Genomic DNA, 57,671 nt, shown 5'->3' with positions numbered 1-57,671 from the left:
GGCAGTCCCTCTTCCGGAATGCTGCCCGGTCCGACGGTGCGGTAGACGTCGACGGGATCGTTGGCACGGCCATTCGAGTCTTCGAGTTCGATGCGAGTCACGGGAACGCGGATGCCGTGTTCCTCATCGTCGACCCACGCCGGCGAATGCGTCGGATACTGCTCGAGGGTGAACTGGTCGTTTGAATCTGCGTCAGACGAAGTCGTGGCAGGGGCAGGTGTTTCAGGGGTGAATGCAGTCATCTGCAGTCCTCACTTCCTACGCCGGTATCAACCGGATCAGGTTCTACGGTCTCGGACGATGCAGTCCGATCTCAGCCCTTGCAGAGGGCTCCCGTGGGGTCGTGCAATTCCTATCACGACTGCCGCAGTGAAGACAAGCGCACATTCGGCGGAATCAAGTCCCGCCGAGAGTACGGCGCGGCGGTCAGCTGCCCTGGAGGAATGCCTTCGCAGCGGCGCCGAGGGCGACGACGTCGGAGACCGCAACCATCTCGCGGGCCGAGTGCATCGAGTACAGGGCAGGCCCCACATCGACGGTCGTCATGCCTAGGCGGGTGGCGGTCAACGGACCGATCGTCGACCCGCAGGGCATCGCATTGTTCGACACGAAATCCTGATATTCGACTCCGACTGCTGCGCACGCCTGCGACCACACCGCCGTTCCGACAGCATCGGTGGCGTAGCGCTGCTGAGCATTGAGTTTGAGCAGGGGACCACCGCCGAGGCGGGGACGCACATGCGGATCATGCCGTTCCGGATAATTCGGATGGGCCGCATGCCCGGCATCGGAGGAGACACACACCGAGGAAGCCATCGACGCGAGATAGTCGCTGCGCGTCGACTGCGGCAGCAGTGAGGCGACGATGCGCTCGGTGACGTCGGCGAGGAACGGACCGCACGCACCCGAACGAGAATTCGACCCGATCTCCTCATGATCGAAGGCCGCGAACAGGGGGATGCCGTCGAGCCTGTCGGCATCGAGCTGGGTGAGCGCGGTGACGCCGGCGTGGACGGACAGAAGGTTGTCCAGCCTCGGCGAGGCGAAGAACTCCTCGGCGGCACCGAAGAGGGCCGGCTCCTGTGTCGGGATGGTATAGACGTCGTGGCCGACGACCGCCTCGGCATCGACGCCGGCGGAAGCAGCGAGCAGTTCGATGATGTCTGCCTCGGCGAGGTCGGCCAGACCGATGACGGGAGCGGTGTGGCGCTGTTTGTCCAGGGTCAGGCCCTCATTGACCTGCCGGTCCAGGTGGATCGCCAGCTGCGGGATGCGGGCGATCGGTCTGGTCCGGGCGAGCACGATGCTGCCGTCGGCGAGGCTGAGACGCCCGGCGAAGGCGAGCTCACGATCGAGCCACGAATTCAGCAGGGGCCCGCCGTAGATCTCAACGCCGACCTGACGGGTGCCCTCGGCGGTGTACTCGCCGCCGGGCTTGAGCTTGAATGCCGGGGAATCGGTGTGGGAACCGAACACGCGGAACCGGGGAGCCGCCTCGGTGACGGTGGGATTCATCCACGCGATGAGCGCGCCGTCCCGGATGACGTAGTGCCCGGTCCCGGGTGTCAGCGCCCAGGCAGCGGACTCGTCGAGGCGGGAGAAACCGGCCTCTTCCAGGCGTTTCGCAGCGATGGCCACCGCGTGGTATGAGCTGGGGGATGCGCTGACGAAGTCGCCGAGGTCGGCCGCTGTCGTCGCGGCCGCGTCCGGTCTCGGGAGTGATTCATTCATTTCCCCAGCTTATCGTTTGCGGTAGTTTGGAGGAGAAGAAGATCAGTTCTCAGGCGCCGGATTGCCACCGGGGCTGAGAATCAGGCGGGGGCAGCGACCCTGCGACCGCACCAGCGACGGCAAGGAGTGTTCGACGTGAACCAGTTCGTGACGGAGTGGAACACCTGGCGCGACTCACGGAACTCGGCACTGGCGAAACCTTTCGGCTGGCTCAGCGTCGTCGGCCTGCACTGGCTCGACGCCGAATCGACCTGGGCCGACGCTCCCGGCACCTTCACCGTCGAAGACGGGTGGGTGACCATATCTCTGGAAACCGGCATCAAGGCCGGACCCGCGGCCGAGACATTCGACCTGCTCAGCAAGGTCGAAAACGGTGGGGCCGGTGCTGCTGGTGGGACTGCGAGCGGTGCCGCTGTGACCAATTCCGGGCCGACCCGGGCGACCAGCCCTGCGGTGCCTAGTGACACTTCGACCCTGCCGACGGTCACAGATCAGGACGCAGTTGGTGGTGCTGGTTCTGATTCCGCAGCCGGACCGGATACGGGAAACGGCGGACACGACGCCGTGCCCGCCCGGCCGCAGGTCCGGGTCCAGGAGAACGGGTTCAGCGCGAAGCTTCCGGCCGGCGGGTCGCTCAACTGGTTCACCGTCGGCAACGTCCTCTATGAACTTATCGACCGGGGCGGCCGCCTCGGTGTGCGTGTGCGCGACTCGAAGTCCCCGCTGCTCGGGAAGTTCTTCGAGGTCCCGGTCTTCGACCCGGACCCGGACTTCGTCTTCCTCGCCCGGTTCACCCGATTCGACCCGGTCAAGACCTATACGATCGAAACCGCTCAAGAGGATCTGCAGCTGCAGACGCAGGCTGCGGGAACTGTCACCTTCGAGACCCAGCAGGGTGAAGTGAGTCTGCTCGCCACCGGGTGTCCGAAGACCGGACTCCAGTTGGACTTCCACGATTCGACGAACGGGAGCACCACCTCGTCGTGGCGGACAATCGACCTCGGAGTGCCGAATCAGGACGGGTCGCTCGTCATCGATTTCAACCGTGCGGTGAACTACCCGTTCGCGTTCACCTCGTTCGCCACCTGCCCGGCCCCGATCGAGGGCAATGTCGTTCCCTTCGACGTCACCGCAGGTGAGAGACGTCCTCCGTTCTTCTACTCGGAGGCCGGGATCAACGTGCCGTTCCTCTTCTACGTGTGGTGGGACGAAGAGAGCGCCGAGGTGACTCGCCCCTGGTATTCGCGTTTCGGCCTCGACATCACCATCCTCAACCCCAGCCACGACGACGGGCGGATCTCGCTCGTCGGTTTCGACGGGGTCGCCATGTCCGGTGGGGACCTGTCCCCGTTGGGACGCAAGGCACGGTCGCGGCTCATCGATGTCGCCACCGAGGCACTGACCTCACGGATTCCGGTCATCGGCATCGGCGCGTACTCAGCGTTCGTCATCCAGGCCCAGCGTGAGTTGCGCTCGCAGCAGGGTTATGTCGATGGCATCGAGACCGAATACGCGGCACCGGAGGACCGTCTGCTCATCGTGATGAACAACGAACTCGACCCGAAGAGGGCCGGTTTCGACATCGTCCACACCGACGCCAGCGGCCTGATCTATGTGGAGATGCCCTTCGACATTCCGCTCGAATCCGAGCGCACGGAGATCGCGGAATTCCAGGCGGCGATGGAGAACGGTGACTCGATCACGAGTTGGCAGGAATTCGACTACCGCATGGTCGCGCTCATCCGCCACCACCGCTGAGTCCCAGCGTCCACTTTCCTCCCCGAACTACCTGACGGCGGCCCAGCAACCTTGCGCGAGGTTGCTGGGCCGCCGTCAGGTAGCAATTACCAGATGGTGACTCGGGATTCGGGGGCGAGGTACATGCCGTCGGTCTCCGTCACGCCGTAGGTGTCGTGGAATGCAGTCATGTTCTTAACGACCTGGTTGCAGCGGAACTCCTCCGGCGAATGCGGATCGATCGAAAGCCGGCGCACACGCTCCTCGGTGCGCATCTTCGACCGCCACGCCTTCGCCCACGCCTCGAAGAACGCCTTCGCCTGCTCGGCCGACGGCGCCACCGGCACACCGGGGGTGCCCGCCCGTTCGCCGAGCTCGAGTTCAAGGGCCTTCCACCCGATCGACAGGCCACCGAGGTCACCGATGTTCTCACCGACCGTCAGCGCCCCGTTGACGTGCTGGTTCGGCTCCAGGCCGGCAGGCACCAGCTCCTCGAACTGGGCGATCAGCGCCTTCGTGCGCTCCTCGAACAGGGTCCGATCCGATTCGGTCCACCAGTCGACGAGGTTGCCGTCGCCGTCATAGCGGGAGCCCTGGTCGTCGAAGCCGTGACCGATCTCGTGGCCGATGACCGCGCCGATCGCTCCGAAATTCGCGGCCACGTCACCGTCGGCGTCGAAGAACGGCGGCTGGAGGATCGCTGCCGGGAAGACGATCTCGTTCATCACCGGGTGGTAGTAGGCGTTGACCGTCTGCGGGGTCATCAGCCATTCCGTGCGGTCGATGGGTCCGCCGATCCGCTTCACCTGCCGCACATGCTCGGCCTGCGAGCAGCGACGCACGTTCCCGACCAGGTCGGAGGCGTCGATCGCGGCCGGGTACTCCCGCCACACGTCCGGGTAGCCGACCTTCGGAGTGAACTTCGAAAGCTTGACCAGCGCCCGCTCCTTCGTCTCGTCACTCATCCAGTCGAGTTCGCGGATCGACTTGTCATAGGCCTTGATGAGCATGCCCACGAGGTGATCGATCGCATCCTTGGACGACGGTGGGAACTCGGCGGCGACGTAGAGCTTGCCCACGGCCTCACCGAGGTAGCCCTCGACGAGGCTGACTCCGCGCTTCCAGCGCTCCCGCAGGGCAGGGGTGCCCGACAGCGTGCGGGAGTTGAAGTCGAAGTTCTCCTCGACGAACTCATCCGAGAGCAGCGAAGCGGTGTCGGAGACGACGACGAAGCGCAGCCACGTCTTGATCGTCTCGATGTCGGTCTCCGCCCACACCTTCGCCATTCCCGTGACGAACGAAGGCTGAGAGACCACGAGGTACTTCAAGTCGGTCGCATCGGCGGTGAGGATGCCGAGGTAAGAGTCGAAGTCGAATTCGGGGCCGAGGTCGCGCAGCTCGGAGATCGAGTACTTGTTGTACGTCTTCTCCGCGTCGCGGCAGGCCACACGGTCCCAATGGTGGCGGGCGAGTGCGGTCTCGAACGCCATCACCTTGGCGGCCACCTCGGTATCAGTAATCCCGGACTTCTCACCGAGTCCGGCCAGGGCCGCAACTTTCTGCACGTGGGCGAGGAACTTCGCGCGCACCTCGGCATGGTCGTCGTTGAAGTAGTAGTCCTCGTCGGGCAGGGAGATGCCGGCCTGGACGAGGTAGAGGGCGTAGACGTCGGAGTCCTTCGCATCGGCGGTGACGTACCCGCCGAGGACTCCGCCGATGCCTTCGGTCTCCAGGCGGGCGAGGGCCGCTGCGAGTTCGGACTTGTCCTCGGCAGCGTCGATGGCTGCGAACGTCGAGGTCAGCGGGGCGACGCCGAGCTCGTTGATGCGCTCGACGTCCATGAACGAGGTGAACAGGTCGGCGACCTTCTGCCCTTCGGAGCCGGGTTCCTGCGGGGTGTCGGTCACGGCGGTGATGATGTCGCGGACCTTGGTCTCGGCGGTGTCGAAGAGCTCACGCATGGCTCCGTCGCCGGCACGGTCATCGGGGATCGTGAACGAGTCGATCCACTCGCCGTTGATGTGCTGGTACAGGTCGTCCTGAGGCCTGATCGAGGTCTGTGAGGTTTCAGAAGTCATGGCCCCACAGTATCGTGATCAGAGCCCCGCACGCCCTGCCCGAGGAGGAACGAATGAGTCTGGCGTCCGTCGTTTTCGTGTGCACCGGCAACATCTGCCGGTCCGTCACCGCCGAACGTGTGCTCTTACATCATCTGGCCGACACCGGCGCCGAGGCGGTCGTCGACTCCGCCGGGATCAGCGACGAGGAGGCCGGCAACCCCATCGACCCTCGTCAGGCTCGTGTGCTCGCTTCCGCCGGTTACCGCACTGACGATCATGTCGCGCGGCAGATCACGCCCGCATGGTTGGCCGAACGTGACCTGGCGGTGGCGATGACCGCCCGCCACTATCGTGCCCTGGAGCGGATGATCGCAGGTCTTCCCGCCGAGGCGGCCCCGGAGCTGCGGATGCTGCGCGAATTCGATCCCCGGGTGGTCGGGGCGAACGAAGGTGCGGGAGCCGATGGGACCTCGGCGGCCCCCGGGAGGGCCGGCGCCGCCTCGGCGAGGGACGACATCCCCGCCCCCGACGTCGAGGATCCCTGGTACGGGGAATTCAAGGATTTCGAAGAAACTCTTGAGACAATTGAAGTGTCCGTGCCGGGAATCACGGATCGTCTGCGCGCGCTGGCCGCGAAAACTCAGTGATACTGGTAGGCACAAGCTTGCTGACACGACCGATATCGCAGGTACCCCTCGAAGGAGAAACTCTCATGACTCGTCTCATGACTCGACAGAACTGGTCCGCTCTCAGGCTGGGCTTCGCCGCCCTGCTGGTGGCTGCGATGAGCGTCTTCGCGTTCGCCCCCGCCGCCAGTGCGCATGATCAGCTGGTGTCGTCGAATCCCGAGGACGGTGCCGAACTCGATCAGCAGCCCAAATGGCTCGAGATGAACTTCTCCGGCGACATCCAGGAAGTCGGCTCCGAGGTCAAGGTCGTCGTCGATGGCAAGGACGTCTCCGCGGGTGAGCTGACCGTCGAGGGCAAGAAGCTCAGCGTGGCTCTGCCCGATGATCTCAAGCCCGGCGACTACAAGGTCACCTGGCGTGTGGTGTCGCAGGACGGTCACCCGATCTCCGGTGACTACTCGTTTGCGATCAAGGACGCCGAAGGCGCCGGCGGTGAGGTCAAGGAGTCGTCCGGAGAGTCGACGAAGGCCGGACTCGGCGGCGGAGTCGTCGACGAGCCGGGCAAGGACACCGAAGACCGCGGCGAGATCGGCGAGTCCACCGGCAGCGATTCCGGAATGTCGACCCCCATGATCGTGCTGCTTTCCGTGGGCGGCCTGGCCATCATCGTCATCGTCGTCCTGCTCATGCGCCGCAAGTCCCAGGGGCTGCCCGGGACCAAGGACAACTGAGCGAGAACTCCCAAACAGCCCTGTTTGCACGAGGCCCCGAACGCGGTGAGCGTTCGGGGCCTCGGTGCATTCGGTCCATGGCGGGCAGGCCGCCGCCGTCAGGGCGTGAAGCGCAGGAGACGGTCGTCGTCCGGGCCGGGTTCTCCGCGGCCGTCGGTATTGTTCGTCAGCACGAGCAGCGAACCGTTCGGTGCCTCAACCACATCGCGCAGCCGGCCGTGCTCTCCGGCCCAGAGTTCGTTGGAAGCGGAGAGGTCGTCGAGCGGCACCTGGTGCAGACGCTCACCGCGCAGACCGGCGATGAGGATGCTCTCGTCGGTGACGGCCAGTCCGCTGGGGCTCGCTTCGTCGGGAGACCACTGCTGCACCGGATCGATGAAGTCACCGGACCCGTCACCAGAGCCGCCGTCATCTGCAGGCCCGCTGTCCTCGGCGATGCCCTCGACTTCGGGCCATCCGTAATTCCCGCCGGCGTCGATGACGTTGAGCTCATCCCACGTGTCCTGCCCGAACTCCGAGGCATACATCGTGCCCTCATCGTCCCAGCCGATGCCCTGCGGGTTCCGGTGTCCCATGCTGAAGACGAGCGAATCGCCGAACGGATTATCCGCAGGTATGTCGCCGTCAGGCGTCATGCGCAGAATCTTTCCCGACAGCGCCTTCTCGTCCTGCGCGCTGTCGCGATCGCCTGTGTCACCGAGCGTGGCATAGAGCAGACCGTCGGGTCCGAAGGCCAGCCGTCCGCCGTTGTGGAAGTTCGCGGTCGGCAGTCCGTCGAGGATCGTCTCCTCCTCACTCAATGACAGCTCCCCGGCCTCGCCGAGGATGTCGAATCGCACGATCCGATTCTCCGTCCCAGCAGCGAAGAAAGCATAGAGACGGTCATCGTCGACAGCAAGACCATGCAAACCCGCTTCGCCCGAGGCCGAGGCATCTTCGATCTGCCCGACCTCACGAACATCCCTGCCTGCGGAGACTTCAAGGATGCGACCCGAATCGCGTTCGCTGACCAACATGGTCTGCCCAAAGAAGGCGATCGACCACGGGGCTTCGAGCCCGGTGGCGACGACCTCGGGAGAGCCCGCACCCGGTGCCGACGACGACGTGGACCGGGCGGCGGATGACCCGGAATCAGACCTCGCCGAGGCGGCTCCCGACTCTGAGCCATCCCGACCGTCGGATTCTCCGGAGCCTGAATTCGACGAACAGGCGGAGAGGACCACAGCCAGTGACATCGCGGCACCGGTGAGAAGTCGTCCGGTTCGGCGCTGTGCCGAGGTGCTCATGATCTCTCCTTGATCGGGGAGTCCGGCATCGGGTGAGTCCGGTTGGGTAAGACTATCCGCCGGACGCCTTCGAACTGAACCTCTTGGCGTCGACTGTGACCGTCTGCCCAGGAATAGAACCGTCTGCCCGGACTGTTGCCTCAGGTGACTGAATGTCTGCGACTGCGTTCTGCGGTCTCACAGCACGCCCACCGAAGGAGCCTTCCGCTTTGTCCGTCCCGTTGAACATCCTCGATCTCGTCTCCATCCGGGAAGGATCCACCGCTCGCGATGCCATCGCCGAATCGATGACCTCGGCGAAACTGGCCGACGAGCTGGGATATAAGCGCCTGTGGTTCGCCGAGCACCACAATACGATGGGCCTGGCCGCCAGCGCCACGGCCCTGCTCATCTCACAGGCCGCCTCGGTGACGGAGAAGATCCGGGTCGGATCCGGCGGAGTCATGCTGCCCAACCATGCCCCGCTCATAGTCGCCGAACAGTACGGAACGCTCGCGAACATCCATGGGCCGCGCATCGACTTGGGCCTCGGGCGCGCACCCGGCACCGATGGGATGACCGCGCAGGCGCTCGCCCGATCCTCGGCCGAACCGCAGGACTTCGCCCAGAACATCTACGACATGCAGGGATGGTTCGGGGACAGCGGGCAGGCGCACACCATGCCGATCAAGTCTGCGGTCTCGGCGGGGATGGATGTGCCCATCTGGGTGCTCGGCTCGACGATGAACGGCGCCTCGATCGCCGGTCAGCTGGGCCTGCCGTTCTCTCTGGCCTCGCATTTCGCGCCCGACCAGATCGACATCGCAATTAAGACCTACCGCGACTCATTCACCACCGATGCCCCGACCGCGCAGATCGACGAGCCCTATGTGATGGCCGGGATCAACGTCATGATCGCCGACACCGACGCCGAGGCGGCCCGCCAGTTCACCTCGGTCCAGCAGATGTTCAATGACATGCGTTCCGGTCGCCGCCGCAATCTGCAGGCCCCGGTCGACCCGGCCGAGATCGCCGCACAGGGCGCGACGAGTCCGATGCTGTCAATCAGCGCCGTCGGCTCACCGGATACCGCGACCGCGCAGATGGCCGAATTCGTGCAGCGCACCGGCGCCGACGAACTCATCACCGTCACCTACGCGTACGACCCCGAGGTGCAGCGCCGGTCGCTGCATCTGCTCGCCGACGCCTGGTTCTGAGGTTCGGTGCTGTGTCGGCGCGCCTGTGCGCTGAGCGGGGAACCACTCACTCGAGTACCCGCACGTAGTCGGTGAGGCCGGGTTCGACCTCGGTGAGGGTGCGGGCGGTGGACAGGACCGTCGACTCCATCGCCGAGGCGGCCCTCGTCGCCCGCACGTCCGCGCGCTTGGCGAGGCTGACCGTGCGCGGCAGCCGTGGGTTGACCAACGGCACCGATTTCAGCAGAGGTCGGTCGACGAGGACCATGGCCGGGACGATCGCGACCCCGAGGCCGCGTTCGACGAAGCGCAGAGCCGCATCCATCTCCACTCCTTCGACGACGACTCGGGGCCTCAGGCCGGCGGAGTCGAACGCCGCCGAGGTCGCCTCCCTGAGGTCGTAGCCGTGATGGAACAGGACCTGGGGACGGTCGGCTACCTCGGCGAGGGTGATCCCATCGGTCATTGCACGATCCGCGGTGAGCAGATCGGAACCGGCGGCGGCGATGACGACGAGATCCTCGGCGAGGATCCCGCGCAGACTCAGTCGGGGCATCTGCGGGGCGAGGTTGAAGGTGCGGGTGATGAGCGCGAGGTCGAGCTCGCCGCCGGCTAGGGCCTCGATGAGCTCTCGGGAGCCTTTCTCGACGAGCTCGAGTTCGACGCCGGGATGGGCGGTGTGGAACCGGCTGATCGCCTCGGCCACGAGGCTCACGCACAGGGTCGGGGTCGCACCCAGTCGGACGCGGCCGCGCCGCAGACCGGCCAGCTCATCCATGTCACGGCGGACCGCCTCGGCGTCGGCGAGCATCCGTTTCGCCGTCGGCAGCAGGGTCTGGCCGGCGTCAGTGAGTGTGATGTGTCCGTGCGCGCGGTGGAAGAGCTCGGCCCCGAGCTCCCTCTCCAGAGTCGAGATCTGCCTCGACAATGAAGGCTGGGCCAAGTGGAGCGTCGCGGCGGCTTTCGTGAAATGGCCGGTGGCGGCCACCTCGGCGAAGCTTCTCAGCTGTTCGAGGTTCATGATCGGTCTCCGTGCAGGTCAGGCATACCAATAGCATATATCTATCGACTTGACTCAAACAATGCATTGGACGTATGGGATGGCCGGTTCCATAGTGGATTCCATGAACACCACACAGGGCGGATCCCGCCGAAAAGAACACTCCATCTCCACCTCGGTGCTGGTCATCGGAACCGGCGGATCGGGTCTGCGGGCCGCGATCGAGGTCGCCGAAGCCGGCGCTGACGTCCTCGCCGTCGGCAAACGACCGAAAGAGGACGCGCACACCTCGCTGGCCGCCGGCGGCATCAACGCGGCCCTGGCGACGATGGACCCGGACGATACCTGGCAGCAGCACGCGGCCGACACGATCAAGGAATCCTATGACCTCGCCAACCCCCGCACCGTCGAAATCGTCACCCAGGGAGCAGCTGAAGGCATCGCTGACCTGGAGCGATATGGAATGGACTTCGCGAAGGAGGACGACGGTCGGATCTCTCAGCGCTTCTTCGGCGCCCACACCTGGCGTCGCACCGCTTTCGCCGGCGACTACACGGGGCTGGAAATCCAGCGCACCCTCATTCGTCGCGCCGAAGCCTTAGACATCCCGATCCTCGACCGGGTCTACATCACGAAGCTGCTCGTTGCCGACGGTCGTATCTTCGGTGCCTATGGCTTCGACGTCATCGACGGCACTGGGTACCGGATCCACGCCGATGCCGTCATCCTCGCCGCCGGCGGACACAACCGGATCTGGCGACGCACTTCATCACGCCGGGACGAGAACACCGGTGACTCCTTCCGCCTGGCCGTCGAGGCCGGGGCCCGACTGCGCGATGCCGAGCTCGTCCAGTTCCACCCTTCGGGCATCATCGAACCTGAGAACGCCGCCGGCACGCTCGTCTCCGAGGCGGCCCGCGGCGAGGGCGGCATCCTGCGCAATGGTCTGGGGGAGCGGTTCATGGAACGCTACGACCCGCAGCGGATGGAACTCTCGACCCGTGACAGGGTGGCACTGGCCGCCTATACGGAGATCGCAGAGGGCCGCGGCACCGAGAACGGCGGTGTCTGGCTCGACGTGTCCCACCTGCCGCGCGAGACCATCATGAACCGGCTGCCCAGGGTGTTCCAGACGCTCATGGAGACGCAGATGCTCGACATCACGGCCTCGCCGATCGAGATCGCCCCGACCGCGCATTACTCGATGGGCGGGGTGTGGGTCGACCCGGTCGATCACAGCACCGACGTCGAGGGTCTGTGGGCTATCGGCGAGGCCTCGTCCGGTCTGCACGGGGCGAACCGGTTGGGCGGGAACTCGCTCATCGAGCTCCTCGTCTTCGGCCGCATCGTCGGCCGTTCCGCCGTCGCGTACTCCGATTCGTTGGAGGCGCAGGTGCGGTCGCATGCCGCGGTTGCCGAGGCGAGGTCTGAGATCTCCGAGCTGCTGGAGGCTGAGGGCAGGGAGAACGTGCGAGCCTTGCAGCGCGAGGTCCGCAACCTCATGACCGAGCACGCCGGAGTCGTCCGCGACGAGGCCGGTCTGGTGGCCGGGTTGGAGAAGCTCGCCGGCATCGAGGAGCGGATGGCGGACGTCGGCATCCACCCGGACATCGCCGGGTTCGCCGACCTCTCCCATGCCTTCGACCTGCGCTCGTCGGTGCTTGCCGCCCGGGCCACCCTCGAATGCGCGCTGGAGCGCCGGGAGACCCGCGGCTGTCACAACCGCAGCGACTTTCCCGAGATGGATCCGGGGCTGCAGGTCAATCTGGTCTGGTCTCCGTCCGCCGGAGTCGTCCGCGAGTCGATCCCCGCGGTCTCGCCGGATGTCGCAGCACTCATGCACACCGGCGAAATCAGCCAAGAAGGCAAACTCGTCGAATAATTGCTACCCGACGGCGGCCCAGCAACCTCGCGCGAGGTTGCTGGGCCGCCGTCGGGTAGCAAGGAGGGGTGTTGGGGTTGTGTTGGGAGGTGTCAAGACCGCGTTAAGATCACCCTCCGATCGGTTCGCACAGCGGTGAGATGGACTCATGTCACTCACTACATCGCCGAGGCGGCCGGCTGATGGCCTGTGCCCCGAGTCCGGTACGCGCCAGGTCCGCTCGTGCCCCCAGTCCCGCCTGAACCGGGAGAGCAGGCCATGAGTTGGTTCACCGGGATCACACAAGTTCTGCTCGTCCTCGCGCTTCTTGCCGCGGCCCATGTTCCGCTCGGCACTTACATGGCCCGAGTATTCCTCTCGGAGAAGGATGCTCGCGTCGAGTCCGTCCTCTACCGCCTCACCGGCGTCGACTCCTCCTCAGAACAGCGGTGGAGGACCTACTTCCTCTCGGTCCTCGGGTTCACGGCTGTCTCCCTCGTCGTCCTCTTCGGCCTGCTTCGTCTCCAACACCTCCTCCCGCTGTCCAACGGGCACCCTGCCGTCCCCGTCGACCAAGCAGTCAACACCGCGGTCTCCTTCGCCACGAACACGAACTGGCAGTCCTACGCCGGTGAGACGACGATGGGCTTCCTCGCCCAGATGGCCGGCCTCGCCGTCCAGAACTTCGTCTCCGCCGCCGTCGGCATCGCCGTGGCCGTCGCCCTCATCCGCGGCCTCATGCGCTCGACCTCCCTGTTCATCGGCAACTTCTGGGTCGACCTCACCCGTGCCACCCTGCGCATCCTGCTCCCGATCTCAATGATCTTCGCGATCATCTACATCGGCCTCGGCGTCATCGACAATCTCACCCCCGACCAGGTCGTCCACACCGTCACCGGAGGTGCCCAGTCGACCCAGACCATCCCCGGCGGACCCGACGCCAGTCAGGAGGTCATCAAACACCTGGGCACGAACGGCGGCGGATTCTTCAACGCGAACTCGGCCCACCCGCTCTCGGCACCGAGCGCCCTGGTCAACCTCGCGAACGTCTTCCTCATCCTGCTCATCCCCTCGGCACTGCCGCGCACCTTCGGCATCATGGTCGGCAGCCGCAAACATGGGTGGGCGATCCTCGCGGCCATGGCCACCTTCTTCGTCCTCTCACTGGCCGCCGTCATCGCCCTCGAAACGACGACAGCCACCCCTGCCTCCCAGGCCGCAGGTGCGGCGATGGAAGGACGCGAGACCCGATTCGGCATCATTCCTTCGGCCTTCTTCGCCGTGGCCACGACGCTGACTTCGACGGGAGCGATCGACTCGGCCCACTCGAGCTACTCGGGCCTCGGCGGAGCGGTGCTCATGCTCAACATGATGATCGGCGAGATCGCTCCCGGCGGCGTCGGCTCCGGCCTCTACGGCATGCTCATCGTCGCGATCATCGCCGTCTTCGTCTGCGGGCTCATGGTCGGCCGCACCCCGGAGTTCCTCGGCAAACGCATCGGCCGGACCGAGATCACACTGGCGAGCACCTTCATCCTGGTCTCCCCGGCCCTCGCCCTGATCGGCACCGCCGTGGCCACGCTGTGGCCGGGCACGCTCGATTCGGTCCTCAACACCACCTCGGCGATCCAATCCGGCGGCAACGTCACGGACCCATCAACCCAGACCGCCACCGGACTCAACCCGCACGCCCTGTCCGAGATCCTCTACGCCTTCACCTCGGCGGCGAACAACAACGGCTCCGCGTTCGCCGGCCTTGACGCGGACACCCCGTTCTTCAACATCGCCCTGGCGACCGGCATGCTGCTCGGCCGCCTCGTGCCGATCGGTGCCGTCCTCGCGCTCGCCGGGGCGTTGGCCGAACAGACCCCCGCCGAGGCGAGCCCGGGCACCCTGCCCACCCACCGCCCCCTGTTCGTCGGGGTCGTCGTCGGCATCGGCTTCGTCATCAGCGCCCTCACCTTCCTCCCCGTGCTCGCACTGGGACCGATCAACGAAGGACTCATGTGAGATGAGAACCATCACTGCCACCGCCCTCCTTCAGGCGAGCCTGCTTGGGCTGAAGAAACTCGACCCGCGCACCGCCTGGCGTAACCCCGTGATGTTCCTCGTCGAGATCGGCGCCGCCATCACCCTCATCCTCGCCATCATCGACCCGACCCGTTTCACCTGGGCGATCAGCATCTGGCTATGGCTGACCGTCGTCTTCGCCAACGCCGCCGAGGCACTCGCCGAGGGACGGGGCAAGGCTCAGGCCGACTCCCTGCGGGCCAGCCGGGTCAGCGTCGACGCAACCCGCGTTCTGCCGGGCGGGGAGGCCGAAACCGTGCCCGCCTCACAGCTTCGGGCCGGGGACTTGGTGCTCGTCACCGCAGGCGAGACGATCCCCGGCGACGGTGACGTCATCGAGGGTGCGGCCACCGTCGATGAATCTGCCATCACCGGCGAGTCCGCGCCCGTCATCCGTGAGGCCGGCGGTGACCGATGCGCCGTCACGGGCGGGACGAAGGTGCTCTCCGACTCGATCACCGTGACCGTGACCGCGAGCCCCGGCGAGAGCTTCCTCGACCGGATGATCTCGATGGTCGAGGGCGCGAACCGGCAGAAGACCCCCAACGAGGTGGCCCTCGGCGTCTTCCTCTCCGTGCTCACCGTCATCTTCATCCTCGTCGTGGCCAGCCTCGCCCCGATCGCTGCATTCTCCGGCGCCCAGCAGCCGCTGACCGTGCTCATCGCGCTCCTCGTCTGCCTCATCCCGACGACGATCGGCGCACTGCTCTCGGCGATCGGCATAGCCGGCATGGACCGGCTGGTCGCGGCGAATGTGCTCGCGAAGTCCGGCAGGGCCGTCGAGGCCGCCGGTGACGTGTCCACACTTCTGCTCGACAAGACCGGCACGATCACGATGGGCGACCGGCAGGCCACCGATTTCATTCCCTTGGGGTCGAACACACCCGCGCAGATCGCCGAGGCGGCCCGGCTGTCCTCCTTGGCCGATGACACCCCCGAGGGTCGGTCCGTCGTCACCCTCGCCGAGGCGGAGTTCCGCATCGACGCCGTGGGCCTCGAGGCCTACCCGGAGGCCGAGTTCATTCCGTTCTCCGCGACGACCCGCCTGTCCGGAATCGTCCTCCCTGTCGGCTCGGGCACCCGCACCGTCGTCAAGGGCGCGGCGAAGGAGGTCATCTCGTGGGCGCGCGACCGCGACGCCGAGATCCCCGAAGCCGCGACCGCCGAGGTCGAACGCATCAACACAGGGGGCGGCACCGCACTGCTCGTCGCCGAGGCGGTCGAATCCACAGCACAGGTGCTCGGCGTCATCGACCTCCGCGACATCGTCAAACCGGGCATGGCCGAACGATTCGCAACCCTGCGGGAGATGGGGATCCGGACGGTGATGATCACCGGCGACAACGAACTCACAGCCCGGGCGATCGCCCGTGAGGCCGGTGTCGATGATTTCCTCGCCGAGGCGACCCCGGAAGACAAGCTCGCCCTCATCAAGACCGAGCAGGCCGGGGGCCGGATGGTTGCAATGACCGGGGACGGGACGAATGACGCACCCGCGCTTGCCCAGGCCGATGTCGGGGTCGCGATGAATACGGGAACGACCGCGGCGAAGGAGGCCGGCAACCTCGTCGACCTCGATTCGGATCCCACGAAGCTCATCGACATCGTCGGAATCGGCAAGCAGCTGCTCATCACCCGCGGAGCGCTGACGACGTTCTCGATCGCCAACGACGTCGCGAAGTACTTCGCGATCATCCCGGCGATGTTCCTCCTTGCCTTCCCCGGGCTCGGGGCGCTCAACATCATGGGTCTGCACAGCCCCGCCTCGGCGATCCTGTCCGCGGTGATCTTCAACGCCCTCATCATTCTCGCCCTCATCCCTGTCGCGCTGCGCGGGGTCAGGTTCCGGGCGCGGACGGCCTCGTCGCTGCTGCGGATGAACCTTCTCGTCTTCGGCCTCGGCGGGCTCATCGTCCCGTTCATCGGCATCAAACTCATCGACTCAGTCATCGCCCCGCTGCTCTGAACTGTTCACCTCGAAAGGACAACCATCATGCTCCCCATCTTCGGCCGCCAGATCCTCACCGGGGCGCGCATGCTCCTCGTGCTCACGCTCGTTCTCGGCCTCGCGTACCCGTTGATGATGGTCGCGATCGGCCGCCTCATGCCCGCCCAAGAAGCGTCGATCCGCAACAGCGCCGGCGAGGTCGTCGGCAACGCCCACCTCGCTCAACCCGTGACCGGAGACGAATGGTTCTTCCCCCGGCCGTCGGCTGATGACTATGACGGACTGGCCTCCGGAGCGACGAACCTCGCAGCGAACAGTCCCGAACTCCTCACACAGATCGCCGACCGCCGCTCCCGGATCGCGAGCCGCGAGCGCGTCGACCCGGCGAGCATTCCTGCGGATGCCCTGACAGCCTCTGCGTCTGGTCTCGATCCGGACATCAGCCCTGAGTATGCTCGACTCCAGGTCCCCCGCGTCGCGCGGGAGACGGGACTGAGCAGGAAGGACGTGGCCGAGATGGTCGAGGCGAACACCCAGGACCCGGTGCTCGGCTTCATCGGTGAGCCTCACGTCAACGTCGTCACCCTCAACAACGACCTCGCGAACGGTTCGTCTGCGCACGTGGAGACGAACGACGGAGAGTCCACACACGCATCGACCACATCGACCGGCGGACGCTGATGGGCTCACCTCGGCGGGGCACGCTCACGGTCTTCCTCGGCTATGCGCCCGGGGTCGGCAAGACCGTCGCGATGCTCGAGGCCGCGGCCACTGCAGCAGGCAACGGCCGCGACGTCGTCATCGGCATCGTCGAGGACCACGGACGTGCCTTCACCCGGTCACTCGCCGAGGGATTCGAGACGATCGACCGCCGCCCGGTCGACTACCGGGGACGGACGTTTCACGAACTCGACACCGAGGGGGTGCTTGCGCGGGCGCCCGAACTCGTCATCATCGACGAGCTCGCTCATACGAATGTGCCGGGCGGGGCTGAGACCCGAACGAAACGGTGGGAGGACGTCGAGACGATCCTCGCTGCCGGCATCGACGTGTTCACGACGGTGAACATCCAGCACCTCGAATCGCTCGGTGACGTCGTCGGTGCGATCATCGGCCGCAACCAGGCTGAACGCGTGCCCGACCCGTTTCTCCGCGCCGCCGACGAGGTCGAACTCATCGACATCAGCCCCGCCGCCCTGCGGACCCGCCTGGTCGACGGTCGGATCTACGCGGCGGAGAAGGTCGACGCCGCGATGTCGAACTACTTTCGGCTCGGCAACCTCACCGCGCTGCGCGAACTCGCCTTGTTGTGGCTGGCCGACCGGGTCGACGAAGGACTCGAGAAGTACCGCGATGAAAAGGGCATCCGCGCCACCTGGGCTGCGCGCGACCGGATCCTCGTCGCCGTCACCGGCGGACCGGAATCGACGACGCTCATCCGGCGCGGACTGCGCATCGCCGGCCGGATCGCCGGCCGCGAACTCCACGTCGTCCACGTCATCGAACCCGACGGCACCCGCCGTTCGGGCGCCCCGCACCTGCTCTCCGCTCGCGAACTCGCCGAGGCGAACAACGCCGTCTGGCACACCGTGGTCGGAGACGATGTCGCCAAGGCCCTCATCGAGTTCGCCCGCACCCTCAACGCCTCGCAGATCGTCCTCGGAGTCTCGCGCACCCCGTGGTACCGGCGCGTGTTCGGCCCCGGCGTGGCCAACCGCGTGATCAGCGCTGCCGCCGACATCGACGTGCACATGGTCACCCACGCCCAGGCAGCCAAGTTCTGGCAGGTGGATCGGGAACGAACCCGGGAGAATCCGCTCTCGCAGGTTCGCCGCATCCTCGGCTGGGTCGTCGGCGCACTCGCCCCGCTGCTGCTCACGACCCTGTTCGTCGGGCTCGGCCCCGGGTCGACCTCGCTGAGCATGAACTTCCTCGCCTATATCACCGTCGTCGTGCTCGTCGCGCTCATCGGCGGACTGTGGCCGGCGGTGATGACGGCCGTATTCGGGGCCGGGCTCATCAATTTCTTCTTCACCCATCCAGTGAACTCGCTGACGGTGCGACAGTTCGAGAACATCCTCGCGCTCGTCATCTTCGTCGCGGTCGCCGTGGCCGTGGCCACGGTCGTCGACCTGGCCGCACGCCGCACCCGGCAGGCCCAAGCCGCCGAGCACGAGGCAGGTGTGCTCAGCGAGCTCGCGGGATCGATGATGGCCGAGGGAGACAGCCCCGAGTCGATGGTCGCCGGCATCTGCACGAGCTTCGCCCTCGACGGGGTCACCCTATTCGTCCGCGCCGACCGCGCGGGCGGCGCGGACGTGGCGGCCGCCTCGGCGGGGGAACCGATCGCATCACGGGCAGTAGCGAGCGAGGTCATCGACCTCGACGAGGACGCCTCGCTGGCGCTGAAGGGCCGACCGCTCAGCGCCGGCGAGCAGCGGATCCTCGACGCCTATGCGGGCAGGCTTCTGCGGGTACTCACGGAATCGGCCCTGCAGCGCAGCCGCACCGAGGCCAAAGAACTGTCGGCCGGCAACGCCGTGCGCACCGCCCTGCTCACCGCGGTCTCCCACGATCTGCGCACGCCGCTGGGCGCGATCACCACGGCGACGTCGACGCTGCTGCTCGACGAGATCGAGCTCTCGGAATCCGACCAGAAGCTCATGCTCACGACCATCGAGCACGGGGCCCAGCGCCTCGAGAAGCTCATCGACAACCTCCTCGACATGAGCCGCATCCAATCCGGGGCGGTGACGATCTCAACGGCACCGGTGCTCGTGGCCGATGTCGTCGCCTCGGCGCTGGAAGAACTCGACGAGGTTCAGTCGCGCGGGTCCGCGGCCGGTGACGGCGACAGCGATGGGCAGCCGCGGATCACTGTCGACGTCGACCCCGAGACCTGGGTCGACGTCGATGCGGGGCTCGTCGAACGCGTGCTGGTCAACATCATCGAGAACTCCGTGAAATACGGCGAAGGGGCCCCGATCACGATCGACTCCTCCACAGGCACCGGCGCGGTGCACCTGCGCATCGCCGACTCCGGTCCCGGGGTGGGGGCGGAGGCGCTTGAGAGCATCTTCAACCCGTTCACCAGGCTCAACGAGTTCAACACGAAGGGGCTCGGACTGGGCATGGCGGTCGCATTGGGCCTGTGCCGGGCGATGGGAATCGAGCTGAGCGCCGAGCCGACCCCTGGCGGCGGGTTCACCGCTGTGCTGACGATTCCGCGCCGAGGCGGGGCACCCGTGGCATCGGGAACGACGAGTGAGTAGGGTTCAGTGATGCCGGGCAGGGAGGGAGCCGCATGAAGCACGTGCTCATCGTCGAAGACGACACCGACATCGCTCGTGCCGTGAGCGTGGGACTGCGTGGGAAAGGCCACGAGGTCACGATCGCCGCCAGCGGGCGACAGATGAACGAGGCGCTCGCCGAGGCGGCCGTCGACGTCATCATCCTCGACCTCGGTCTGCCCGACATCGACGGGATCGAACTCATCATGCAGGTGCGTCGGTGGAGCCAGGTGCCCATCGTCGTCATCTCGGCCCGCCACGACGCGCACGGTAAGATCGCCGCCCTCGACGCCGGGGCCGATGACTACGTGACGAAGCCATTCTCGCTCGGTGAGGTGCTGGCCCGTCTGCGTGCGATCGAGCGGCGCTCAGGCGTGGCGGCCGATTCGAGTGTCGTGGCCACCGGTGACGGTCGGGTCGTCATCGACCTCGCCGCCCACGTCCTTCACGTTGAAGGCGCCGAGGTGCACCTCACGCCGATCGAATGGAACATGCTCAGCGTCTTCGCCAAGCACAGGGGTGCGCTCGTCGATGCGACCACCCTGCTCACCGAGGTGTGGGGTCCCGAGTATGCGGGGGAGCGCGGCTACCTGCGGGTCTACATGTCCCAGCTGCGGCAGAAGCTCGAGGCCGACCCCGCCCGACCACAGTATCTGCACACGCAGATGGGCATGGGCTACCGCTTCACCCCCTGACTATTGCTACCCGACGGCGGCCCAGCAACCTGGCGTGGAGTGGTCCCCAATAGTTGGACTGCTGTGGGGTCAGCATAGAGCGGTTACGGCCTCTGTGGCATTGGCGGTCTTGGTCCGATACTCCATCGGAGCAAGACCGCCAAGTCGTGTCGAGATCCTCTCAAAGTTATACCAGTGAATGTACTCATCGATCGCGGTCTTGAGGTCCTCGACAGTGTCGAACTTCTGCAGATAGAACATTTCAGACTTCAATTGCCCGAAGAAGTTCTCCGCGACCGCGTTATCCCAACAATTTCCCTTCCGCGACATCGACGGGCGTGCACCATACTCGGCCAAGATCGCCGCCCACGACACGTGCTGGTACTGAAACCCCTGGTCCGTGTGCACCAACGGTGCCTGACCCGGCCGAAGCCCCTGGCATGCCCTGATCAGTGACTCGTTCGTCAACGCCGTGTTCGGTGACGTCGACATCGAGTACGACACCACACTGGTATCGAAGAGATCAATGACCGGTGACAGATACAGTTTCTGATCCGCCACAGCGAATTCCGTGACGTCAGAGACCCATTTCTCATTCGGTTCCTCAGCAGTGAAGTCCCGGTTGAGGACATTGCCAGCCACACGGCCGACCGTGCCGCGGTGGGAGTTGTACCGCTTCCGGCGCACCTTGGTCTTGATCCCCATGTCCTGCATCAACCGCAGCACGGTCTTCTTCGCAATCGACAGGCCCTCTTTGACCAAGACAGTCATAATCTTGCGGTGCCCGTAGCGTTCGTTGCTGTCGGTGAAGATCTCCCGGATCCGGGCCCTCACCTGCACATACGGGTCAGGTCTCTGACCGAAGCGTTTCTGGTGATAGAAAAACGTCGACCGCGCCAACCCCGCAATGCTCAGCAGCAGTGACAGTGGGTAGTCCGCCTTGAGACTGGCAACAATGCGTGCTTTTACAGCTGCCCGTTCTGCCTCAAGGCCTTCAGTTTTTTTAAGTACGCGTTCTCCGCTTCCGCCCGCAGCAGCCGGTCTTGTAACTGCCGGTACTCGGCCAGGCTGATGTCCTCGACCCGAGTCTTCTTCGCCATCACATCCGGCTTCGACGGTGCCGGGTCGGCATCCGGGTCCTGCCCGTGATCGATCGCGCGCATGCGAGCTGTTTTGCCCTTCCCCGATGCTTTGCGTGGGGTGAAAGCGTCCTCGCCCTTGTCTCGGTATTCCTTGACCCAGTCGAGGATCGGTCGCGATGATGCCAGGCCGAGTTCCTTGGCGAGTTCGACTTTGTGTTCACCGTCGAGGTATCGCTTCGCGGTCGCGATCTTCTGCTCTGCTGGTATGCGCCGGGGCTGGTGGGGTTCCATGACCGATATTGTTCCACGCACTAACCACCGGTCGTGGAGGAGTTTGAGTGTGGGTTTGTGGACGTCGAGCTTCGTGGCTGTCGCAGCGTATCCGTAGCCGTGGTCGAACAGTTCGATCGCGGCACGGGCTTGGACGTTGGTGATCAGACAGTCCTTGCGCATGGAGTAGTCCCTTCAAGTTGGTTTGTGTTGATCACAGTCCAACTTTCGGGGACCACTCCAGCGCGAGGTTGCTGGGCCGCCGTCGGGTAGCAATAGTCAGGGGGTGCAGTTTCAGCGTTCTGCCAGCCGGGGCCAGGATAATTGTGTCCAGCCGCCCACGTAGACACTTTCGGAAGGACCATGGACGACTATCGAAGTCCCGGCTGGGACATCACACTTCGCACCTCAGAACAATTCAATAGCGCGCGGGCAGACGCTCTGCGAGCATCGAGCGCGCGGGCAGGTGGTCGCCGTTGACCTGGCTGCTCTCGCTGCTCGCAGGCCTCCTCGTCGTCCTTCTCATCACGGTGGCCACCGGCTACTTCGTGGCGCAGGAATTCGCGTACATGGCCGTCGACCGCTCCCGCCTCGCCGCCCGTTCCGCCGCTGGTGATCGCGCCGCAGACCGGGCCCTGTTCATCACCCGCCGCACCTCCTTCATGCTCTCCGGAGCACAGCTGGGCATCACCGTCACCGGCCTGCTCGTCGGCTACGTGGCCGAACCGCTCATCGGCACGGCCGTCGGCGAGGCACTCGGCGGTACCCCGATCCCTGCCGGCACCGGCATCCTCATCGGCACCGTCCTCGCCCTGCTCGTCTCGACGCTCATCCAGATGCTCTTCGGCGAGCTGTTCCCGAAGAACCTCGCCATCGCCCGCCCCGAGGCGCTCGCCACCTGGCTCGCCCGCTCGACCGCGATCTATCTGGCCCTGTTCGGCTGGCTCATCACGATCTTCGACAAGGCCTCGAACGCCCTGCTGCGCGTCCTCGGGATCGAACCGGTCCACGACGTCGACCACTCCGCCACCCGGCGCGACCTCAAACACATCGTCGCCGAATCCCGTGAGGGCGGCGAGATCGTCGACGACGATTCGCTCATACTCGACCGCATCCTCGACTTCCCACAGCAGAGCGTCGCCCACGCCATGGTGCCGCGCTCACGCGTCGACGTCATCGACATCGACACGCCCCTGGACGAGGTGCGCGACTTGATGAGCCGCGGCCACTCCCGCTACCCCGTCCTCGATGTCGACGATCAGGTGATCGGCACTATCGACCTCCTCGATGTCCTCGCCGAGGCGGCACCGAGCCCCGCCGACACCGTCACCGAGGCGGCGCCGGGCCCCACCGACACCGTCTCCGGGATCCGTTCCTTCCTGCGTGACCCGGTCTTCGTGCCGGAATCCCTGCCACTTCCGGATGCGGTGGCGACGCTGCTGAAGCGCCGGGAGCAGATGGCCTTCGTCGTCGATGAATACGGCGGCTTCGCCGGAATCCTGACGATGGAGGACCTCGGCGAGGAACTCGTCGGTGACATCGCCGACGAACACGACCACATCCTCGAAGAACTCGTCGAGACCGGTGACCGCACCTGGACGGCGCCCGGAATCGTTCCCCTCGACGAGGTGGCCCGCGTCATTCAGCGCGAACTGCCGGCCACCTCGGCGCAGACCCTGTCGGGACTCGTCATCGAACACCTCCGCGGATTCCCCGAGGCCGGTGACCGGGTCTCGGTCGAGCTGCCGATCGATCCCGCCGACCTCGGCGGAAACGACACCCTGGAGACCGAGCATCTCGTCATCGACGTCATCGAGGTGGCCACGCATGTGCCCTCGCGGCTGCGGATCGGAATCGAGGTGGAACGATGAGCAATCCCTGGATCATCACAGCGATCACGATCGCCATCATCGGCCTCAGCGCTTTCTTCGTCGCCGTCGAATTCGCGCTCATCGCCGCCAAACGGCACCGTCTCGAAGACGCAGCCGCGGACAGTCGGTCCGCCCGAGCCGCCCTGCGCAGCTCGACCGAGCTGTCGGTGCTGCTGGCGGGGTCGCAACTGGGCATCACGGCCTGCACCCTGGCGCTCGGGGCGATCACGAAACCGGCCGTCCATCACTGGATCACCCCGGTCGCCGAGGCACTGGGCCTGCCGCTGTGGATCGCGGACATCGTCGGCTTCGTCCTCGCCCTCATCATCGTCACTTTCCTCCACCTCGTCGTCGGTGAGATGGCGCCGAAGTCGTGGGCGGTGGCGCATCCGGAGCGCTCGGCGATCATGCTGGCTCTGCCGATGCGGGCCTTCATGTTCCTCACCCGCCCGCTGCTGCACGTGCTCAACAACGCGGCGAATGCGTGCCTGCGCCTGGTCAAGGTCGAACCCGTCGACGAGGTCGATCAGGCGCACACGCCGGAGGATCTGCGGCAGCTGCTGCAGCATTCGGCGCAGGCGGGAACCCTGGAGAAGGAGTCCTCGGCGGCTCTGCTCGGAGCCCTCGACCTCACCCGGCTGAGTCTTGACGAGCTCGTGGCCGGCCGTCGGGAACCGACGGCCGTCGGCCCGGCAGCGACCGCGGGTGAGGTGCGGGAGATCTCGCGCCGCGACCGACATCGTCGCATCCTCGTGCGCACCGAGGCTGACGGCCCGCTGAGTCATGTGGTGCATGTCAGGGATGTGCTGGGGCTCGCCGAGGATGCTCCCATCGCCGAGGCGGTCCGTCCGGTCACTGTCTTGCCGCGATCGATGACCGTGGTCCGCGCCTTCGAAGCGATGCGGGATGAGGGCACCCAACTGGCGCTCGTCGAACGCGGCGACGGACGCCACTCCGTCGTCACCGTCACTGACGTTCTCACCCACCTGCTCACCACCGGCCAGGTGCCCTCCCCACCCTGAATTACTACCTGACGGCGGCCCAGCAACCTCGCGCGAGGTTGCTGGGCCGCCGTCAAGTAGTTCTGAGCCAGGATATGATGCATCTATCAATGTATGCATCTGTTAGGGTGGTGCCGTGAACGAACTGCTGACGCTCCCATGGCAACGCACTACCGACACCTCGCCGATCGCTGCCCGGATGGCTGCATGGGCGGCCCGGGAGATCATCGAGGGCCGCTACGAATCCGGCGAACTCCTCATCGAAGCCGACCTCGCCGAGGCTCACAAAGCCAGTCGGACCCCTGCCAGGGAGGCGATGCTCCAGCTCGAACGCTGGCGCCTCGTCCGACTCGTGCCGAAGAAGGGCGCACTCGTGACCACGGTGACGGCCAAGGAGCGCCGCGACCTGCTGGCCGTCCGGTCAATGTTCGAGATCGACGCCGTCCAAGCTCTGGCTGACGGTGGCGACCTCACAGCGCTCGCCGCTGACTTGCGGGCCCTGCTCGACCACCAGAGGGCGGCACTCGAATCCGATGACCCGCTCGGCTTCGCCAGCGTCGACTACGCTTTCCATGCCCGACTCATCCGCAGCAGCGACAACGGCATCGTCGATGAGCTGCTGACGACGATGGGCCCCCGGCTGGCGCGGTTGACCTACCAGGTCGCCATCGAGGCGCCGCACACCCTCGAGACGCTGCTGTCCGAACACGCAGATCTGACCTCTCGCGCCGAGTCCGGCGACGTCACCGGCTTCTCCCGCCTCGTCCACGACCACATCGAGCGCTCCCATTTCCCCGACGACCACGATCTGCGAATATGACACCCCACACCTCCACTGACACAATTGACCCCATCCTCGCCGAGGCGGTCCCACCGAACTCGACCACTGCCGGGTTCGCCGCGACCGCCGCGTCCGTTGCGGATGGCGCGCCCTCCCGGCGTCGAGGCGGTTCCGCGCCGCGCCGGCATTCTTGGCTGCGGGTGGCTCCGGCAATGTTCCTTCTCGCGTGGGGAGGCAATCATTTCACCCCGCTCGTGCATATGTATGAGGAGGACGGCGGCTACGCCATCTGGCAGGCGAATCTGCTGCTGGGGATGTACGTGGGCGGACTCATTCCGGGACTGTTGGTCGCCTCGGCGCTGTCGGATCGGCACGGTCGCAAACCGGTCCTCATCGCCGGATCGCTCGCCGCAATCGTCGGCAGCCTGGGCCTCGGGCTCGGTTTCGATCTGTTCTGGCTGCTCTGCCTGGGCCGGGTGCTCGCGGGGATCGGCGTCGGGGTGGCGATGTCGGTGGGCACGAGCTGGATCAAAGAACTCTCGGCCCCGCCGTTCGATCACACAGCTGGAATCACAGCCGGTGCCCGGCGTCCTTCACTGACGCTGACCTTGGGGTTTGCCATGGGTGCGGCGGTCACCGGATGCCTGGCCCAATGGGGTCCGGTGCCCGAAGTCGTGCCCTACGCCGTGCACGGAGTGCTCAACTTCGCCTCCCTGATCCTGGTGGTCTTCGCGCCGGAATCGATGCCGCGCGACCAACGGGCAGACGGGCATTGGTGGCTCGGTCTGCGCGTTCCGCTCGTCGCACATCGGACGTTCCTGCGACTGATCGTGCCGGCGGCGCCCTGGGTGTTCGGTGCCGCCGGGGTCGCCTATGCCGTGATGCCGGCGATCGTGCAGCGGGAGCTGGGGGAGTGGACGACCCTGTACGCCACGGTGCTCACCGTCGTCACGCTCGGAGCCGGTGCGTTGGTGCAGAATATCGTGCCGTGGATCAACCGACTGACCGGCGGGCGGGCACTCGTCGTCGGACTCGGGCTGATGACCGTGGGGATGGGGCTCGGGGCGGTGGCCGCACTTCTGGCGGACCCGATCCTTGCGTTCATCGTGGCGATCGTGCTCGGTGTCGCCTACGGAATCTGTGTGGTCTCCGGACTCATCATCGTCCAGGCCATCGCCTCACCGCACGAGCTCGCCGGCATCACCGGGGTTTACTACTGCCTCGCCTACTCCGGGTTCTTGCTGCCGACGGTGCTCGCCGCCCTGCTGCCCGTGCTCTCCTACAGCCTGTCGCTGGCCGGTCTTGCCGTCATCTGCTTGGCCTGCCTCGGCGCCGTGGCTCGCGCCATCACCCGCCCATGGTGACCCCCCTAACTACTACCCGACGGCGGCCCAGCAACCTGGCGCCAGGTATCTGGGCCGCCGTCGGGTAGCAATTAGGAGGGGTCGCGGGGTGCGAACCCAGACACCTACCATGAGAACAACCGTCGCCTACTGATAGGGATCGACCATATGCCCGGTAAGACACGCCATCAGTCCCCAGCCGTCAACGCGTTCATCGACATCATGGGGCCGCGCCACGTCCTCACCACCGCGCGGGCGACCGCACCATACGCCAAGGGCAACCGCTTCGGCGGAGGCAATGTGCTGGCCGTGCTGCGACCGGGCAGCCTCGTCGACATGTGGCGGGCCCTGCAGGTCTGCGTCGACAACGACCTCATCGTCATTCCGCAGTCGGCTAACACCGGTCTGACCGGCGGTTCCGGCCCCGGTGCGCAGGATTACGATCGCCCGATCGTCATCATCTCGACCTTGAGGATCAACCAGATCTACCTCATCAACGACGCCCGCGAAGCGATCTGCCTGGCCGGATCCACCCTGTACGAACTCGACGAGAAACTCGCCCCGCTGCATCGCGAACCCCACTCGGTCATCGGCTCGTCCTCGATCGGTGCTTCCGTCATCGGCGGCATCGCCAACAATTCCGGAGGCTCCCAGATCCGCAAGGGTCCGGCGTTCACGAAAAACGCGATCTTCGCCCGCGTCAACGAGGATGGGCGACTCGAACTCGTCAACCACCTCGGCGTGGAGCTCGGTGACGACCCCGCCCATATCCTCGACAAACTCCAACGCGGCGATTGGGACCCGGCAGGCGTCACTCCCGCGCCCGAGGACACGATGGAGACCGAGTACGGGGAGCAGATCCGAAAGGTCGTCGATTCCCCGGCCCGGTTCAACGCGAACTCCGACTACCTGTACGAGGCCTCCGGTTCGGCTGGAAAGCTGATGGTCTTCGCCGTGCGCACCCGCACCTTCCCGAAGGAGGAGGGAGCGACCACGTTCTACGTCGGTACGAACTCCCCGGCCGAGCTCGAGGACCTTCGTCGGGCGATCCTCACCTCGGACATGCCGCTGCCGATCTCGGGCGAATACATGGGCCGGCCGTCATTCGACCTCGCGGAGAAGTATGGCAAGGACACGTTCGTCTCGATCAAGCACGCTGGCAGCCGCGAGCAGATCAAGCTGTTCGCGCTGAAGAACTGGGCCAACGGTGTGTTCGCGAAGCTGCCGTTCTTCGGTGAGACCGTCGCCGACACGATCGCGCAGACCGCGTTCGGCCTGCTGCCGCAGCAGCTGCCCAAGCGGATGCTCGAGTATCGCGATCGGTTCGAGCATCATCTTCTCCTCGTCGTCAGCGCCGATGAGAAAGCGCGGATGGGTGCGTTCCTCGATGATTTCTTCGCCGAGGCGGCTCACCAGGGTGAGTATTTCGTGTGCAGTGCCGATGAGGCTCAGTCCGCGATGCTGCATCGGTTCGGTGCCGCGAGTGCCGCAACCCGGTACTTCAACCTCAACCGCGAGGACTCCTCGGACATGATCACCTTCGACGTGGCACTGCGTCGAGATGACGAGGACTGGCTCGAGGTGCTGCCCGACGAGATCGCCGACCAGCTGCACATCAGCTCCTACTACGGCCACTTCTTCTGCCACGTCTTCCACCAGGACCATGTGGCGAAGAAGGGCGTCGACACGGTGGCGCTGAAGAAGCAGATGACCGAGCTGCTCGAGGCTCGGGGTGCGGCCGTGCCCGCCGAACACAACTTCGGCAGGCTCTACCACGTGCCGCCGGAGATGGAGGCCCACTTCAAGGAGCTCGACCCGCACAACGTCTTCAATGCCGGAGTCGGCGAAACGTCTGCGAAGAAGGACTGGGCATAAGCGTCCCGCACCGTTTGACGACCACCGGATACCGGCTGCTGAGCACCAACAACTCCACGAGTCAGCTCGGCGGCATCCTGTACCGCAGACTGCAGAACACCCCGGAGGACCGGGGTGTTCTGGCGCTAACGATGTGAGATGCAGGAGGTATGGCGACAAGTGCGGCCAGCGGCAGGGCATGGCGCTGACGGTGAGGAGAGTGGGACGCAGGCGTGGACGCGGGGACGCCTGGACCTGTCCTCTGCGCGACCGGATTCTCAGGTAGATATCTGTAGAAATCCTCCTCGGAAATCAACGTTTGCCTACCGGGGAATCCTGAGCCACGGGCTCGGCGCGAAGGTGCCGCGCCAGCGCGCCAGTGCACCAGCGAGTCCCGCACCGCCACGCGACTTCCGGCCCCACACCGCCGCTACCGCAGCACCACTGCCGACCTCCGCCTCCACAACCTTCACGCGCCGCTGGAATTGGTGATGGATGCTCAAGCGCCGAGCCTCATCTGCCGATACGCATCAGTCTTCGTCCTCGATCTCAGCGGCAGCGGCTGCCTCGGCGCGGGCCTGTTTGATCTTGCGTACACGGGAGATCGTCAACATTGTGATCGTGATGACGAAACCGAGGGCCGCACCGATCACGACGGAGTAGGTGCTGGTTGAGGCGCCGAACATTGCCTTCGCTCCCATACCGGCATCGATGAGCGGATAGCCCTCACTTATGTGGAAGACAATCGCACCGACCCACACGATCGCGAACACCGCTCCGACAATGTTGCCGACGATCAGCCGCCTCGGCGAAACACGCGCCATTGCCATGGAGAAGTCCACATTCTCGCGCTTGCAGTACGCAGAGACGACGATACTGGTGACCATCGACCCGAGAACGATCAACACACTCCACATTCCGGCACCGAGCACGGCAAAGATGAGCCCGAGCGCGAAGAACACGTAGGTGGAGACGACGGCGCCCAGTGTATACGCTCGCAGAATGACGTCGCGTTCGCGCTCGTCTCCCATTGAGGGGTCGTTGAAGCCGGCGATTCGATCGGCAAAAGCGTTGGGGCGGTTCTTCTTGTCACTGACGTAGTTCATGGGGATTCCTCCTGGAGCGAGAAGATCTCTTCGACTGTCGTATCCAAGGCTCGGGCGATGCGCAGCGCCAGATACACGCTGGGGGCGTAGTCGCCGCGCTCGGTCGCGATGATCGTCTGCCGCGACACCCCGGTGAGTTGGGCCAGCTGTGCCTGTGTCAGACCCGCAGCCTTGCGAACCTGCTTGAGGTCCGAAGTCTGAACTTCCATTTCGTTCCTTGATGTCAACTTCTCTTTACATCTAAAAGTAAAGCATGCATGACACCAGGATGTCAATGATCTTTGACATCGCCGAGGTGACCCTGTCGTCCCGTGTTTCCGCAGGCTCGCGATCGGGCCACCACGGCCGGGCTGAGCGGTCGCGCCGCCATCCCCTCCGCGCATCACCTCCCGCAAACGCGAAAACACCCCGCCGCAACGGGGTGTTTTGTCGCTATTGGTGACGGATGTGCAGCCAGTGACGCGAAGAGAGACGAACGCGAGGGTGTGACATTAGCAGTCACGGATGCTCGCCGAGGCGGGCGAGACAGCGATCGCGCAAGCACTCGTCCCAGCGTCGTTTACGGTTCCACAACTCGCTCGCGCCGACGGTCCTTCGCCAGCCGCGCTTCATGACTCGACCGCGAAGGGTTCAGAAGCTTCAGCAGCGACAGGGCGATCACAGCCCCCAGTACCGCGCAGCCGGCGGGCAGCAGCATTGCAGTCTTCGCATCGTAGGCATCGATGATGTTGCCGGCGACGGCCGATCCGAACGCGACGCCGAAGCCCAGCGAGGTGCCCAGCCAGGCGAACGCCTCGGTGAGCCGGCGCGGGGGAGCGAGCTGCTCGATGACGGAGTTCGCACCGATGAGGCTCGGGGCAATCGCCGATCCGACGACGATGAGGATGATGCCGTAGGTGACCATCGAATTCGCCAGGAGCATCAGGCACGCGCCCACAGCCAGGGCGGACACGGCCACGCCGAATCGGTGGTGCACAGCGGCCTGCCAGTTGCGTGCCCCGTACAGCGCACCGGAGATCAGCGACCCCAGCGCCAGACAGGACAGCAGCACGCCGGCGGTGGACTTCACGCCGAGTTCGTCGGCGAAGGCGACTGCGATGACGTCGATGGCACCGAAGTTCACGCCGAGGAAGATGTTGACGATGATGATCGCGAAGATGCCCGGGTTCGAGAACACATGCCCCTTCGCCTCGTTCGTCCGCTCCACCGGCGGGGGTTCGGTCGACTTCTGGATGTAGAGCAGGAGCGATCCCACGCCCACGGTGATCATCGAGAGGATGATTCCCGCCGGTGGCCACACCGCCGTCGCGAGCACCGTGGCCAGCACCGGTCCGGAGACGAACATCAGCTCATCGGCGACCGATTCCCATGAGAAAGCGGTCTGCAGCTTCTTCGGGGAGTCGACGATATGCGACCAGCGCGAACGCACCAGGGAACCGACGGAGCCGACAGTGGCGCCGCCGATGCCTGCGAAGGCGAAGACGAATCCCGTCCACCATTCCTCGTACACGGAGACGATGAGCAGGGCCAACGCGATGAGGTGGGTGACGACGATGGGCACCATGACCTTCGCCTGGCCGAGGCGGTCGACGAGGCGTGCGATCCCGGGGCCGGCAAGCGCTTGGACGATCATGTACACGGCAGAGACGATGCCCGCCATGCCGTAGGACCCGGTCACGCCCTGGATGAAGAGGACGATGCCCAGGCCCAGCACTGCGATGGGCATCCGGGCGACGAGACCGGCCAAGGAGAACTTGAGCGCACCGGGAAGCGACAGAATTTCCCGATAGTTATTGAACACCAGGAAAGTCTATCCAGCCCTGACCCGGCCGACCATGCCGAGCCCGCGTTATTACTGGTGAGTCCCCTCACCTCGGCGGCGGATCCCATCAGTGGGCAGCGAACGGATGCCATCCCGGTCCACCGCGTCGAAATCGGGGATTTCGACGTCTGACAAGGAAGAACACCTCGCCGAGGCGGCCCACCTCTCCCGTCGGCTCGCGTGCTTCGATCCGGGGTGCGCCGCGCGGCTGAGAAATGGGTCACCTCTGTCGCTATACAATGAGCGGGATTGCCCAATGACCCCGGCGCCCGGCGCCGACCGCTCAAACTCCGGAGTGCCGATGACGGACAACACCACCTTCGACGATCTCTTCGACCACCAGAACGAGGAACAGCAGCGCCCGCGCAAGAAGAAGCGCGTCTGGCGCAAGGTCCTCGTGGCGCTGCTGATCATCGTCATCCTCGGAGTGCTCGGCATCGGGCTCTACGTCTGGAGCGTCGGCCGGTCGTTCGACAAGAACGCGAACCAGCTCAGCGACGAGCAGGTCTTCGGCAAGTCCGGCGGCGGCAAGGAAGGCGACGGCACGAACATCCTGCTGCTCGGCTCGGACGAGTCGATGAAAGATGTCGACGTCAACGATTCGCGCGGACTGCGCTCGGACACGATCATGGTCATGCATCTGCCGGAGGACGGCGGGAACGTCCAGATCATGTCGATCCCGCGCGACACCTACGTCGACATCGAGGGCCACGGAAAGTCGAAGATCAACTCGGCGCTGTCCTACGGGGGTCTGCCGCTGGCCGTGTCGACGGTCTCGGACTTCATCGGCACCGAACTCGATCACGTGGCGATCATCGATTTCGAGGGATTCAAGGCACTGACCGACAGCCTCGGCGGGGTGACCGTGAACTCCGAGCAGGCGTTCGAGAAGAACGGCTACACGTTCACCAAGGGCGAGAACGTCCTCAACGGCGACCAGGCTCTGACCTTCGTGCGTGAGCGCAAGCAGTTCCAGGACGGCGACTTCCAGCGTGCGCGCAATCAGCAGGCGTTCATCCGCGGGCTGACGAACGAGATGATCTCGGCCGACACCCTGTCGAACCCGAAGAAGATCCAGGACATGGTCAAGAACTTCGCGCCGTACATGTACGTCGACTCGGGCCTGGACGCGAAGTACATCTCCTCGACCGCGTTCAACATGCGCGACGTCCGCCCCGGCGACATCGAGTTCTTCACCGCCCCCGTCGCCGGCGTCGGCACCTCCCCGGACGGTCAGTCGATCGTCAACGTCGACGAAGAGGAGCTGAAGAAGGTCCGCGACGCGTTCAAGAACGACACCGTGGCCGACTACGTGCAGAACGCCCCGGAGGCGCACCTGTAAGACCTCGCCGAGGCGGTCAGAGGGCTGGAACTTCAGTCCTCGAAGCTGATCCTGTGCACTGCATTGGCGGTGCCCCACTCGTTATCGGGGTTGGAGACAGCCTCGGTGGGCAGTCCGAGCGACATCTTCTCGCCCGTGACGGTGTTCTCGTAGTCGACGTAAGTCGTGCCGGCGGCACCTTCTGCGCCGACGCGGTCCCAGTGGGTGACTTCGTCGTCGCTATGAGACTGCAGCTCTTCAGCGACCCTGGTCGAAGCGAAAGCCTCAACCCGGTCCGTATCGCCCTTTCCCCAGGCTCGGACGAGTTCGTCGGCGTATTTGACCGGATCGGTCGGGTAATAGACAGACTGCGTGTCGACGTCCGAAACAGCTGACTGGGTCGATGTTTCGGCGGCCATTGCTGGTCCTGTCGCGAGTCCGAGGCCGGCGAGTCCGGCGACGGCGGCGATTCCCAGGGCTGCTGTGCGATTGCGAACGGGGTGCTTCATTGTGGCTGATCCTCTCGTCGTGTCAGCCGCAGCGACGTGTGTCGCTGTCAGGCGGCATGTCATTGACGGGGAACAGTATTTCGATCAGGGCTGAAGGCTCGACAACGGTCGCTGAGAACCGACTTGGAGCCGGTCACAGTCCGAGAACAGGCTTATTGCAGTCGTGCGGCAGTCACCGTTACACGGTGGCAGATCGACTGTCGACGGTGAGAAGTCGTACTGATGATGCGCGCATTTGCGACAATCCTGCTTGAGCAGCGATACGCGATCGTAATCTGCTTTCAGGGTCTGCCGCGACCTCGCATGGCGAGTCGCATCGAAGTGCATTGCCGAGGCGCATCAGAGCATTTCGGCGTCACCAGGCGCCTTACTCGAGCACCCCGTCCACGAGAGTCCGTGCATCGTGCTGGACCTGGCGCAGATGGTCTTCGTCGCGCAGGGACTCCGCGTAGATCTTGTATACGTCCTCGGTGCCCGACGGCCGCACAGCGAACCACGCATTGTCAGTGGTGACCTTGAGGCCGCCGATGGGGGCATTGTTGCCCGGCGCCGAGGTGAGCACCGCCTTCACGGGCTCACCGCCGACGGTCTTTGCGCTCACTTGAGAGGCCTCAAGTGTCCCCAGGCGTTGTTTCTGTGCACGCGTCGCCGGAGCATCTTGGCGGGCGTAGGTGCTGGTGCCGTGATTCGCGGCCAACCCTGCGTAACGCTGCGAGGGTGTCTGCCCGGTCTTCGCTGTCATCTCGGCGGCGAGGAGGGCGAGGATGATGCCGTCCTTGTCCGTCGACCACACCTTGCCGTCCCGACGCAGGAACGATGCGCCGGCCGATTCTTCACCACCGAATGCCAGCGACGAATCGAGCAGGCCGGGAACGAACCATTTGAAGCCGACGGGCACCTCGAAGAGGGTGCGACTATGAGCGGCGACGATGCGATCGACGATTGACGAGGTGACCAGAGTCTTGCCGATCGCGGCGTCCTTCGGCCAGTCGGTGCGGTTCTCAAGCAGGTAGTCGATGGCCGCTGCCAGATAGTGATTGGGGTTCATCAGGCCGGCATCGGGGGTGACGATGCCGTGACGGTCGGCATCGGCGTCGTTGCCGGTGGCGATGTCGAAGTCATTGCGCGAGGCGATGAGGCCGGCCATCGCATAGGGAGAGGAGCAGTCCATGCGGATGTTCTCATCCCAATCCAGTGTCATGAACGACCAGGTGGGGTCGACGTCCGGATGGACGACGTCGAGGTTGAGGTCGTAGTCCTCGGCGATCGCCGCCCAGTAGTCGACGCTGGCTCCGCCGAGCGGATCGGCGCCGATCTTCAGCCCGGAGCTGCGGATGACATCGAGGTCGATGACCGACTCGAGGTCGTCGACGTAGTTCGAGACATAGTCGAAGTTCTCAGTGTTCTCCAGATGGAATGCCCGCTGGAAGGAGGTGCGTGGGATCTTCTCCCACCCTTCGGAAAGGTAGGTGTTGGCGCGGTCGGCGATCCAGGTCGTCGTCTCGGCGCCGGCGGGCCCGCCGTGTGGCGGGTTGTATTTGATGCCGCCGTCGGCGGGCGGATTGTGGCTGGGAGTGACGATGATGCCGTCGGCCTGCGCATCGTCTTGCGACTTCCCGGCATTGAAGCCGAGGATCGCGTGGGAGACGGCAGGGGTCGGGGTGAAGCCGTCACGCTCGTCGATGAGCGCCGGGACCTCGGCGGCGGCGAGCACCTCGAGGACCGTGAGGAACGCAGGTTCACTGAGCGCGTGAGTGTCTCGGCCGAGGAAGATCGGCCCACGGATGCCTTTGTCGCGGCGGAAGTCGACGATCGCTGCGGTGATGGCCGCGATGTGCGCCTCGTTGAAGGAGCGGTTGAAGCTCGACCCGCGGTGGCCGGAGGTCCCGAAGCTCACTGCTTGCGAAGGCACCGAAGGGTCGGGAACCAAGTCGTGATAGGAATCGAGAAGGGCAGGGACGTCAACGAGATCCTTGTCCTGGGCCAACTGGCCGGCGCGTGTTGTCATTCTTCTACCTAACCAAATGACAGCGGTTGCGCACAGTTGTGTCCACGGAGTTCTTGCATCGTGGACTTCGGTGGCTTCTCGGCGCGAGATCTCTCCGCCCCGCTCAACCGTTCGCCACCTCAGTCCGGTGGCTCCACGGAGTCGTCTTCCTCTTCCTTCGTGTCTCCACCGCTGATATCTCGGTCTTTGTCGGGAGAGGACCCTTCAGCTTCGGCTTGGGTTTCTTCGGGATCCCGTTCGATCGGGACCTCGTGCTCGGCAGCGATCCGCTCAAGCCTCTCCTCCGGAGTCTGGGCACTGCCTTCGGCGTCGGTATCCGCGCCGACTCCGACGGCAGTGCTCTCGATCTCCTGTTCGTCGTCGGGCTGCTCGTCTGCTGCGTTCTCCGGGAGGTTCTTCTTCTCGTCACTCACGATTTGTCTCCTTTCGGAGTCGAACTCGCTCACGCCATTCGACGGAGGGTCGGGGATCACGAACGGTATGTCAGTGATCCGTGGTGCCGACGGTAGACCCATCGTGGAAGCGGAGCAAGGGGGCTCGGCCGCCGATGCTCACCCGTGGCGCGGCCCGCCGGCTCGCCTCGGCGGTCGAAGGACACGGCAGCCGCCTGGGAATTTCGGTGATCATCCCTGGTCAGAGACCTGTGCAACATGATATCCCTGAGATAGAGTGAAATCACTCCGGGGACGGGTGCCAAAGGCTGCCACACACGAACGGGACGAGGATCAGAGATGGCCAGGCCTGACGAGGAATCGGTCAGACAGCGCGCTTCCACCGGCGGCCTGCCCTCCGACGGCTTCATCGATTCGACACTGGCAGACATCCATACACGTTACCGGGGGCTCGATGACGGTGAGGTCGCCGACTACATCCCGATCCTCGCCGAGGCGGATCCCCGATGGTTCGGACTCAGCCTCATCGAATCGGACGGGGCCGTGCACGAAGCCGGAGACGTCGATATCGAGTTCTCCATCCAGTCGATCTCCAAGGCCTTCGTCTTCGCGCTCGTCTGTCAGTCCCGCAGCTCCGAACTCGTCCACGAACGCGTCGGCGTCAACAACACGGGACTCGCTTTCAACTCGGTGATGGCGATCGAACTCAACGACGGCAAACCGTTGAACTCGATGGTCAATGCCGGTGCCATCGCCACGACCGCGCTCATGCCCGGGGCCACCTCGGCGGAGAAATGGGAGAACATCCGAACCGGGCTCTCCCGTTTCGCTGGTCGGCCGCTTCGCCTCGACGGTCGCGTGTACGAATCGGAGATGAAGACGAATCAGCGCAACAAGGCCCTGGCTCGTCTGCTCGAGAGCTATGGGAGGATCATCACGGATCCGCTCGATACCGTCGACATCTATACCCGGCAGTGCTCGCTGCTGGTCACCGCGCACGATCTCGCGGTGATGGGAGCGACGCTGGCCGACGGTGGGATCAATCCGCTGACCGGTCGGCAGGTCGTCTCCGCCGAGGTGGCCCGCGACACGCTCGCGCTGCTCGCCTCGTGTGGAATGTACGAAAACAGCGGCGAATGGCTCTTCGAGATCGGACTGCCCGCCAAATCCGGGGTCGCAGGCGGCATCGTCGCCATCGCCCCAGGCAAGGGAGCGCTGGGCACTTTTTCGCCGAGGTTGGACTCCGCGGGCAACAGCGTGCGCGGTCAACGCGCGTGTTTTCACATCTCCAGAGTCCTGGGCATGAATCTCTTCGCATCGAACGCGGCCGTCGAACGCCCGGGGAAAGGACAATGATGAGCGCCGAAACCGCACCGCACGACCTCGCCGAGGAGCGCAGATCCTGGGCGCCGATGATCGGACTCTTCCTCGCCCAGGTCCTCATGTCGTTCAACGTCGCCGCACTGCCGATCTCGCTCGGGGGAATGGTCGAGGACTTCGGTGTTCCGCCCACGGTCGCCTCGTCGACGATCGTCGTCTACGGCCTTGCCGTGGCCGCGCTCGTGATGACCGGTGCGAAGCTCGGACAGCGGATCGGGTGGGTGCTCATCTTCCGCGTCGTCCTCGTCGTCTTCGCGGCCTCATCGCTGCTGATGATCTTCTCCCGGACGGTCACCTGGGTCATCACCGGTCAGCTGCTCGCCGGGGCCGCCGCCGCGATCATCGTGCCGGCCCTGGTCGCCCTCATCGCGGAGAACTACCGGGGCGCGCAGCAGGCAGCAGCGGTCGGCTCGCTCGGTTCGGCACGTGCCTTCTCCGGGATGAGCGCCTTCCTCATCGGCGGTACCCTCGGCACGTTCGTCGGATGGCGGCCGATCTTCTTCATCACCCTGGGCCTGGCCGTCATCGTCTTCGCGCTGACATTCACGTTGAAGTCGGACAAGGGCGATCCCTCCATTCGAATCGACCTCGTCGCCTCGGCGCTCATCGGTGCTGCAGTTGTTCTGCTGACGTTGGGGTTCAACAACCTCAACGGGTGGGGGATCATCCGCGCCGAGGATGGGGCACCGTTCTCAATCGCGGGGCTGTCACCGGCGCCGGTGTTCATTGTCGTCGGCGTGGTCCTCGGGCAGCTGTTCTTCGTCTGGACGAAGCGGCGGAAGGCGGCAGGCAAGGTGCCGCTCGTCGACATCAGCGTGCTCGGCCGACCCAGCGAACGGGCCGCCGTCTACGCGATGTTCGTCATCGTTGCGATGGAGGCGGCGGTGAACTTCACGGTGCCTACCTACATCCAGGTCGTCCAGGGGCGCACCCCCTTCGACACCTCGTTGGCGATGCTGCCGTTCAACCTCACTGTCTTCGTCACCGCCACCCTCATCGTGCGCTTCTACAAGCGCTACTCGCCGCGCACCATCGCACTGTTCTCCTTCGGGCTGACGACGGCGGCACTCGTCTGGCTGGCCTTCGTCGTGACGAACAATTGGGAGACTCTGCCGACGATCCTCGGTCTCATCGTCTTCGGCATCGGCCAGGGCGCGTTGGTGACACTGGTGTTCAATGTCCTGGTCACGGCCGCGCCGAAGCACCTGGCCGGTGACGTCGGTTCGATCCGTGGCACCGCGCAGAACCTCGCATCGGCTGTTGGCACGGCGGTGATGGGAGCGCTGTTGGTCACGGTGCTCTCAGCCGGTCTGACATCTGCTGCCGATGACCATCCCGATCTGCCGCCGGAACTCGTCGACCAGGTCGATCTCGACAATGCGAACTTCGTGAGCAACGATGAACTGCGAGAGGTCCTCGCCGGGACGACGGCGACACCGGAGCAGGTCGAGCATGCCGTCGAGCTGAATTCTCAGCAGCGACTGCGCACGCTCAAGCTCGGCTTCCTCATCCTCGCCGGCATCAGCCTGATCGCAGCAGTTCCGGCTTCCCGGCTGCCGAAGTACCGCCCGGATGAGATCCCCGACCCCGCCGAGGCTGGTGCTGCGAGAAAGACTGACTAGTCTGGGTGAGGTGGTCATAGTTGGGGAATGGGGGCCGGTCAGGCATGTTGGCTCGTCGTCCTCATTTCATCCAGGATCCTTCTTCGCGATGGGCTTGCCGATGATCAAGAGGACCCTATTCCGGCAGGTCGGTGTAGACGAAGGGAGCGCGGGTACTCTCCACAGCGCTCAGGCGTTTCTCAGCGGCTGATTTGACCTTTGAGTAGTTCGAATCGTCATGGCCGAGTTGATCTACGTGGAACTCGATTTTTCCGCCGTTTCCGGACTGGCGAGTAACGCCGTCTGGATGAAGCACTCGATAGATTCGATAGATTTCACCGTGGGCACTTGCCACGACGTATCTGACGTTAACTGCTCTCGACGCGCTGGCATTCCAATATTTCCTTGAAGCTTCTCGCCATTCGTCGTCGGTGAAATCATCATGAAATCCGATTCGCCTGGTGACCCACTCGCTTGCGCGTTCGTCGTAGTATTCATCGATTCTGGGTTTGCCAAGGCGTGCGATAAAGATCGCATCGACCCCAGGTTCTTTCGACTCCGATTTGCTGTTCATGCCCCTTGACAGAGCCTGTCTCCGTACGTCGGCTGAAACCCCGGCTAATTCGTCGGGCAACTCTCTGTCGAACGAATGCAATGGTTCGTATTCTGGTAGGAAGCTCTGGACGAATCCAGATGCAGCATCGTAGATTCCGTGCCCATTCGTTCCAAGACAGCGGCACCCTCCTAGGCAAGATAGAGGGCGTGCAAACTCGGCCCACTGAGTGACTGGAGTATTGTGGGACAGAACTCTGACGGTTTCAGCGGGCAGCAACAGCATCGAAGTGTCGGCGGCCGAAGTGCGGTAAGGGCACACAGTCGTGAGCTTGGTGTGTGTTGGGTAGTGTCGTAGATAGATGATGTAAAAGGGTGCAGCGTTGTATAACTCGGCAGCTTCTATGAGGTCGTTCAGCTGGCCGCGTTCTTCCTTACTCGAACTTGGAAGCCGTGATGCCTTAGCTTGAAACATCATTCGAATTGATACTTCGTCTTTCTTGAGCTCGAGAATCCAATCGGTCCCTGTTGGCTTGACGCCGTGCTTCTTATTGCCGCCCTCCTCGTACTTTGATAATGGTTTGGCCAAGACTCCTCGAGGTTGCAGCGGAAGTGAGGAGTGCCAGTCGGAGCAGTCTGCTGAAAGGCATTGTGGGCAATCAGCTGAAACCTCGTACGCTGAGCCGACCATTTCATTGAGCAGCAGGTCAGTGATTGTTTCTTCATGCAGACCTTCAGGACGTGTTTTTGTCAATTGCTGAAGTCGATGAACATTGGTAGGCGCTCGCAGGATCGCGCCTTGTATGTCTGCGTATACGTCGCGTGGCATGTCGCTCCCTTGCGCACGAAAGCCTGGTACTTCAGTGCAACGATAACGCCCATTGGCTGTAGTCGGTACAGGAGCTCAGAAGCGCCATTGCCGGGACCGGTGAGACCGTCGCTTTCACCACTCGATAGCGGATGTGGCTACCGGTACCACTGAAGTGAATCCGATTCTGATTGAACCGCTGGCATCGTCAGCACCGGTTACGATGGACATTTCGTAGCCGGCGAAGTCGCCTCGGCAGCCTGTCTTCGCGTTCTGCGCGAGGAACTCTGCGCCGTCGGCATCGGTGAGGCCAACGGCATCGTCAGCGAGAATCGTGCCGATCTGTTCTCTGACCTTTGACCCCTTCGACTGGCTGCCTTTCGTCGTGTCATCTACAGGACCGAGCCGCACCTCGATCAAGTTCGGATCGACGGGCCGCACATCCTGGCTGACTGCTACGTCGACGCTATCGATCTGCGAGTCGCATTGGACGCCGGCTTCGACGTGGCACTCAAAACCCTTCTTCTCGAGCCCGAATGCCAGCTGGTCCGGCAAAGGGAGAGCCTTCGGCAGATAGACGGTATTTGCCGAAGCACCACCATCCTTGCCATTGAGAACCTTGACCGAGCTCGGGGTGGTTTCGACCATTACGTCGCCGGGCAGCTCCCGCGCGTCGAAGGCATTGCCGGACATCAGTCCCTTGATCCGCCCGTCGCCGGCGGGGAGGAGCGCCTTGTCCATCGTCTCGGTCGCGGCGGTCAAGGAGTCGGAGATGGCATCACTGTCCGAGCCAGTGGCCTCGGCCTTGATCATGGCTACAGCGTCATCATCGGAGAGGATCGACACCGAGGCGGTCACTTCGTCGGACTCATTCGCAAAGCACCGCTGCAGGTGGGCGTCACCGTCCGAATCGAAGCAGTCCCATCCCCTGGAGGAGAGATTGTCGACGACATCTGCTCCGGAATCCACAGTCATCGCCGGGATCGGCTCCTCGTCTCGGAACACTACCGGCGAAACCGCGAACACGATGACGGCAACGATGAGCAGCCCGATGACGGAGAGAAGAACAGTCCGCTCGCTGCGACCGAGCGGTTTCGATATCAAGTTCACCACGAGTGTGCTGTCCCCTCGTTCCGACGCTGGAGACGGCTGCCATATGTGGATCAGTTCGACCGCCTGTCCGTCATTGTGACAGTACAGACGGTCGAGTCAATGGGGAAAGAGGTCGACGAACCTCACGAGACTAGGCGATCACTTCACCCAGGGCTCTTCGCCGGTCTCGGAGACGATCGGCTTGCCGTGATCGAGGTTCCATGACCCCATGCCGCCGTCGACATTGAACGCGTCGAAGCCGTTCTGGTTGAGCCAGGCCACGGCCCGGTTCGAGCGCCCGCCGGTGCGGCAGACGACGTACATATCGTCATCGAGAGGAAGGTCGTCGAGGCGGCTCGGCAGTTCGCCCAGCGGCACGTGGATCGCACCCTCGATGTGCCCGGCCTCCCACTCGTCGTCCTCGCGGACGTCGATGATGGCTGCCCCTTCGGGGATGTCGTTGACGGTGACGGTCGTTTCTTCATCCATGCCTTCAGTCTAGACATCGGCCAGGCCACGGACGCAATGAGCTGCCGGAACGATTCGCTTACGACACGAACTCCGATCGGCGCGGTGTCCGGCCCCTTAGGCCGGGCCCCTCTTCGTGAAGCATGGGCGCCCGCCTCCTCGGTGCGGCGCGTCTGTGCGCCGACTGGGAAAGCCCACCATGTTGAGTCAGTCAGCGTTCTGCACCGCGATCGCATGCAAGAATGACGAACCACCGCCGACGAAGAGGGGGAAGTCTGATGAACAGAGACAAGAACACCGAAAGCCGCGGCGAAGAGAAGGCCCGAGACGCCGCCGCAGTTCTCGACGAGACCACCGAGAAGTTCGCCGGAACCTCGAACATCGCCCCGGGCGAAAAGGGCGGATACAACGAGGAGGACGTCGAAGCCAGAGCGAAGGACGTCGCCGCCAGCCAAGGCGCGAACCTCTATCGCAACCCCGACGGTTCGCACACGGCTGTCGACGAGTCCGCATCCGTCATCGGCACCGATCCCGACTTGTCCGCCGGACGAACCCGCAGACGAACGGCAGCGAGCGATGATCTCGATCAGAAAGAGGTCATCAGGATCCTGCGCGGCAGCGGCTATGTCATGCTCACGACCGCGCTGGACGACGGGAAGCTGCTCGCTCACCCGATGGTGCCTCAGCAGGTCACGGACGACGCCGACATCTGGTTCTTCATCGGCCTCGACGGGGATCAGGCCAAGGCCCTCAAACACAATCCGAATGTCAACGTCACGGTCTCCGAAGCGGGAAACTGGCTCTCCGTGGCCGGACGCATCGACTTCGTCGATGATCAGAGCAAGAGAGACGAACTGTGGAACGATGACGCCGCGACGTGGTTCGACGGGCGCGACGACTCGACCCTGGGGCTCATCAAGGTCACCTCGGACTCCGCACAGCACTGGGGTCTCAAGGGCGGCAAGGTCGCAGGACTCGTCCAGATCGTCAAGGCGAAAGTCACCGGACAGCGGCCAGACAGCGGAAGCTCGACGACCGAACTCTGAACCGGCTCCTCCCCGCAGAGCCGAGTCGACACCTCGCCGAGTCGGTCGGACGGTTCCGAACGTTCCGACCGACTCGGCGAGGATTAGCATGGAGGTATGAGCAAGCGGATCGTCATCATCGGTGCGGGACTGGCCGGCACGACCGCGGCGCGGGAGCTGAACGCGCGCGGTCAGGCCGTCACCGTCATCGACCCCCAGGCCGGCGAGACCTGTGAGCGGCCGCCGCTGTCGAAGCATCTCTTCGATGGCTCCCGCCACCACCTGCCGTATCACCTCGAATCGACTGAGCACATCACCTTCGTGCGCGACCGGGCGGAAGAGATCACCCTCGCCGAGGCGGCAGCGGAGTCCCGCTACACCGCTGAGACACAGCGACACCCCCACCGGCTGGCGAACCACCACGCCATCGCCGGCACCATCCACCTGGCTTCTGGGGAGTCCATCGACTTCACCCACTGCATCCTCGCCACCGGGATGGAAGCCAACCGTCCGGAGGTTCCCGACTACCCGGATGCCCTGCCGGTCTATGACCTCGCCGACGCCGAATGGATCCTCAAGCGTGTGACCAACGCGACTGAAGCCCTCAACGTCGGGGTGCTGGGCTCCGGTTATCTCGGAATGGAAGTGGCCTCCTCGGCGGTGGCTGCCGGACACCACGCCACGGTGTACCTTCGCGGGACGAGCCCCTGCGCAAGCAGCTCTCCGCACCCATGCGGCAGGCGCTGTTCGAGAAGCACAAGGCCGCCGGAGTCGAATTCGTCACCCACATCTCGAGTCCGGACGACATCGCCGAGGATGTTCACGACCTATTCATCACCAGCGTCGGGGCTCGCCCTCGGCTGCTCCCGATCGACGGTCACCGACCCGCTCATGCGTGGGATGTGGATGAGAGTTTGGCAACATCTCATCCGGGTGTCTTCGCTGCCGGCGACTGTGCCATCGTCACCGTCGGGCCCTATGCGCTCAACCACCCCTGGGCCTGTGAGCCGGTGGCCGAAAGCCACGGAAAATTCCTCGCCGAACTCCTCAGCGAGGACGCGGGAGCGGCTTCGAACGATGGCGAAAACGCCCCAGGAACCGCTTCAGAAGTTGGGTCGGAAAAGGGTCCGAGGGTCTGGTCGGAGGTCCCCTGGCACTGGAGCTTCCAAGGCCCGGAGAAGGTGTTCACGGCGGGCCTGACGAGCCCTGATGCCGACAACACGATCATCCGTCGCGACCCCAGCGGAGCGAAATTCCAGGTCTTCCATTTCGACGGACCTGCCCCGGAGTCCAAGCTCGTCGGTGTCGAGACGTTCAACTGGCCGCCGATGCAGGCGGCCGCCCGACGCGTACTCGGCGGTAAAAATATTCCGACGCGGGCCCAGATCGCGGACCCCGACTTCGACTTCAAGGCTCACAGCCGACTGTGAGTCTGCGCTAGTGTCATCCCGTAGACTCTTTCTGTTCTATCCCCAGTCGCCGACGAGAGAATTTTCTGTTCATGGATATGGCCAGGCTTGCTGCCGAGCACGGACTCGAGAGAGTGGGTGGACGGCCGTCTCTGCCCCAGTACGTCAAACAGCTTCTCAATCGAAGCGACTTCACGTACACGCTTGCGAAGTACCGGATGCAGTCCGAGAACGAGCGCAACCGCCTCGGCATGGCCTGGGTGCTGCTGCGCCCATCATTCTCGGCTCTGATCTACGGCACCGTCTTCGGCGTCATCATGCAGGGTGCCACGGCTCGACCGCCGGACTTCGCGCCATTCGTCGTCATCGGCGTCTTCATCCTCGAGTTCTTCAACACCTCGATGAACGGGGGTGCGAAGTCAATCATCTCGAATGCCTCACTCGTCCAATCGCTGCCGTTCCCGCGCATTGTCCTGCCGATTGCCAAGGTGTTCCAAAACCTGCTCGACTTCATCCCCACCCTCCTCTTCATGGCGCTCATCGTCATCATCTTCGGCGCGCGTCCTGATTGGGATTGGTTCCTCTTCATCCCGCTGGTCTTCCTGTTCTGGGTCTTCAACCAGGGTGTGGCGTTCATCTTCGCCCGCGCGACGGTCCACTTCCGGGACCTCTCCCAGGTCACCCCGTTCATCTCCCGAATGATCTTCTACACCTCGGGTGTCTTCTTCGACCTCAAGGTCATGGTCGACAAGATCGACCCGTCCCTGCAGCCCTTCGCCGATTGGCAGCCGATCAACAACGTGCTGTCGATCGCTCGCGGCATCCTCATGAAGGACGGAGTCGTTCCCTACGACTACTTCTGGCACCTGGCCATCTGGGCATTCGGCATCTTCATCATCGGCTTCGTGTTCTTCTGGCAGGCCGAGGAAAGGTTCGGTCGTGATGAGTGACGAGAATTCGTTCGACACCGGCAGCCTCCCCGAGGTGACCAGGAACAATCCGCCCGTCGTCGTCTGCGACAACGTGCACGTCCGCTACAAGACCCTGGCCACGGGCAAGAAGCTCAAGCTGGGCAGCAAGAACGTGATGGGGCGGAAGCGGGAGCTGCGAGAGGTTCACGCCCTCAAGGGCATCAGCTTCGTCGCCCACAAGAACGAATCGATCGGCATCATCGGCAGCAACGGCTCCGGGAAGTCCACGCTCATGCGGTCGATCACCGGGTTGACCCCGACCTCCGAGGGCGCGATCTATGCGACGTCACGGCCGAACCTCCTCGGCGTCGGTGCCGCTCTGATCCCGGATCTCTCGGGTGCTCGCAACATCATCCTCGGTTCACTGGCCCTGGGGCTCACCCGCGACGAGATCGATGCGAAGTTCGATGACATCGTCGAGTTCACCGGGCTCGAGGACTTCATCGACCTGCCCATGCGCACGTACTCCTCGGGCATGTCTCAGCGACTGAAGTTCGCGATCGCAACCTCGGTGCAGCACGAGATCCTCATCGTCGATGAGGCGCTCAACGTCGGTGACAAGAAGTTCCGTGACCGTTCCGAGGGCCGCATCCGCTCCATCCGTGAGAACGCAGGCACCGTCTTCCTTGTCTCACACTCGATGCGCACGATCAAGGACACGTGCAACCGTGCGCTGTGGATCGAGAAGGGCGAGCTGCTCGCCGACGGTCCGGCGCTCGAGGTCATTCGCAAGTATCAGGCCTTCACTAAGGCCGAGAAGGCGAAGGAAACCGAGGAAGAGCCGGGCTGAGGCACCGCCTCCCCTAGCTGCGGCACAGCTCACTCGGTAGATTCGGCGGTAGGGTCAACGGTTCACGCGATCCGGTCGAGTTGCTGCGACCCCGTGATTAAGCCGTCTCGCGCAGCTTGTCGGTCGCCGTCGGGATCGTGGCCGGAGGAATCTTCTTTGTCATCATCGCGGATGAGATCACAGGGGTCCTCGTCTCTTGTGTGTCGCCTCGGCGGATCAACTTGAGACGAATTCTCCAGTCGTGCTTCCGTCGGAATTGAGCACCCACCCTTGGCGTTTGAGGGCGTTGATAAGGACGGCGCTGTGGTCGATGGTGATCGTCGGCACCGCCTGTTCGACCATCTGTTCCACAGTGAGGACGTCGTGGAGCGAACGCAGCCAGAATGTGATGAGCAGATTCGAATTCCCGGTGACCGACGCGATCATCCGTGGATTCAATTCAGCCAGCCGCTGGGCGGCTCGATCATGCTCGCCAGCGGGCAGGCGAGCGAACCACTGGACATTCACCGGCCAACCCGACCGCGATTGGGCAAGTTCGGTCCGCAGCACGATCTCTTCACTGCGGAGAACTCGATCAAGCCGTCTGCGAGCTGTGGCCGGAGCTAGATCGAGCCGTCGAGCGATGTCGGCTGCGCTGCAGCGACCGTCGAGCTGCAGCATCTGCACGATAGGGCGCGTATCGGCACCGAGGACGATCGATGTGTCAGGTGCAGTCATTTCTCTGTGGATCGATTTCAGGGTTTCGATCTGTCCCTTGTCCAGATGCTCCAGTCGCCATAGGTGTGCTCCATGATGCATGGCCACTGACGCAGACGTCTGGATGCTGGTGACACCGGGAAGGCCGGCCAGGAATTCGAGGGGCCCCATGGCCATCGATTCGAGGCTGTCGGCGACGATCGTCAGCCCGAAATTCGGGCCCTGAGTCAGCCGTTCTACCGAGACGATGTTCGGGTTCGCAACGAACTCGACTCCGAGTGCAGTCTGCCGTTCCATAGTGCATCCGACTTCGACGAAAGCGATCGCAGAATGACGTGTGGCACCCGAGAACATAGCCGTCACCCAGGCCACCCCTCGTGAACGAAGGTCGTCCCAGCGCTGCGATAGGGTGCTTGGTTTGCTGCCGAGAACACCCGCCAGCTGGCGCCAAGTTGCGCGCGGTGCGATCTGCAGTGCATTGAGCAGTTCCAGCGACTGCTCTGACAGGGTGGTTTCCATCTCATCCTCCGGAAAGGTTGAGGAAGTGAGCGGATATTCCTCAACGACGACCGCTGACCTCAGTATTGTGACGGAAAATACTCATCTGTGTCGATCTGGTGATTTTTTCTTCCTTATCTGAGGCGCATCAACGATTGAAAAATAGAGTGTATCTTCGGTGAACTTACGACGACCCAACGACGTATCGCGAAAGGTAACTCAGTGAACAACTTCATCTCTGGCGCGCAGGAACTGGCAGGCGACATGGCGCAGCTGCGACACCGCCTCCATATGCATCCGGAACTCGGTCTGGAGCTTCCTCGAACGCAGGAAGCTGTGCTCAACGAAATCTCCGACCTGCCGCTGGAGATCACCCTCGGCGATGGTCTCAATTCCATCGGTGCCGTTCTGCGGGGTGGAGCCGCCACCAGCGAGCACGCTCCCGCCGTGCTTCTTCGAGCAGATATGGACGCTTTGCCTCTGCAGGAGGCGACAGGTGTCGACTACTCCTCGACGGTTGACGGGCGGATGCACGCCTGTGGGCACGACCTGCACACGTCGATGCTCACTGGAGCTGCTCGGCTTCTGGCCGAGCAGCGTCACCGGCTCGGCGGCGATGTCGTCTTCATGTTCCAGCCCGCCGAAGAGCTGCTCGCCGGCGCGCCGAAGATGATCGAGGAAGGGATTCTCGACCTGTCCGGCCGCCGCGTCGACTCGGCCTTCGGCCTCCACGTCTTTTCTGCCGGGGGGTCGCGCGGGGCTTTCAGCTCGATGCCGGGAGTGATGATGTCCGCGGCAGATGCACTGTTCGTCCAGATCAAAGGGCGTGGAGGGCACGGTTCGCAGCCACAGCATGCGGCCGACCCCATTCCGGCAATGGCCGCAATGGTCACGGCTCTGCAGACTATGGTCACACGTCAGTTCGATGCGCATGATCCTGTCATCGTCTCAGTCGGACGAGCTCATTCGGGAGAAGCTATCAATGTCATCCCCGATGAAGCTGAATTCGGCGCAAGCCTCCGAACCTACTCGGCGGCAAGCCGCGAGAAGCTCCAGCGTCTCATCCCCTCGGTCCTCGAAGGCGTTGCTATGACTCATGGTGTTGATGTCGAGATCGAATACCGCGTGGGAGGCCGGGTCCTGGCCAACGACAATGAGCATACAGAGTTCGCAGCGCGTGAGATCGCAGAGCTCTTCGGCGGAGAACGCTACACATCGCTGACTCAACCGCTGGGCGGATCGGAAGACTTCGCGGACGTACTCGCCGAGGTGCCCGGCACGTTCGTCAAACTCGATGCTTCCGCAGGTGAAGACGCAGTGGAGACCAATCATTCTCCGAGAGCGATCTTCGACGACCGCGTTCTCCCCGATGGAGCCGCGCTCTATGCCCAACTGGCCGCGTCAAGACTCACAGAGCTGGCTGCCTGAACTCTCCGGCGCCCACACGCACACCAGCTTCTCGCTCATCAATGGAAGGCTGAGCAATGAACGACGTCACTGAACGCGAAGTCGAAACGACTTCGGTCCCACCCAGGTCTACGAAGCAGATGCTCGTGGCTTCGGGGATGGGCAATGCGCTCGAATGGTACGACTGGGGCATATATTCGTCCTTCGCAATCTATTTCGCCACTGAAGTGTTCAACCCCGGAGACAAGGTCGCGTCACTGCTGGGGGCGATGGCCGTCTTCGCTGTGGGCTTCGTCGCGCGCCCGGTCGGCGGGTGGATCTTCGGTTGGATGGCAGATCACCTCGGGCGACGCCTGTCGATGATCACTACAGTCGGACTCGCCTCCCTGGGCAGCCTGCTCATCGCTGTGGTGCCGACTCATGCCACTGCCGGCATCTGGGCAGCACTGATCCTGTTAGTCGCCCGGCTCATGCAGGGATTGGCTCACGGAGGTGAGATGCCGACTGCGCAGACATATATCGCCGAGGCGGCACCACCGCAGCGACGCGGACTGTGGTCGTCCCTCATCTACGTTTCAGGAACATCGGGGATCGTCATCGGACTGATCATGGGCGTGGTCCTTGACGCATTGCTGCCTGCGCAGATCATGGCGGCCTGGGGCTGGAGGATTCCGTTTGCGATCGGTGCAGTCCTGGGCGTGTGTACACTCATCGCCCGCTCCCGGTTGGACGAGACCGAGACATTTCAGAAGGCAGCTGACAAGCCGCGTATGTGGCCGGAGATCCGGCGCAATTGGCGGGCGGCCCTCCAGGTCATTCTCCTCGGAGTCGGTGGAACTGTGTGCTACTACGTGTGGAGCGTTTCGGCTGTGCAGCAGGCTGTCCTCATCCACGGAATGGCGCAGGGAACCGCGTTGCTGGCAAGTGTGCTGGCCAATGTGCTGCTGATCATCTCCCTGCCGTTCTGGGGGAAGTTCTCCGACCGCTTCGGTCGACGACCGGCAATGATCATCGGCCACGGCGTTCCGATCCTCCTCTACATTCCGCTGGAGTCGGTGCTCGGTTCGAGCTTCTGGTCGCTGTTCATTCCGGCCTCGATCATTCTGGTGACGATGGGTTCGGTGCTGTCGACGACTCCCGCCGTGTTTGCTGAGATGTTCCCGACTCGAGTACGCACAATCGGAGTCGCAGTGCCGTATTCGATCTCCGTCGCACTGTTCGGCGGCACAGCGCCCTACCTGCAAGCCTGGATGAACTCAGAATTCGGAGAAATCCCGTTCATCGTCTATGTCATGGTGCTCATGGTGATCTCCACCGTCGCCTCGTTCAAACTGATCGAGACTCGCGGCAAGGTGCTCACCGACTGATTGGAGAAAGAAGATATGACAACATTCGTAGGTGTTCGCAATATGGCCCATTGGGTCCAACGCATCGGCGTCGAGGCCATTCTCTCAGGAATGGTCGAGACTCTCGACGAAGATTTCCGGCGGTGGTCGGAGTTCGATAAGACACCGCGGGTCGCAAGCCACACCCCGTTCGGCGTGATCGAGCTGATGCCGACGAGCGACCTCGACACATATTCGTTCAAGTACGTCAACGGTCATCCGTCTAACCCGGCACGTGGATTCCAGACCGTGACTGCATTCGGAATGCTGGCCGATGTGCACAACGGCTACCCGAGGTTCATAGCGGAGATGACCCTGCTGACGGCATTGCGGACGGCTGCGACATCCGCGCTCGTCACCCGTGAGCTCGCTCCTGCGGGAGCGTCGACGATGGCGCTGGTAGGGGCGGGAAGCCAGTCAGAATTCCAGGCGTTGGGAATTCGTGCAACGTTGGGTATCGAGGACCTACGGGTGTTCGACACAGACCCCGCCGCGGTGGAGAAGCTGCAGCGGAACCTTGAGCCACTGGGATTCCGAATCACTGTGGCGAAGTCGGTCGGCGAAGCCGTGGCAAACAGCGACATCATCACCACCTGCATTGCCGACAAGGCACACACCATCGCCTTGCCCAACGACTGTGTCGGCAGGGGAGTCCATATCAATGGGGTCGGTGGCGACTGCCCGGGCAAGACCGAGCTGGACCCCGAACTGGTCCGCCGCAGCAATGTCTTCGTGGAATATCCCGAGCAGACGAAGATCGAAGGAGAGATCCAACTCCAGCCCGAGGATTTCCCCACTACCGAGATCTGGAAAGTGCTGGTCGGTGACGCCCCGGGCCGCACATCTGACGATGAGATCACCTTGTTCGACTCGGTCGGCTTCGCGATCGCCGACTTCTCCGCGCTCCGGTACGTCGAAGCCGCTACCCGGGATCCCGAATACCACGAAGATATCGATCTGATCGCAGAACCCGACGACCCAAAGGACCTCTTCAGCCTCATCGGCGCCGGAGTCCCGGCATAACTGAGCAGAACTGACCCCGGACAGGAAGAAAGGCAGAACCATAACAGTGCCATCTGAGCAAGGAACTTCGACGACAACGACGCGTCACTTCGTCAACGGCAAGGTCTTCACGGCCGAATCCGAAGAGCACTTCGCGTGCGGCTTCACCGTATCGGACGGGCGATTCGTTGCGGTCCACGAGGACGACTTCACTCCGTCCGATGGAGCCGAAGTGATCGATCTCGAAGGCAGGACTGTACTTCCAGGTCTTCTGGACGTCCATACTCATCCTGCTTTCATGTCGGTCCTCGGACAATCGGTGGCGGTATATCCGCCGGACATCAGATCGATCGATGGACTGATCGAAGCTCTGCGTACGCATCCGCTCTTGGGCTGCTCAACAGACGCGTGGGTGCGCGGTCATGGATTCGACGACTCGAAGTTTGCCGAACGCCGCAAACCGACTGCGCAGGATCTCGACAAGGTCTCTCGCGACCAGCCGGTCGCGCTTCGTCGCTGCGACGGGCATACTATGGTCGTCAATTCACGAGCACTTGCCATTGCCGGAATCGATGCTGCGACTCCTGACCCTGCCGGTGGTCGGATCGAACGCGATGAGAGCGGGGAACCTACCGGAGTCCTCGTGGAGAATGCTGCGATCGAGCTCGTCGAAGCTCATGTCCCGCCAGACGAAGAAGATCCGGCTGATCGGCTCGCGGCTTTGGACGAGCACTTCCTCTCGCGCGGTCTTGTCGGAGTCACGGATCTCTTTGCCACCTTCATCGACGACCCCCTCCCTGCCTATCGGCGGGCGGCAGAAAGAGGACTCTCACCTCAGGTCGTGATTTATCCCGGATGGGATGCACTCAAAAGCGCGGCAGGGTCTCACATCGTTCCCGACCTTGATGAAGACGATCGTTTTGGGCGCGTGAAGATCGGCGGAGTCAAGCTGTTCATGGATGGCGCGTTCTCTGACCGCAACGCATGGAATGAGGATCCGTATCCGGACTCCTGTCACCACGGCGGTCAGGTGGCAGCAGACGATGACCTGCTGGAAGCGGTCGCTTGGGCTCGGCACAACCAGGTCCAGGTCGCGATTCATGCAATGGGCGACCGCGCTCTCAACCACGTGATCGATCTGTTCGGTGACGAAGAGCCGTGGATGGGTGAGATTCCCTCCATCCGCCTTGACCATGCGTCTCTCTTCACACCGGCGATGATCGATCGGGTGAACGCTGCGCGAATGAGTTTCGGAGTGATCAGTCATACGATCTTCTTCTTTGCTGAGTACGAGGCCTATGCGGCCAATCTGACACAAGAGCAATTCAAGAATGCATATCCGATTCGGTCATTCTACGAACGGATTCCGCACTCTGCTTTGGCCTCAGACTCCCCTGCGACCGCGTGGGCAGACTCAGACAATGTCTTCATCTCGATCCGGGCGGCGGTCGAACGGCGTGCCTATGACGGCTCCGACATTGGGCAGGAACAGGCGATCAGCGTCGGTCAAGCGGTCCTGCTCTACACCTCGCGTGCATCCGAGATCACCCGGCTGCACAATTTGGGAGGCATCAGACCAGGGCTCGAAGCAAGTTTTGTCGTCTTGGACAAAGACATCTTCACCGTTCCGACTCACACGATCGATTCAGTGGAAGTGAGCCAGACGTGGTTGGCGGGAGAGAAGCGATATGAAGCCTGACTTACGGACAGCGGCAATGGAAAGAACCCCGTTCCGGAATCTCAGACTGGCCCGGCTGGCGAGGGCTGACATATGAGATCGGTCCTCAACCGGAAAGTCGTGATCGTCGGATTCGCGATGTTCGCAATATTCTTCGGCGCAGGTAACCTCATCTTTCCGCCGCATATCGGGCTGCAGGCCGGCGAGAACTGGCCAATCGCTCTGGTGGGATTGACAATCGCAGGTGTCAGTCTGCCGATCCTCGCAATTGTCGCGGTCGCCAACGCCGGCAGCCCTGAGCGCCTCTTCCGTCCATACGCGCGGTGGTTCCATCCGGTCTTCATGGCGACCTTGCTCTATACGGGTTCCGTGGCGACGATCATTCCCCGCACAGGTGCCACCGCCTACGAATCGGGTGTGAAAGTTCTCCTCCCCGGCGCAGATGATTCCGTGGCCGAACCGGTGACAATTGTCGTATTCTTCCTCATCGTCGCTGCATTGGCGTTGAGCAAGAATAAGGTCATCGACCGGATCGGCAAATACCTGACACCCGCACTGCTTGTGCTTCTTCTGATCATCGTCGGTCTCGCGGTTCTGCGACCGATGGGCACTCCTGAAGCGGGAGTCGCAGATCCATTCCGGACGTCATTCATCACTTCGTATCAAACCGGCGATGTGGCGACGGGACTGCTGACCGGTGGGATATTCATCGCCGCACTGGCCGCCCACGGCTATTCCACCCCAGAAGCACGGACAAAGCCTCTGATGGCGGCGGCCGGGATCGCCTTCGTGGGCCTGTTCGTCGTCTATGGAGGCCTGGAGTATCTCGGAGCTCAAGGGTCAGCAACCTACCCTGCTGATACGGATGAGACGGTACTGCTCAACGGTGTGGTCGCCGACCTCGGAGGTAGCCTCGCCACCGTGGCGCTCGCCGTTGCGGTCCTGTTCGCGACTTTGACGACTGCAGCCGGGATGGCCACAGTGATCGCTGAATTCACTGAGGGGCTCACTCGCGGCCGTCTCCGGTTCGGCGTGACGATCGCCATCACCACGGTGATCTTCATCGTGCAGGCGCTCGGGGGAGTGTCCTACATCATCACTTTCAGCACACCGTTCCTTTTGGTGTTCTATCCAGCGATGATCGTCACAGTGATCCTCGGTCTGTTGAAGCCCGTCATCCCCAACGACGGGGTCTGGAAGGGTGCATTGCTTGGGGCTCTGCTGCTGGGGCTTTACGATTCCGTGGAATTCATCTGCGCACAAATGGGCTCGCAGCTGCCAGGTGGGATCGTGCGCATTCATCACATGATCCCACTCGCCGAGAACGGGTTCGGGTGGATACTGCCTGCTCTTCTCGGCGCATTCATCGGTGGTCTCATCTGGCGCATCTGTGCCCTGCCGAACGCAGAAGAGGAATCGGAAGAGGCGCCGGATGGGGCAGTGGCAGAGCCGGCGAAGAGCTGATTCGGCTCCAGCAGAGATATCCGAAAACAGAGCTGAGGACAAGGTGAACAGATGTTCGATGTCATGTATGTCAATGGTCGTTTCCACACCCAAGAACCTTCGCGGCCGTTGGTTCGGAATCTCGGAGTTCATCGGGGACAGGTGATCAGCGTCGACGATGAGCTCGACGCAAGCCATTTCGTCCGTGTCATCGATCTGCACGGTGCTGCGGTGGTTCCGGGGTTCAATGATGCTCATTGTCACCTGAGCCATGTGGGCGAGAGCTCCATGCAATTGGATTTGGGGCCGAAGCAGGTGCGGAGCCTCGATTCCCTCCTGTCAGCAGTCCGCGAGGCTGCAGAGCACGCGCCGGCGGGGGACTGGGTGATCGGTGCCGGATATGATCAGCATTACCTGGGCGGTGAACATCCGACTGCAGAGCAGCTCGACGCCGTATCGATGGGGCACCCGGTGTACCTGATCCACGTTTCCCGACACATGGCCACAGCGAATACCGCAGCTTTTGAACGCGCCGGATTCGTGCAGCGGCGGATCGTCGAGGTTCCCGAGGGCGGAGCCGTTCCGGTCGATTCCGAGGGCCGAGCGGTCGGTGTGCTGCAGGAAACCGCGCGGTCACTGATCCACGATCATATCCCTGAGAAGTCCGCCGAGGAGGTGGCGCGACTGGTTGCACGAGGCTCGGATGAACTGCTGCGACGGGGAATCACGTCGATCACCGAGCCGGGCATCGGTGCTCCGGAGCATATCGGTATGTCACGCTTCGATCTCGCCGGCTTCCAGCTCGCGCGAGACCGGGGAGACTTGGGCGTCAGGGCAACCGTGATGCCCTATATCACCACACTTCATCCGCTCGATGCGGCCGTTGTGGACGGATATCGCCTCCAGACTCTCGACCTGGGACTGCGCTCTGGGATGGGAGACGAGTTCCTCAGGATCGGCCCGACCAAAGTGCTTACGGACGGTTCTCTGCTCGGCCGCAGCGCATTCATGAAGGACGAATACACCTCGCCCGAGGGGGCCGCCGGTTTTCTGCAGTTCCCCCAACAGACGCTCAGAGAGAAGCTGATCGGAGCACACCTGGCTGGCTGGCAGCTGGCGATGCACGCAATCGGTGATGCGGCGCTCGATGTGGTCATGGATATCGTCGCCGAGGCTCAGCGTCTGAAACCGAGACCTGATGCCCGGCATCGAGTTGAGCACGCCGCAATGAGCAGCAATCGGCAGATCGCCCGGATGTCAGACCTCGGTCTCATCCCGGTTCCCCAGGGACGTTTCATCCGCGATCTGGGCGACGGAGTCTGTGCGGCTGTCGGAGCCGGGCGGAGCCCTTTGGTCTACCGTGTGCGGGGATTCCTTGACGCGGGGATGCCGATTCCGGCATCGACGGACGCACCGGTGGTCGATGCCGACCCGATCGAGAACATTGCGGCTCTCGTCGACCGCACTACCGAAAGCGGCGCAGTGCTCACCGAATCCGAGTGCCTGTCAGTTTCGGAGGCAATCCGGGCTTATACAGTCAATAGCGCTCATGCTGTTCACGAGGAGAAGATCAAGGGAAAACTGATTCCGGGCCAGCTCGCGGACTTCGCGGTGCTGTCACAGGATCTCTATGAGGTTCCCACCACCGAGATCGCGAATACGCAGATTCGTGCGACGGTCGTCGGCGGAAATGTGGTCTACGGAGAAGTCTGATGCCGCGCCCGTCCGCCCGGGAGTGACGTCACCCTGCGCGACTCCTCCCCGGGGCGGTCGTGGTGGCCGTGTCAGCGCTCGCGCCGCAAGTCGGTCGGTGTCACCTCATGCTCCGCTTTGAACGCGCGCAACAGCCAGGCCGAATCGTGATTTCCCCACACTGCACCGATCTCAGCGATGGTTCTGTCGGCGAGTTCCGGCTGCTGAAGATCATGACGGACTCCGTCCAAACGCACCTGCCGGACGATCTTCACCGGCCCCAGCCTCAGTCGGTCGCCGCCGATGACGATTCCCGGTTCAGCGAGGCTCGTCAGCCCGTATGAAATCGTCGGTTCGGATGCCAAGCGGAGATTCGCGATATTCTCCTCCGCGACGTTTCCGCAGCGGTCAATCGGATCTCGGTGCCAGCATTCTCTTGCAGCAGACCGAGAGACCGAGCTTGAGGACGCTCGAGATCCCCCGTCGAGAAGTTGCCGTGCCAGATGCTGTCGACCTTCATAGGTGCTGTCCTTTGCTCGCAGGGACCGCCGTGTGTAACGGATGCACAAGTCGTGTGTGTCCCACCACCCCAGAGAACCGCTGAGCAGAACTTCAAATACCTCTTTGGTGACTCTCTCATGCTTCTGCGGTATGGATCCCGCAGTCCGCGATCTGTGATGGCGGCCCCCGCAGACGTGCGGCAGAGACCGAGGATTCGCTGTTGCCAACCAATTGTTGAGACGTGGTCCTGACGCAGTCGCGTGCAGTATTAGACTCGGATGCTGACAGATGAGCGTGCCCGCGGGCCGCAACAACCCCGGACGGCGAGCAAAGGCGCATGCGTCCTCGAGCAAGCAATTGAGGCATGCAATGAGTGAGACGATCGAGGTTTCCCGCGAAGACAAGTCGCGGGCCCGCAAGGCCGTAGTTGCGGCCGGACTGGGCAACGCCCTCGAATGGTATGACATCATCCTCTTCGGGTTCATGGCCACCTCGATCACCGCGGTCTTCTACCCGGGCGACGGCCTGTCCGCGCAGCTGATGACCTGGGCGACCTTCGCCATCACCTTCGTCGTCCGTCCGCTCGGCGCAATTCTCATCGGCCGCTACTCGGACAAGCACGGACGCAAGTCGGCCCTGTCGCTGACGATCGGTCTGATGACGCTCGGTGTGTTCATCATCGTCGTCCTGCCCGGCGAAGCGACCATCGGCATCTGGGGAGCGATCGGTCTTATCATCGCCCGCATCATCCAGGGCATCTCCGCCGGCGGCGAATTCGGATCCGCCACCGCCTTCCTCACCGAGAACGCCAAGCGCGGCAAGGCCTACTACGCCTCCTTCCAAACTGCGACCCAGGGCATCTCGATGTTCCTCGCCGCCGGAGTCTCGTGGATCTTCAGCTCGACACTGAGTGAAGAGGCACTGCACTCGTGGGGCTGGCGCGTGGCCTTCGCACTCGGCCTATTCATCGGTCCTGTCGGCTGGTACATCCGCTCGAAGATGGATGACACTCCTGAGTTCAAGGCCGCCGAGAAGACCGACAATCCGCTCCGCGTCCTCCTCGGCGAGAACTTCGGTCGTCTGTTCTCAGCGTTCCTCATCATCGCGATGGCCACGATCTCGGTCTACCTCATCACTTTCCTGCCGCAGTTCGCCGTCACCAACCTCGGCCTCGACGCTTGGGCAGCATTCCCCGGCGCCGTCGTCGCCGGCGTCATCACCCTCATCGGAGCCCCGTTCGCCGGCCGTTTGGCCGACCGAGTGGGCCCGACGACCGTGATGATCCCGACGACCATCGTCGGCATCATCGTTGCGTGGCCGATGTTCATCCTCCTGACCGCGAACCCCTCGATCGGCGTCCTCACCTTGTGCGAGGCGATCGTCGGCCTGTTCATGGTCTTCTACTTCGGACCGATGCCGGCGCTGCTGTCCGATCTGTTCCCCGTCAAGGTGCGCAGCTCCGGCATGACTATCGCCTACAGCTTCGGTGTCGCGATCTTCGGTGGCTTCGCCCCGCTTATCCTCACCGCCCTGCTCGGCGCGACGGGTCTGCTGACCGTGCCCGGCTTCTACTACGCCGGACTGTCGCTGCTCTCGCTCATCGGCGTAATCACGGCCCGGAAGCTCTACAGCCAGCGCTGACCTGACGCCGAACTCCGCCGATCAACGCAAAACTGGGAAAAGCACGTCTCTGGAGACGTGCTTTTCCCAGTTTTGCGTGG

47 protein-coding genes, 1 pseudogene and 1 riboswitch (1 of these 49 only partly in view) are annotated in these 57,671 nt (G+C 63.7%); of the genes and pseudogenes, 30 read left to right on the top strand and 18 right to left on the bottom strand.

All coding sequences use genetic code 11. The features are described from left to right. A protein-coding gene (thiC, locus tag BLU88_RS00475) for a phosphomethylpyrimidine synthase ThiC (RefSeq protein WP_092009048.1) crosses the window boundary here: on the bottom strand, positions 1–242 show its beginning. 1,567 nt of this gene lie to the left of the window's left edge; the window shows 242 of its 1,809 coding nt (coding positions 1–242); it begins with the start codon at positions 240–242; its stop codon lies off the left edge, out of view. Then, positions 238–346: riboswitch (TPP riboswitch) on the bottom strand. Its footprint overlaps the gene before it by 5 nt. 80 nt (positions 347–426) lie before the next feature. After that, the gene (locus BLU88_RS00470; protein WP_092009046.1) at positions 427–1,731 is read right to left on the bottom strand and encodes a M18 family aminopeptidase; all 1,305 of its coding nucleotides are present in this window, start codon (positions 1,729–1,731) and stop codon (positions 427–429) included. Between the two features lie 135 nt (positions 1,732–1,866). On the opposite strand from BLU88_RS00470, the gene BLU88_RS00465 reads away from it, so the two are divergent. Then, entirely contained in the window at positions 1,867–3,489 is a 1,623-nt protein-coding gene (locus BLU88_RS00465) for a DUF1684 domain-containing protein (RefSeq protein ID WP_231939509.1), read from the top strand. Positions 3,490–3,575: 86 nt separating this feature from the next. On the opposite strand, the gene BLU88_RS00460 is transcribed toward BLU88_RS00465, so the two are convergent. Continuing rightward, positions 3,576–5,546, bottom strand: coding sequence for a M13 family metallopeptidase (locus BLU88_RS00460; protein WP_092009042.1), 1,971 nt, complete (start codon positions 5,544–5,546; stop codon positions 3,576–3,578). Positions 5,547–5,599: 53 nt separating this feature from the next. Here BLU88_RS00460 and BLU88_RS00455 point away from each other — a divergent pair, with 53 nt between their 5' ends. Together BLU88_RS00455 and BLU88_RS00450 are read left to right on the top strand one after the other, a co-directional pair. Then, positions 5,600–6,175, top strand: a complete 576-nt coding sequence (locus BLU88_RS00455; protein ID WP_092009040.1) for a low molecular weight protein-tyrosine-phosphatase — start codon at positions 5,600–5,602, stop codon at positions 6,173–6,175. 65 nt (positions 6,176–6,240) lie between these two features. Then, on the top strand, positions 6,241–6,888 hold the full coding sequence (locus BLU88_RS00450) for a copper resistance CopC family protein (protein ID WP_231939508.1): 648 nt from the start codon (positions 6,241–6,243) through the stop codon (positions 6,886–6,888). Between the two features lie 98 nt (positions 6,889–6,986). Here the strand turns inward: BLU88_RS00450 and BLU88_RS00445 are convergent, their stop codons facing one another. Further along, positions 6,987–8,174, bottom strand: coding sequence for a PQQ-dependent sugar dehydrogenase (locus tag BLU88_RS00445; protein WP_092009038.1), 1,188 nt, complete (start codon positions 8,172–8,174; stop codon positions 6,987–6,989). A gap of 152 nt (positions 8,175–8,326) precedes the next feature. Between BLU88_RS00445 and BLU88_RS00440 the strand changes: the two genes are divergently transcribed. Further along, positions 8,327–9,370, top strand: coding sequence for an LLM class flavin-dependent oxidoreductase (locus tag BLU88_RS00440; protein WP_407922840.1), 1,044 nt, complete (start codon positions 8,327–8,329; stop codon positions 9,368–9,370). A gap of 46 nt (positions 9,371–9,416) precedes the next feature. Here the strand turns inward: BLU88_RS00440 and BLU88_RS00435 are convergent, their stop codons facing one another. Further along, positions 9,417–10,370, bottom strand: a complete 954-nt coding sequence (locus BLU88_RS00435; RefSeq protein ID WP_092009036.1) for a LysR family transcriptional regulator — start codon at positions 10,368–10,370, stop codon at positions 9,417–9,419. A 103-nt stretch (positions 10,371–10,473) separates the two neighbouring features. On the opposite strand from BLU88_RS00435, the gene BLU88_RS00430 reads away from it, so the two are divergent. The 6 genes from BLU88_RS00430 (at position 10,474) to BLU88_RS00405 (ending at position 20,213) form a co-directional block, all read left to right on the top strand. Beyond that, positions 10,474–12,231, top strand: a complete 1,758-nt coding sequence (locus tag BLU88_RS00430) for an FAD-binding protein (RefSeq protein WP_092009035.1) — start codon at positions 10,474–10,476, stop codon at positions 12,229–12,231. Positions 12,232–12,489: 258 nt separating this feature from the next. Beyond that, complete coding sequence (gene kdpA, locus BLU88_RS00425; protein ID WP_092009034.1) at positions 12,490–14,220, top strand: potassium-transporting ATPase subunit KdpA; 1,731 nt, start codon at positions 12,490–12,492, stop codon at positions 14,218–14,220. Between the two features lies 1 nt (position 14,221). Then, complete coding sequence (kdpB, locus tag BLU88_RS00420; RefSeq protein ID WP_092009033.1) at positions 14,222–16,246, top strand: potassium-transporting ATPase subunit KdpB; 2,025 nt, start codon at positions 14,222–14,224, stop codon at positions 16,244–16,246. Between the two features lie 27 nt (positions 16,247–16,273). After that, the gene (locus tag BLU88_RS00415) at positions 16,274–16,909 is read left to right on the top strand and encodes a potassium-transporting ATPase subunit C (RefSeq protein ID WP_167356840.1); all 636 of its coding nucleotides are present in this window, start codon (positions 16,274–16,276) and stop codon (positions 16,907–16,909) included. Further along, entirely contained in the window at positions 16,909–19,500 is a 2,592-nt protein-coding gene (locus BLU88_RS00410; RefSeq protein WP_092009032.1) for a DUF4118 domain-containing protein, read from the top strand. Before BLU88_RS00415 ends, BLU88_RS00410 begins: the two co-directional genes overlap by 1 nt. A 32-nt stretch (positions 19,501–19,532) precedes the next feature. After that, on the top strand, positions 19,533–20,213 hold the full coding sequence (locus tag BLU88_RS00405; RefSeq protein ID WP_092009031.1) for a response regulator: 681 nt from the start codon (positions 19,533–19,535) through the stop codon (positions 20,211–20,213). Between the two features lie 69 nt (positions 20,214–20,282). Here BLU88_RS00405 and BLU88_RS00400 read toward each other — a convergent pair whose 3' ends face one another. Both BLU88_RS00400 and BLU88_RS00395 read right to left on the bottom strand, forming a co-directional pair. After that, complete coding sequence (locus BLU88_RS00400) at positions 20,283–21,149, bottom strand: IS3 family transposase (RefSeq protein WP_231939705.1); 867 nt, start codon at positions 21,147–21,149, stop codon at positions 20,283–20,285. An 8-nt stretch (positions 21,150–21,157) separates the two neighbouring features. Then, positions 21,158–21,727, bottom strand: a complete 570-nt coding sequence (locus BLU88_RS00395) for a helix-turn-helix domain-containing protein (protein ID WP_092009028.1) — start codon at positions 21,725–21,727, stop codon at positions 21,158–21,160. A 293-nt stretch (positions 21,728–22,020) separates the two neighbouring features. On the opposite strand from BLU88_RS00395, the gene BLU88_RS00390 reads away from it, so the two are divergent. The 5 genes from BLU88_RS00390 to dld all read left to right on the top strand — a co-directional run bounded on the left by BLU88_RS00390 (position 22,021) and on the right by dld (position 28,415). Next, positions 22,021–23,415 carry a hemolysin family protein gene (locus tag BLU88_RS00390; RefSeq protein WP_092009027.1) on the top strand — a complete coding sequence of 465 codons (1,395 nt, stop codon included), beginning with the start codon at positions 22,021–22,023 and terminating at the stop codon, positions 23,413–23,415. Then, positions 23,412–24,437: a CNNM domain-containing protein gene (locus BLU88_RS00385; protein WP_092009026.1), complete on the top strand. Its 1,026-nt coding sequence runs from the start codon at positions 23,412–23,414 to the stop codon at positions 24,435–24,437. Before BLU88_RS00390 ends, BLU88_RS00385 begins: the two co-directional genes overlap by 4 nt. Positions 24,438–24,552: 115 nt before the next feature. Then, positions 24,553–25,236, top strand: coding sequence for a GntR family transcriptional regulator (locus tag BLU88_RS00380; protein ID WP_092009025.1), 684 nt, complete (start codon positions 24,553–24,555; stop codon positions 25,234–25,236). Further along, positions 25,233–26,561 carry an MFS transporter gene (locus BLU88_RS00375; protein ID WP_231939507.1) on the top strand — a complete coding sequence of 443 codons (1,329 nt, stop codon included), beginning with the start codon at positions 25,233–25,235 and terminating at the stop codon, positions 26,559–26,561. The genes BLU88_RS00380 and BLU88_RS00375 overlap by 4 nt, the downstream gene beginning before the upstream one ends. 147 nt (positions 26,562–26,708) lie before the next feature. Continuing rightward, positions 26,709–28,415, top strand: coding sequence for a D-lactate dehydrogenase (gene dld, locus BLU88_RS00370; RefSeq protein WP_092009024.1), 1,707 nt, complete (start codon positions 26,709–26,711; stop codon positions 28,413–28,415). A 509-nt stretch (positions 28,416–28,924) separates the two neighbouring features. Here dld and BLU88_RS00365 read toward each other — a convergent pair. The 3 genes from BLU88_RS00365 to BLU88_RS00355 all read right to left on the bottom strand — a co-directional run bounded on the left by BLU88_RS00365 (position 28,925) and on the right by BLU88_RS00355 (position 31,301). Beyond that, complete coding sequence (locus BLU88_RS00365; RefSeq protein ID WP_092009023.1) at positions 28,925–29,500, bottom strand: hypothetical protein; 576 nt, start codon at positions 29,498–29,500, stop codon at positions 28,925–28,927. Beyond that, entirely contained in the window at positions 29,497–29,709 is a 213-nt protein-coding gene (locus tag BLU88_RS00360; RefSeq protein WP_092009021.1) for a helix-turn-helix transcriptional regulator, read from the bottom strand. Before BLU88_RS00360 ends, BLU88_RS00365 begins: the two co-directional genes overlap by 4 nt. Positions 29,710–30,059: 350 nt before the next feature. Then, positions 30,060–31,301, bottom strand: coding sequence for an MFS transporter (locus tag BLU88_RS00355; protein WP_092009017.1), 1,242 nt, complete (start codon positions 31,299–31,301; stop codon positions 30,060–30,062). 277 nt (positions 31,302–31,578) lie between these two features. Here BLU88_RS00355 and BLU88_RS00350 point away from each other — a divergent pair, with 277 nt between their 5' ends. Further along, the gene (locus BLU88_RS00350) at positions 31,579–32,664 is read left to right on the top strand and encodes an LCP family protein (RefSeq protein WP_231939506.1); all 1,086 of its coding nucleotides are present in this window, start codon (positions 31,579–31,581) and stop codon (positions 32,662–32,664) included. A gap of 32 nt (positions 32,665–32,696) precedes the next feature. Here the strand turns inward: BLU88_RS00350 and BLU88_RS00345 are convergent, their stop codons facing one another. From BLU88_RS00345 to BLU88_RS00335, 3 genes are all read right to left on the bottom strand, one after another. Next, a complete protein-coding gene (locus BLU88_RS00345) occupies positions 32,697–33,152 on the bottom strand; it encodes a hypothetical protein (RefSeq protein WP_092009016.1) in 456 nt (151 codons plus the stop codon). A gap of 367 nt (positions 33,153–33,519) precedes the next feature. Continuing rightward, positions 33,520–35,160, bottom strand: a complete 1,641-nt coding sequence (gene pgm / locus BLU88_RS00340; protein ID WP_092009015.1) for a phosphoglucomutase (alpha-D-glucose-1,6-bisphosphate-dependent) — start codon at positions 35,158–35,160, stop codon at positions 33,520–33,522. Positions 35,161–35,279: 119 nt separating this feature from the next. Further along, positions 35,280–35,573, bottom strand: a complete 294-nt coding sequence (locus BLU88_RS00335) for a hypothetical protein (protein WP_092009014.1) — start codon at positions 35,571–35,573, stop codon at positions 35,280–35,282. A 318-nt stretch (positions 35,574–35,891) separates the two neighbouring features. Between BLU88_RS00335 and glsA the strand changes: the two genes are divergently transcribed. After that, positions 35,892–36,908 (top strand): glutaminase A, encoded by a 1,017-nt coding sequence (gene glsA, locus BLU88_RS00330; protein WP_092009013.1) that lies wholly within the window; start codon positions 35,892–35,894, stop codon positions 36,906–36,908. Next, positions 36,908–38,554, top strand: coding sequence for an MFS transporter (locus tag BLU88_RS00325; protein ID WP_231939505.1), 1,647 nt, complete (start codon positions 36,908–36,910; stop codon positions 38,552–38,554). Before glsA ends, BLU88_RS00325 begins: the two co-directional genes overlap by 1 nt. A 115-nt stretch (positions 38,555–38,669) precedes the next feature. Here BLU88_RS00325 and BLU88_RS18035 read toward each other — a convergent pair whose 3' ends face one another. The 3 genes from BLU88_RS18035 to BLU88_RS00310 form a co-directional block, all read right to left on the bottom strand. Further along, the gene (locus BLU88_RS18035; RefSeq protein WP_157688902.1) at positions 38,670–39,914 is read right to left on the bottom strand and encodes a hypothetical protein; all 1,245 of its coding nucleotides are present in this window, start codon (positions 39,912–39,914) and stop codon (positions 38,670–38,672) included. Between the two features lie 114 nt (positions 39,915–40,028). Then, positions 40,029–40,706 carry a hypothetical protein gene (locus tag BLU88_RS00315; RefSeq protein WP_157688900.1) on the bottom strand — a complete coding sequence of 226 codons (678 nt, stop codon included), beginning with the start codon at positions 40,704–40,706 and terminating at the stop codon, positions 40,029–40,031. Between the two features lie 438 nt (positions 40,707–41,144). After that, entirely contained in the window at positions 41,145–41,474 is a 330-nt protein-coding gene (locus tag BLU88_RS00310) for a rhodanese-like domain-containing protein (RefSeq protein ID WP_092009008.1), read from the bottom strand. A gap of 257 nt (positions 41,475–41,731) precedes the next feature. Here BLU88_RS00310 and BLU88_RS00305 point away from each other — a divergent pair, with 257 nt between their 5' ends. From BLU88_RS00305 to BLU88_RS00290, 5 genes and pseudogenes are all read left to right on the top strand, one after another. Continuing rightward, positions 41,732–42,499 carry a pyridoxamine 5'-phosphate oxidase family protein gene (locus tag BLU88_RS00305; protein ID WP_092009007.1) on the top strand — a complete coding sequence of 256 codons (768 nt, stop codon included), beginning with the start codon at positions 41,732–41,734 and terminating at the stop codon, positions 42,497–42,499. Between the two features lie 96 nt (positions 42,500–42,595). Further along, positions 42,596–43,386 (top strand): annotated as a pseudogene (locus BLU88_RS18445) (FAD-dependent oxidoreductase); the annotation flags it as partial. After that, positions 43,381–43,908, top strand: a complete 528-nt coding sequence (locus tag BLU88_RS18440; protein ID WP_407922858.1) for an oxidoreductase C-terminal domain-containing protein — start codon at positions 43,381–43,383, stop codon at positions 43,906–43,908. The pseudogene BLU88_RS18445 and the gene BLU88_RS18440, both read left to right, overlap by 6 nt. A gap of 71 nt (positions 43,909–43,979) precedes the next feature. After that, positions 43,980–44,837, top strand: coding sequence for an ABC transporter permease (locus BLU88_RS00295; protein ID WP_092009006.1), 858 nt, complete (start codon positions 43,980–43,982; stop codon positions 44,835–44,837). Beyond that, positions 44,830–45,648: an ABC transporter ATP-binding protein gene (locus tag BLU88_RS00290; protein ID WP_092009005.1), complete on the top strand. Its 819-nt coding sequence runs from the start codon at positions 44,830–44,832 to the stop codon at positions 45,646–45,648. The genes BLU88_RS00295 and BLU88_RS00290 overlap by 8 nt, the downstream gene beginning before the upstream one ends. A 216-nt stretch (positions 45,649–45,864) precedes the next feature. On the opposite strand, the gene BLU88_RS00285 is transcribed toward BLU88_RS00290, so the two are convergent. Then, positions 45,865–46,641 carry an Lrp/AsnC family transcriptional regulator gene (locus tag BLU88_RS00285; protein ID WP_157688898.1) on the bottom strand — a complete coding sequence of 259 codons (777 nt, stop codon included), beginning with the start codon at positions 46,639–46,641 and terminating at the stop codon, positions 45,865–45,867. Positions 46,642–47,064: 423 nt separating this feature from the next. On the opposite strand from BLU88_RS00285, the gene BLU88_RS00280 reads away from it, so the two are divergent. From BLU88_RS00280 to BLU88_RS00255, 6 genes are all read left to right on the top strand, one after another. Continuing rightward, positions 47,065–48,270 carry a M20 metallopeptidase family protein gene (locus BLU88_RS00280; RefSeq protein WP_331712451.1) on the top strand — a complete coding sequence of 402 codons (1,206 nt, stop codon included), beginning with the start codon at positions 47,065–47,067 and terminating at the stop codon, positions 48,268–48,270. Positions 48,271–48,326: 56 nt separating this feature from the next. Then, positions 48,327–49,616, top strand: a complete 1,290-nt coding sequence (locus BLU88_RS00275; protein ID WP_092009003.1) for an MFS transporter — start codon at positions 48,327–48,329, stop codon at positions 49,614–49,616. 15 nt (positions 49,617–49,631) lie between these two features. After that, positions 49,632–50,657, top strand: coding sequence for an ornithine cyclodeaminase (locus BLU88_RS00270; RefSeq protein ID WP_039209096.1), 1,026 nt, complete (start codon positions 49,632–49,634; stop codon positions 50,655–50,657). 211 nt (positions 50,658–50,868) lie between these two features. Next, complete coding sequence (locus tag BLU88_RS00265; protein WP_157688896.1) at positions 50,869–52,335, top strand: amidohydrolase; 1,467 nt, start codon at positions 50,869–50,871, stop codon at positions 52,333–52,335. A gap of 72 nt (positions 52,336–52,407) precedes the next feature. Further along, the gene (locus BLU88_RS00260; protein WP_092009002.1) at positions 52,408–53,778 is read left to right on the top strand and encodes a branched-chain amino acid transport system II carrier protein; all 1,371 of its coding nucleotides are present in this window, start codon (positions 52,408–52,410) and stop codon (positions 53,776–53,778) included. A 51-nt stretch (positions 53,779–53,829) separates the two neighbouring features. Next, complete coding sequence (locus BLU88_RS00255; RefSeq protein ID WP_092009001.1) at positions 53,830–55,470, top strand: amidohydrolase; 1,641 nt, start codon at positions 53,830–53,832, stop codon at positions 55,468–55,470. A gap of 71 nt (positions 55,471–55,541) precedes the next feature. Here BLU88_RS00255 and BLU88_RS00250 read toward each other — a convergent pair whose 3' ends face one another. Further along, on the bottom strand, positions 55,542–55,814 hold the full coding sequence (locus BLU88_RS00250) for a helix-turn-helix domain-containing protein (protein ID WP_092009000.1): 273 nt from the start codon (positions 55,812–55,814) through the stop codon (positions 55,542–55,544). Between the two features lie 505 nt (positions 55,815–56,319). On the opposite strand from BLU88_RS00250, the gene BLU88_RS00245 reads away from it, so the two are divergent. Beyond that, positions 56,320–57,591, top strand: coding sequence for an MFS transporter (locus BLU88_RS00245; protein ID WP_092008999.1), 1,272 nt, complete (start codon positions 56,320–56,322; stop codon positions 57,589–57,591). The last annotated feature ends 80 nt before the right edge of the window (positions 57,592–57,671 follow it).

The organism is Brevibacterium siliguriense, from assembly GCF_900105315.1.
Taxonomy (GTDB): domain Bacteria; phylum Actinomycetota; class Actinomycetes; order Actinomycetales; family Brevibacteriaceae; genus Brevibacterium; species Brevibacterium siliguriense.
The sequence above is the reverse complement of the archived record's forward strand: the minus strand, read 5'-3'. Positions and strand labels throughout refer to the sequence as shown.

Bases quoted from the DNA above. Each gene is read 5' to 3' on its own strand.
- BLU88_RS00405 (WP_092009031.1), top strand. From the start codon at position 19,533: ATGAAGCACGTGCTCATCGTCGAAGACGACACCGACATCGCTCGTGCC.
- BLU88_RS00430 (WP_092009035.1), top strand. From the start codon at position 10,474: ATGAACACCACACAGGGCGGATCCCGCCGAAAAGAACACTCCATCTCC.
- BLU88_RS00460 (WP_092009042.1), bottom strand. From the start codon at position 5,546: ATGACTTCTGAAACCTCACAGACCTCGATCAGGCCTCAGGACGACCTG.
- BLU88_RS00455 (WP_092009040.1), top strand. From the start codon at position 5,600: ATGAGTCTGGCGTCCGTCGTTTTCGTGTGCACCGGCAACATCTGCCGG.
- BLU88_RS00315 (WP_157688900.1), bottom strand. From the start codon at position 40,706: ATGATCAAGGCCGAGGCCACTGGCTCGGACAGTGATGCCATCTCCGAC.
- BLU88_RS00285 (WP_157688898.1), bottom strand. From the start codon at position 46,641: ATGGAACGGCAGACTGCACTCGGAGTCGAGTTCGTTGCGAACCCGAAC.
- kdpB (WP_092009033.1), top strand. From the start codon at position 14,222: ATGAGAACCATCACTGCCACCGCCCTCCTTCAGGCGAGCCTGCTTGGG.
- BLU88_RS00470 (WP_092009046.1), bottom strand. From the start codon at position 1,731: ATGAATGAATCACTCCCGAGACCGGACGCGGCCGCGACGACAGCGGCC.
- pgm (WP_092009015.1), bottom strand. From the start codon at position 35,160: ATGACAACACGCGCCGGCCAGTTGGCCCAGGACAAGGATCTCGTTGAC.
- BLU88_RS00255 (WP_092009001.1), top strand. From the start codon at position 53,830: ATGTTCGATGTCATGTATGTCAATGGTCGTTTCCACACCCAAGAACCT.
- BLU88_RS00310 (WP_092009008.1), bottom strand. From the start codon at position 41,474: ATGGATGAAGAAACGACCGTCACCGTCAACGACATCCCCGAAGGGGCA.
- BLU88_RS00395 (WP_092009028.1), bottom strand. From the start codon at position 21,727: ATGCGCAAGGACTGTCTGATCACCAACGTCCAAGCCCGTGCCGCGATC.
- BLU88_RS00365 (WP_092009023.1), bottom strand. From the start codon at position 29,500: ATGAACTACGTCAGTGACAAGAAGAACCGCCCCAACGCTTTTGCCGAT.
- BLU88_RS00440 (WP_407922840.1), top strand. From the start codon at position 8,327: ATGTCTGCGACTGCGTTCTGCGGTCTCACAGCACGCCCACCGAAGGAG.
- BLU88_RS00410 (WP_092009032.1), top strand. From the start codon at position 16,909: ATGGGCTCACCTCGGCGGGGCACGCTCACGGTCTTCCTCGGCTATGCG.
- BLU88_RS00350 (WP_231939506.1), top strand. From the start codon at position 31,579: ATGACCCCGGCGCCCGGCGCCGACCGCTCAAACTCCGGAGTGCCGATG.
- BLU88_RS00245 (WP_092008999.1), top strand. From the start codon at position 56,320: ATGAGTGAGACGATCGAGGTTTCCCGCGAAGACAAGTCGCGGGCCCGC.
- dld (WP_092009024.1), top strand. From the start codon at position 26,709: ATGCCCGGTAAGACACGCCATCAGTCCCCAGCCGTCAACGCGTTCATC.
- BLU88_RS00385 (WP_092009026.1), top strand. From the start codon at position 23,412: ATGAGCAATCCCTGGATCATCACAGCGATCACGATCGCCATCATCGGC.
- BLU88_RS00325 (WP_231939505.1), top strand. From the start codon at position 36,908: ATGAGCGCCGAAACCGCACCGCACGACCTCGCCGAGGAGCGCAGATCC.
- BLU88_RS00435 (WP_092009036.1), bottom strand. From the start codon at position 10,370: ATGAACCTCGAACAGCTGAGAAGCTTCGCCGAGGTGGCCGCCACCGGC.
- BLU88_RS00345 (WP_092009016.1), bottom strand. From the start codon at position 33,152: ATGAAGCACCCCGTTCGCAATCGCACAGCAGCCCTGGGAATCGCCGCC.
- BLU88_RS00260 (WP_092009002.1), top strand. From the start codon at position 52,408: ATGAGATCGGTCCTCAACCGGAAAGTCGTGATCGTCGGATTCGCGATG.
- BLU88_RS00450 (WP_231939508.1), top strand. From the start codon at position 6,241: ATGACTCGTCTCATGACTCGACAGAACTGGTCCGCTCTCAGGCTGGGC.
- glsA (WP_092009013.1), top strand. From the start codon at position 35,892: ATGGCCAGGCCTGACGAGGAATCGGTCAGACAGCGCGCTTCCACCGGC.
- kdpA (WP_092009034.1), top strand. From the start codon at position 12,490: ATGAGTTGGTTCACCGGGATCACACAAGTTCTGCTCGTCCTCGCGCTT.
- BLU88_RS00360 (WP_092009021.1), bottom strand. From the start codon at position 29,709: ATGGAAGTTCAGACTTCGGACCTCAAGCAGGTTCGCAAGGCTGCGGGT.
- BLU88_RS00275 (WP_092009003.1), top strand. From the start codon at position 48,327: ATGAACGACGTCACTGAACGCGAAGTCGAAACGACTTCGGTCCCACCC.
- BLU88_RS00375 (WP_231939507.1), top strand. From the start codon at position 25,233: ATGACACCCCACACCTCCACTGACACAATTGACCCCATCCTCGCCGAG.
- BLU88_RS00305 (WP_092009007.1), top strand. From the start codon at position 41,732: ATGAACAGAGACAAGAACACCGAAAGCCGCGGCGAAGAGAAGGCCCGA.
- BLU88_RS00295 (WP_092009006.1), top strand. From the start codon at position 43,980: ATGGATATGGCCAGGCTTGCTGCCGAGCACGGACTCGAGAGAGTGGGT.
- BLU88_RS00445 (WP_092009038.1), bottom strand. From the start codon at position 8,174: ATGAGCACCTCGGCACAGCGCCGAACCGGACGACTTCTCACCGGTGCC.
- BLU88_RS00270 (WP_039209096.1), top strand. From the start codon at position 49,632: ATGACAACATTCGTAGGTGTTCGCAATATGGCCCATTGGGTCCAACGC.
- BLU88_RS18035 (WP_157688902.1), bottom strand. From the start codon at position 39,914: ATGCCACGCGACGTATACGCAGACATACAAGGCGCGATCCTGCGAGCG.
- BLU88_RS00290 (WP_092009005.1), top strand. From the start codon at position 44,830: ATGAGTGACGAGAATTCGTTCGACACCGGCAGCCTCCCCGAGGTGACC.
- BLU88_RS00415 (WP_167356840.1), top strand. From the start codon at position 16,274: ATGCTCCCCATCTTCGGCCGCCAGATCCTCACCGGGGCGCGCATGCTC.